Raw genomic sequence first — 56599 nt, 5'->3', positions numbered from 1 at the left:
CGACTTGATGTTGCCCGGCACGATGGCGTCGGTGAGCGCATCCAGCGAGGCGTGGCCGACCACCTCCAGCATCTGCGCGATTTCCGCGTCGTTGGGGCCGATATGGCGTTCGACGAACGCGCCGTGGTGTTCGAGGTCGCGCAAGGAAGACGGGGTCTGGGACATGGCGGGCATCCGGGGCAGGGGACAGACGAATGGTCGACGCGTCCCGCAGCCGGCCCGGCGCGCATGGCGCACCGCGACCCGCCGTAGCGACGGTCTTCCTCGCGCCCCTCTGTCCTTTTGCCTGAGAGTTTAAAAACGCGGCATGGCGACTGGCCTGCCTGCGTTCCGTGCCCCTTCGGCGCCGGCATCGGCCGGTCTCTCCAGAGTTGTACTGCGGATGGTATCGGGCCTGAGCGATTACGGGCTGTTGCGCCTTCGGCAGCGGCAGTGCCGCTTCTCCCACCGTGTTGCCGGCCGATTATAGCGTGGCTGCGCATGCTGGCGGGCCCGCGTGGGTCGCCGGCAACGGCCCGTGCACTTGGGTTTGCTTAACCTCGCCGGCGCAAGCGCCTATCATCGGCGCCCTCACGCGCTATCCGGTGCCGCCCCCGGCGGATGCCGGCGTGCGTCCCGGATGCATCACGTTTCGGATCCCTGCATGACCCCCACCACGCCCTCCACCCGGCGCATGGCGCTGCTGCTCGCCGGGCTGGCGATGTTCGGCCCGTTTTCCATCGACACCATCTTCCCGGCGTTCTCGCGGCTCAGCCGCAGCCTGGCGGTGGACCAGGTGGCGATCCAGCAGACCATCAGCGTCTACCTGCTGGCCTATGGCGTGATGAGCATCGCGCACGGGCCGCTGTCCGATGCCTGGGGCCGCAAGCGGGTGATCCTGGGCGGGTTGGTGCTGTTCATTGCCGGGTCGATCGGCTGCGCGCTGTCGCAGGACCTGCCCACGTTGCTGGCGTTCCGCGCCTTGCAGGGCCTGTCGGCCGGGGTGGGCATGATCGTCGGGCGGGCGGTGATCCGCGACCTGTTCCATGGCCCGGATGCGCAGCGGCTGATGAGCCAGGTGTCGATGATCTTCGGCATCGCGCCGGCCATCGCGCCGATCATCGGCGGCTGGATCCTGCTCAGCGGTGCCGGCTGGCCGCTGATCTTCTGGTTTCTGGTGGTGTTCGGGCTGGTGCTGCTGGTGGCCACCATGACCTGGCTGCCGGAAACCCACCCGGTGGAGGCACGCACACCGCTGCAGTTCAAGCGCCTGCTGCAGGATTACGTGCGCATCGGCTTCAATCCGCGCTTCCAGCGGCTGGCCGCGGCCGGGTCGTTCAATTTCGCCGGCATCTTCCTGTACATCGCCTCGGCGCCGGTGCTGATCATGCAGCACCTGCATCTGGGCGAGGGCGACTTCGCCTGGCTGTTCATTCCCACCATCGGCGGCATGACGCTGGGTTCGTTCCTGTCCGGGCGCATGGCCGGGCGCATGCAGCCGGTGCGGCAGATCCGCATCGGCTTCATCTGCTGCGGTGTTGCAGCGCTCGCCAACCTGGGCTACACCTTGTCGGTGGCGCAGATCGCGCTGCCCTGGGCGGTGCTGCCGATCTTCCTGGCCGGCGTCGGCATGGCGCTGATCTTCCCGATCCTGGCACTGGCCGTGCTGGACATGTACCCGCAACAGCGCGGGCTGGCGTCCTCGCTGCAGGCCTTTACCCAGTTGATGACCAATACGGTGGTGGCCGGCGTGCTGTCGCCGCTGCTGAGTGAACACCCGCGGCATCTGGCAATCGGCATGACCGGTTTTTTCTTGCTGGGCTGGCTATTCTGGCGCTGGGAGCGCCGCAGCGGCCGCCGTCTACGGCACCGCCAGGCCACCGAGGCAGTGCCTCTGGAGCCGGCCGACCACCTTTGACCCCACAGGAGCCCGCATGTCCACCGATTCCAAGTTGCGCCGCGATGCCCGCAAACGCGCCGCCGAGCGCCAGCGCAACCAGGCTGCCGCCAAGGCCACGGCCGACTCGCCGATCGAACCGCATGCAGAACTCCGCGACCAGCAACGCACCCTGCTGGCCGGTATCGTCCGGCGCGACGGCGAATGGGTGCTGGGCATGGACGGCCGCATCGCCGGCGAAAGCACCAGCGCCGCGCAGGTGCTGGCGCTGATCATGCGCGCCGCCGAACTGCACGAACGCCAGGGCACGCCGGTGCGCCTGACCTACTCGGACGCGCTGAAAGATGCCGCGCACGCCGAAGCCCAGGCCGACGGCATGGAGTTCGAGCAATTCAAGACCAAGTTGAGCGAACGCTTGCAGGGTGGCGCCAAGCTCAATTGAGCCACGCTCGCCGTGTGCCTTCGCTGGCGCCTTGAGGTATGCGGCGTTTAGAACGGGTCACCGGGTTGCGGTGCCTGCTGCAAGGATGTGCAGCAGGCCGGTGTTAGATCTGCTGCCTGGCAGGTGCATCGCGCGGTATCACCGGCCAGCCAGCAGACCATCGTTTCCGTCCAGCGCACCGGGCCAACATCGCGGTTGGCCATGCGTGTCTTCGAACGTTTTCGACCGGGGAATCCAGGTGCAGCCCCCAGCGCGCAGTCTCAGCGCGCCTGCGCCTGTCGCTGCGTTTCCTGCTGCGATGCCTGCGTCTGCGTAGCGGCATCGCGCTCCGTGCTGGGTTCCAGCGCCTGCAGGCGTTGCAGGCTGTTGGCGATGGGCTCCTCCTGCACAGCCTTGGCGTCGAAGCTGCCCCGCAGATGCGCTGGCGAGTCGAGCGCTCCCTGCACCACGAACCCGCGCGCGGGATCGTTGCCGAGTAGCACGTGATCGACCCGCTGCAAGCCATTTTCGCGTGCGGCTACCACCGACCCCAAGGCCAGGCGTTCGCTGTCCATCCCGGCCGCGGGGCCGGGTGCCGCCTGCAGGCGCTCCACTGCCGCCGTGCATTGCTGCAGCAACGCATGATCCGGGTGCGTTGCATCGCGCGGGTCCGGGAGCGTCGGGGTGGCGTCCGTCGGTCGCGGCAGTACGGTGGCATCCACACGCTGCAGCTGGCCGTCGTATGTTCCGTCGGCACCGTCGGCGATGCGCTGCAGCCGCTCGGCAAACCCATAAGGCGATCCACCCACATTGCGTGCCATCGCGATTGCGAACTGCTCGGGCGACTGCGACGGGGCGTTGCGGTCGCCGACCAGCGCCGTCAGCGCGCTGCCGCCGATCTTGCCGGCGTCGGCGCTGGCGCGGGTCTGCTCCAGCAGCGCCTGCATCTGCACCTCGCCGAACTCCAGCGTGGTTTTCTGCCCTGGCGCGATTGCGCCAGTGCCCGCCATGTCGCCGCTCAACGCGCTGTTGAGGGTCTGCGCGATCGCCTTTTCCTCGCTGGCCTCGTTGCGCCCGCCCAGGCGCTGCAACAAGCCCGGCGCGGCCACATCGCCATCGATCTCGAAACGGTAGCTGCGCTGCTCCACGCGTTCGGCATCGTTGCCGTCGTACTGGCGCACGATCGTCAGCGGCACGTTGTCGCCGTACTGCAGCTGTTGCACCACGGTGTAGCCGTCCTGGCCCGGCGTGCTGATGCGCACCTGGCTGCCTTGGTTGCGGTTGCCGGCGACATCGGCGCTGAGCGGGCCCAGTTCCAGCTGCAGACGCTGCTGCGAGCTGAAATTGATCCTTTCCAGCGTCTGCATTTCATCGACGCCGGGCACGCCCGGGGCAATCTTGCCCTCGCGCACGAACGCGCCCATGGCCGCAAGCGCACGCGGATCGGCCAGGTCGAATTGCGCGCTGTGCACCTGCGACTGGCCCAGCGAGTCGGCGCGCCCGAGCAGGGCCTGCGCCGGTCCGGCCTTGATGCCCAACGCATTCACCGCCTCGATCGCCGCGTTCGGCCCAGTCACCACCCGCACGTGGCGCTCGTCGACGCGTTCGATCATGTAGCTGCGGCCGCTGGCTTCGGTGATCTCGCTCTGCGTGGTCAGCGATCGCAGGCTTGCCGAGGATTCGCGCTGCACAAAAGTCTGTGTGTCCATCACCGCGCGTGCGCCGATCGGAAGGCTCTCCGGCTGCAGCGGATTGACTTGCCTGGCGGCTTCCAGCGGTTGATCGACACCGGGTAGCGTCACTACGTAGCGCATGCGCTGCCCGGCACTGGTGCCTGCCTCGATGCTCAGCTTGCTGTCGCCGAGCTTGGATTGCAGGCGTTGGTGCTGGCCGGTCTGTGCGTCGGCCTCAAGGCTGAAGGTGGTGGTCTTTGCATCGGCATCGCTGAGCATGCCTGCGCTCAGCGCGCCGCCGCGGCGCAGGCTGGTCTCGCCCAGTGGCTGCGTCGGGCTGCCGCTGCTCTGCTCGCTGGTCTGCGAAACTTTGGCCGACTGCTCTGCCGGGGTGACCGAGACGGTGCCGCTTCCCACCTTCGCCGCGTATTCGCTGTTGGAGCTGCTGTAGGTCGGGTCGAACGCGCGATCGTTCGCATCGTCGATGAACTGCGTGTTGCGGTCCACATCGCGCGCGTCCGGGCCGGTGGAGGCGTTGCTCATTAGGATGCTTCCTGCATGCTGCGCCTGTGCAGCGGGGGCGCAGTATATCGCTGGCGTTTTAGGCGTTTATCAAAGGAACGTTAGACGGCGGCCCTGTTGACGGCCGCCGCATGCCGCAGCGACAGCGGCGCGTCAGTGCAGCGCGGCAGGCGCAGGCGCGTTGCTCGCGGCAGCAGGCGCAGTCGCCTGCCACCCGCACATCTGCCCTTGATTTTGCTGCTTCAGCCACTCGCTCATCGGCGCGAAATATTCCAGCATCGGGCCGGCGTCGAGTCTGTCGCTGCCGGTGAGTTCCTTCAGCGTGGTCTGCCACGGCTGGCTCGCTCCACGTTGCAGCATCGACCAGAATTTCTGCCCGGCGTCCTTGTTGCCGTAGAAGCTGCACTCGTACAACGGGCCCTGGTGGCCGGCGGCCTGGCACAGGCCCTTGTAGAACTGGAATTGCAGGATGTGAGCCAGGAAGTAGCGCGTGTAGGGGGTGTTGCCCGGCACATGGTATTTGGCGCCGGCATCGAAGAACTCTTCGCCGCGCGCGGCTGCCGGCGCCACGCCTTGATAGCGGGCTTTCAGTTCCCACCAGGCCTGGTTGTAGCGCTCCGGCGGAATCGAGCCATCGAACACCCCCCAGCGCCAGCGGTCGATCATCAGGCCGAACGGCAGGAATGCCACCTTGCTCAGCGCCATGCGCATCTGCGAATTGATCAACGCCTCGCGGCCGGTCTGTTGTTCGCCCACCATGCCGATCGACTGCAGATACCTGGGCGTCATCGCCAGCACGATGGTGTCGCCGATCGCTTCATGAAACCCATCGTTGGCACCGTTCTGGAACAGCGGCGGCAACGGGTTGTAGGCCAGGTCGTAATAGATGTGGCCCAGCTCATGGTAGATGGTGGTGAAGTCTTCCTCGGTGGGCTTGATGCACATCTTGGTGCGCACATCCGCACCGATGTTCTGATTCGCCTCGCCGCCCATGTTCATGTCCCAGGCGCTGGCGTGGCAGACCACATCGCGGTCCAGCGGTTTGATGAACTGCGAGCGCTGCCAGTAGGTGTCCGGCAACTTGGGCATGCCCAGCGAGGTGTAGAAATCCTGCGCGCGCTCGGTCATCTGCCTGGCGGTGCGCAGCTGCGCCTCGCGCTCGGCATTGAAGCGTGCCGCGGTGCCGCCGTCGCTACCGGTATTGCGTGCCAGCACTGCGCTCAGATTGCCCTGGTACTGCTTTTCCAGGGCCGAAGTGATGTCCAGATCGCCGGCGCCGGGGTAGGGCTGCAACATGTCCCACAGATTGCTCCAGTCCTGCTGCCACATGTTGCCCATCAGGTGCGCCGGCAGCAGGCCGCCGGCCACCTCGCCCTTGTCCTTGCCGTATTGCGTGTCCAGCTTGCCGCGCGCATAGCACTGCAGCTGTGCGTACAGCGGTTTGACCTGCTCCCACAGGCGGTCGGTTTCGCTGGCCAGCTGCTGCGGCGGCATGTCGTAGCCGCTGCGCCACATCACGCCGACATCGGCAAACCCCAGGCCGCGGGCGCCTTCGTTGGCCAGCTCGACAAAGCGCTGGTAGTCCTTGCGCATCGGCTGCGCGGTGCGATGCCAGCCCTGCCAGGCATCGAGTTGTTCGTTGTAGTCGCGGCTGCTGGCCAGTACCTGCTCCAGCTCGCCCAGCTGGCGGCAGCGGCGTTGCTCGCCATCGCCCACGCAATAGGTTCCGGCGCCGTAGTCGCCTTCCATCTTGGCGGCAATGCGGGTGAGTTCGGCCAGTTTGGCTGGGTCGCGCGGAGCGGGCAGGGCACTCATCAATTTGAGCAATTGCAGCGCACGCGCGCTGTCGGCCGACATTGGCGTGCCGGCGTAGCGCTTGGATTGTTCGATCCAGCGATCCAGCTGCGCCAGCGAACGCTCGTTGGCCTTGGCGGCCAGCAGTTGTGAATCGCCATTGATGAAGGTGGACGACAGCCACTGCGCCGCGGTGACTTCCGGGTAGGCCGCCTTGTACTCGGCGCTGATGCGCGCGACGAACTGGTCCGCAGTTTCGCCCGGCGCGGCGTTGGGTGCGGCCGGTGTGACCGGCGGTGCGGCATCCTTGCGACAGGCCGACAGCGACAACGTGCCGGCGGCAACAGCCAGCGCCAGCAACAGCAGACGAGGATTCACGGGTGGTCCTTGCGGTGAAGTCCGGCGAAGGCTAGAGCGCGCCGGTCTTCAGGGCAAGCGGTGCGGCGGTAGGCGTCACGCCGACGATCGATCCGGGCAGCGATCCGGCAGAACGGTTGGCGCGCGCGCGGACCCTGGCCGACCAGGGTCAGGCGGTGTGATCGGCGCCCAAGCTGCAACGCGGCAGATGGAGATGCGGCGCCGAGCACCGCCCGCGCCCGCCTGCTGCGCGCGCCGCAGGCATGGCCGCGCTCAGCTCAGCGCTTGCCCGTGCATTGCGCGAACACGTCCCGCTCGCGCGCATACACACTGGTCCTGACCTGCATCAGGCCCAGCACCGAAGGAAACAGCGCATCCTGATCGGTGTACTGTCCGGCGCGGTGGCGCAGGCAGGCCTCGTCCAGGCCGCGGTCGCGCGCGAACTCCGGCGAGAACCACATCACCATCGGCACATGGGTCTGCTCCTTGGGCGCGATCGCGTACGGCACGCCATGCAGGTACAGGCCTTTTTCGCCCAGCGATTCGCCATGGTCGGAGAGATAGATCAGCGCCGTGTCGTAGTCCTGCAGCCCGCGCAAGGTGTGGATGGCCTGGTTGAGGAAATGGTCGGTGTAGCTGATCGAGTTGTCGTAGGCATTGACGATGCTCTGGCGGCTGCAGCTGCCCAGGTCGGCGGTCCTGCACACCGGCTTGAAGCGCTCGAAATGCGCCGGATAGCGTTCGAAGTAGCTCGGCCCATGGCTGCCTAGTTGATGCAGCACCACCACACGGTCGCCAGGCTTTGCCCGCACCTGTGCGGCCAGATCGGTCAGCAGGATTTCGTCCATGCAGCGGCCATCGGCGCACAGGCCCGGCGTGGTGGCGTCGTCGAGCTTCTGCAGTTCCAGCCCGTCGCAGACACCCTTGCAGCCGGACTGGTTGTCGCGCCACAGCGTGGAGATGCCGGCGTGTTCGAGCACATGCAGGAACGATTGATGCCCGCGGATCATGTCTTCGTTGTAGTGGCGGCGGCCGAATGGCGAAAACATGCAGGGCACCGAGACCTCGGTGCTGGTACCGCACGAATGCATGTCCGGGAAGTTGATGACCCCGGCCTGCGCCAGCTCGGGCGTGGTCTGGCGCGCATAGCCGTTGAGGCCCCAGTTCTGCGCACGCGCCGTTTCGCCCAGCACCAGCAGCAACAGGCGCGGGCGGCTGCCGGCAGCGCGCGGCGTGGCCATGGCGTCGTGTTCGATTGGCTGTTTGGGCGCATGCTTGATCGGCGATTCGGATTTGAGGTTCTGCCGCAGCGCCACGATGTAGTTGATCGGCGTGGCCAGATAGCGCACTTCACGGTGATTGCGCATCAATGCCGAAATATCCTGCGACGACAGCAGGGTGCCCGCAGCGCCCACCACCGAGACCGCCAGCAAAAACCCCGCCCGCACCAGGAACGCCTTGCCCACGCTGCGTGCGCGCAGACGCGTGCGCCACAGCAATGTGGTCGGGATCAGGAAGTAGCCCACCAGCGGCAGGATCAATCCGGGCGTGAGCAGCTCGCGCGATTCCTTGTGGTCGGTATGCAGCACGTTGCGCAGCATGTCCGCATCTAGATAGACGTTGTAGCTGTCCATGTAGTGCGCGGCCAGGGCGGTGGTGAACAGCAGCAGCGTGAGCAGCGGCTTGGCATTCCAGCGCCAGACCAGCACCCCCAGCAGCAGCGCATGCACGGCCACCAGCAGCGCCATCAACGACACCGCAAAGCCAAGGCTGCCCGGATGCGTGGCCATTGCGGTGCGCCAGAACAGCTGGTTGCACACCAGCGCGAAAAACAGGCTCGACAGCAACACCAGCGCTTCGGTCGACACCGTCGGCCGCGTACTCCATGTCAGCGCGCGCAGGCCACTACGCCCGCGCGGTTCCGGTAACCAGGTACTCATGCTGCGTCCCCCGAAAGCAACGTTGAATCAAGCGCGCGACGCGGTGGTTGCAGCATCACGCCGTACAGGGCCAGTGCGCTCACCCAGCACACCGCCAACGACCACAGGTCGTGCGAGAGAAAATGCGCGCCGCGCAGTTGTTGCGCAATACCGAAAATGAGACCTGCTGCCAAGCCTGCGAACAAGCCTGCAAAGCGCAATGCAGGACGGAGCGCCAGCGCACAAAAATACAGCGCCACCCACGCATAACCCGCACTGGCATGGCCCGCCGGAAAACAACCGGACGCAGCAATGCCGTTGCGCGATTCAAACAGCCCGATCATCGCTTGCGTGCCGCCATAACGGCTCAGATCCCACGGGCAGTCCATCGCCGTCCACGACTTGAGCAACGACACCAGCGAGGTCGACAGTGCAATCGATGCGGCCAGATACGTCAGCGGCCAGCGCAGTGCTTTCAGACGCGGCCGGCACCACGCAACGCTGGCCAGCACCAACACGCTGACACCGGCAGTCGTGCTCAACCATTTGCCCACGCGGTGGATCACGCCACTGGTGAACCAATGGTCCTTGAGCAGCCAGTGCCCGCCTTCCAGCCGATACAGCGCGTCGGCAATCCACTGGTCGCCACCGGCGCCCATCAGCAGCGCACTCGCCAACAGCACGCAGGCCAGCGGCAGCCACAGATGCCGAACAAGAAACTGCGCCTGCAGATCGCTGGCGGTATGCGCCACGTTGGGCGCATGGAGAGGAAGCGAACTCATCGAGATGTCGGCCTGTGTCAATGCCCGGCATCTTCGAAACCCGGATGTCGGAAAGCGGTCGGACCGGAGTTGCTCAGTCGTTAACCCGCCACCGAGCGTTCAGTCTGTCTCGCCGTCGCTACCGGTTTGTTCGGTGTCGGACGCAGTGGCAATGCAACCGGCGTGCCATGCCGTGCCCGGCACCAACTGCCATTGATTGCGGTTGGACTCGCCGATATCGATGCGTTGCGCCGGATCGATGCACGCCGGTACCGCCTGCTTGAGCACGAATAACCAGCGTTGGTGCGGCGCTTGCGCAAGCCACGGGCCAGCGTGTTGCCATTGCTGTTGCCAACTCGCCTTGAAGCCGAAGTCGGTGACCGGGCGATCGGCCTGCAGCAGGTTCTGCTCGCGCCAGGCCAGCATGCCCAGCTGTGCGTCCGGACCGATGCGCTGGCCCACGCGCTGCATCAAGCGCGCGGACGAACTGTACGGGTCCAGTGCCGGCATCAAGCCCAGGCCGGACACCGTCCACAGCGCGGCGGTCATCACCACCAACGCGGTGCCCGCGCGTTGGCCGCGCGACCATGCAACCGTGGCAAAGCCGACCACGCCCAGGCCGATCAGCCAGAAACCCACCGACTGCAGCGAAGCCAGCTCCATCCCGCGTTTCAGTGCCGGGTTTTCCGCCCAGTGCAGATGCAGCGCGATGCCGCCTCCAAGGATCAACCCGGCCAGCGCAAGCAGCAGCACATAGCCGCTCAGCAACACGCGCACGCCGCGCCGGCGCAGCAATCCGGCCAGCAACGGCGCCGCCGCCACGCACAGCGCCGGCAGCATCGGAAAGATATAGACCTCGCGCTTGCCCGGGCTGGCGCTGAAGAACAGCAGCACCAGCACGCTCCAGGCAAGCAGCAGCACATAGCGCGGGTCGCCGCGCCGCAGTCGCCGCCACCAGGCCGGCAGCAACCACGGCAACAGCAGGCAGCCCGGCAGCCACAAGGTGGCAATCACCTGCAGGTAGTACCAGAACGGTTTGACGTGATGCCAGGAGTGCGCGTACCGCGTGCCGGTCTGCTTGAACAACAGCTCGTGCGCGTAGGCATGCAGCTGCGGATCGTCGCAGTGCAGCAGCGCAACGCACAGCGGCCCCAACCACACGGCAGTGCCCGCAATGAACGCCGGCAGCACCAGCAACCAGCTGCGCCCTGCCTGCGCACGTGCCGGCAACACGCTCGCATGCGTGCGTGGCAGCGCCATCCACGGCAACAGCAGCAACAGCGGCAGGAAGCCGACGCCCTTGGTCACCGTGCCGACGCCGGCGGCAAACAGCCCCAGCGTCCAGGCGCGCCAGTCCGGCCCGCGCAGCAGATGCCGCAGCAGCCCCCACAGCGAGAGGGTGGTCAGCGCCACCAGCACCATGTCGATCTGCGCACGCTTGGCCATCAGGCCGAACTGCAGCACCGTGAACAAGGCCAGCACCGCATACACCGCCACGCGCCGGTTCCACAGCCGGCGCGCGATGTCCCAGGTCAGCCACAGCGTGGCCAGCGCGGCCAGCAGCGAAGGCAGCAGGAATGCCACCGGCCAGTGCGGTATCAACGTGTAGGTGGCGCCCTGCAGCCACATGAACACCGGCGGCTTTTCCGCATACAGCTCGCTGCCCCGGTGCGGCAGCAACCACTGGCCGCTTTCGACCATCGTGCGTGCAGCCAGCACGAAGCGCGGCTCGTCCGGCGGATTGGGCTGGCGCATGCCCAGCCCGGCTAGCAGACTGATCGCGATCAACAGCAACGCGGTCATCAGCGCGCGCTGGCGGGATGAGAAGGCAGAAATGGCAGGCGACACGCGCACGCCCTGAGTGAAAGCGGGCAGACACTATCTGGCAAACAGGTCGGAAATTTGTCGGAACCGCGCAAGCGGAGCGCACGCCGCAGTGCAGGCGTTGCAGCGTGACGGGGTCTTGAGCACAACCGATTGCGAGGCGATCCCGGCGATACCGGCCGCGTTCGGCTTGCCTCGGTTAGGATGCGCACACCGTCCCGGTCGGGCCGTTCTGGAATCGCGCGCATGCGGCTGCTGGTCATCGAAGACAACCGCAACATGGTTGCCAACCTGTTCGACTACTTCGAAGCGCGCGGGCACACCCTGGACGCAGCGCCCGACGGCGTCACCGGCCTGCATCTGGCCACCACCCAGCAGTACGACGTGCTGGTGCTGGACTGGATGATGCCGCGCATGGACGGCCCGGAAGTGTTGCGCCGCCTGCGCGAGCAGCACCAGTCCGAGCTGCCGGTGATCATGCTCACCGCCCGCGACGAACTGCCCGACAAGATCGCCGGCTTCCGCGCCGGCGCCGACGACTACCTGACCAAACCGTTCGCGCTGCCCGAGCTGGAAGTGCGCATCGAGGCCTTGCTGGCGCGCGCGCACGGCCGCCGCCGCGGCAAGCTGTTGCAGGTGGCCGACCTGCGCCTGGATCTGGCCACGCTGGAGGCCACCCGCGCCGGCCAGGCGCTGCACCTGTATCCGGCCTGCCGCAAATTGCTGGAGGTGCTGATGCAGGCCAGCCCGGCGGCGGTGACCCGGCAGCGGCTGGAGCAATCGCTGTGGGGCGACGACCCGCCCGATGGCGACATGCTGCGTTCGCATATCTACGAATTGCGCCGCAGCGTGGACGGCCCGTTTGCGCAGAAGTTGATCCACACCCTGCCGCGGCTCGGCTACCGCCTGGCCGAGCTCGATAGCGGCAGCGAGCCTGCACGCAGCGACAGCGTCGATGGCTAAGCAGCGCCCGCTGGGCCGCCGCGTCATGGTGTGGCTGTTCGGGTACACGCTGCTGATGACGCTGGCCGTATTCGGCACCGCGCAGTACCTGCACGAGCGCGCAGAGCATGGCGTGTGGCGCTCGTTGCTGAACTCCGAGCTGGACAGCATCCTCGACCGCAGCACGCAGAATCCGGACTACCGCTGGCAGGACTCGGACACCTTGCGGCTGTACCGCATCGATGGCTCGTCAGGCGTGCCGCCGGTACTGCGCACCCTGCACCCGGGTCTGCACGACGAGCTGGAGGTTGCCGGCCGCCAGAGCGCGGTGATGGTGCGCGATACCCCACAGGCCGGCCGCCTGGCGCTGGTGCTGGACATCACCGATTTCGAGGCGCTGGAAAAGTTCCTGACCCGCTGGATGCTGGCCGCCGGCATCGCGCTGATCGGCATCACCGTGCTGATGGGCACCTATGCGATGGCGCGCCTGGTGCGCCCGCTGGTGGAACTGGCCCGCGACATCGGCGCGCTGCGTCCGGAGCAGCGCGCGCAGCAGGTCGCGGTGGGCGCACAGGGCAGCGCCGAGCTATACGTCATCGCCGATGCGCTCAACGATTATCTGGAGCGCAACAGCCACTTCGTCGAGCGCGAACGCGCCTTCATCGACAGCACCAGCCACGAGCTGCGCACGCCGATCGCGGTGATCGGCAATGCGGTGGAGCTGGCGCTCGAACAACCCGGCACGCCGCCGGCGGTGCGTCATCAGCTGCAGCGCATCGCCCAGACCAGCGCTTCGGTGGAGCAGCTGATCACCTTGTTGCTGGTGCTGGCCAAGGACCCGGGCCGGCTGGTGCGCAGCAGCGATACGCTGCGGCTGGATCAGCTGCTGCCGGACATCGTTGCCGACCATGCGCATCTGTGTGCCGACAAGGACCTGCAACTGGTCATCGACCCGCTGCCGGCCTGCAGCCTGACCGCGCCGGTGGCCATCGTGCAGACCGCCATCGGCAATCTGCTGCGCAATGCCATCGAAAACAGCGACCGCGGCATCATCCGGATTTCGCTATCCGCACCTGGCACGGTGCGCATCGCCGACCCGGGCCACGGCATGACGCCGGAAGAAGTCAGCGCCATCTACGCCCGCTTGGCGCGCGGCAATGCACGCCAGGGCAATGGCATCGGGCTGGAGCTGATCGGCCGGCTGTGCGAGCACCTGGGCTGGAAGCTGAGCCTTGCATCCGATGCAGGGCAGGGCACGGTGGCCACGTTGGATCTGGTCGGTGCCAGCACGGCGGGTGCACCGGTGCACGCCTAGGAACCGAGATGACACGGCCTGCGCGCGATCTGCGACAGGCCCGATCGCCCGCAGGCGGCGTGCGGACGTCGATCCATCCGCACTGGCGATGCGTGCAGCGAGCGGCGACCCTGGCGCGGCACGCAGATGCCACGGCGTGCTGCGCCGTCGTCCACGCGGCCACGTCGACGCCTCAGGCAGGCAGTAACCCGCGCGCGTTCAACCAGCTGCGCGCGTTCTCGGCATCCTGCTCGAACCAGGCGCGCGTGGAGCCCAGGCGGTAGGTGTAGCCCCAGGCATCCATGTCGGCCATCAACCGCGCGCTGCCCACCCCGGGCAGCTGTTCGGCCAGCAGGATCTGCAGGTAGCAGGTGGCGTCTTCCTCATCCACCGAATCGGTGGCATCGGTGTGTACGGCTGCACGCCGGTCGGCTGGCAACACGATCAGGTGCCCGGCTTCATGCAGCATCGAATGCACCGGGGTGTCATCGCGCACATAGACATCGCAGCCGATGATGCCGGCCTCCGGTTCTCCCCAGAAACTGCCGGGAATCGGCGCGCCCGCGTCGACGCGATGCAGGCGCAGGCCGTAGCGGCCGAGCAACGCCGTCGGCGCCTCCAGGCCGATATCGGCCACGCACAGCACTTGGGAGGCATCAGGCACCGGGGCAGGGTCAGCAGTCACGCGCAATCGCTCGCGGTCGGGCGCGCCGCAGGGCGCGGTGGGGCAGACACCAAAACGGTACCGTGCGAACACGGTACCGTCGGCAGAAGGTCGCCGCTGCGGCCATGCAGCGCGCCCGTGTGGGCGGACGGCAGGGCCGCAGCGCGAGGTCGCTTACTTGTCGCCGTCTTCCGGCAGCGCGACCGTGATATCGAGCACGTCGTGTTCGCCATCCTTGACCAGATCAACCCGCACCGCATCGGCATCGATGTTGACGTATTTCTTGATCACTTCCAGCAATTCGCGCTGCATCAGCGGCAGGTAATCCGGCCCGCCACGGTGGTTGCGCTCCTGCGCAATGATGATCTGCAGGCGGTTCTTGGCCGTCTCGGCGGTGTTCTTCTTGCTCTTGAGAAAATCGAGCAGGCCCATGCTTACCCTCCGAACAGCTTGCTGAAGAAGCCTTTCTTCTCCACGGATGTGAATCGCATCGGGCGCTCCTCGCCCATGATGCGGGCGACTGCGTCGTCATACGCCTGACCGGCCGGGGATTCGGCGTCCAGGATCACCGGCTCGCCCTTGTTGGAGGCATTGAGCACATCGCCGGACTCGGGAATCACGCCAATGGCCTTGAGCCCCAGCACTTCTTCCACGTCGGTGATGCTCAGCATCTCGCCGCCTTCCACGCGGCCGGGGCTGTAGCGGGTCAGCAGCAGGAAGGCCGGTACCGCCTTGCCTTCCTCGGCCTTGCGGGTCTTGGAATCGAGCAGGCCGATGATGCGGTCGGAGTCGCGCACCGAGGACACTTCCGGGTTGACCACCACCACCGCGCGGTCGGCGAAATACATCGCCAGGAACGCGCCCTTCTCGATACCGGCCGGCGAATCGCAGACGATGTAATCGAAACCGTCGGCGGCCAGATCCTTGAGCACCTTTTCCACGCCTTCCTGGGTCAGCGCATCCTTGTCGCGCGTCTGCGAGGCCGCCAGCACGTACAGGTTGTCGAAGCGCTTGTCCTTGATCAGCGACTGCTTGAGGGTGGCTTCGCCATGCACGACGTTGACGAAGTCGTACACCACGCGCCGCTCGCAGCCCATGATCAGGTCCAGGTTGCGCAGACCGACGTCGAAGTCGATGACGGCCACCTTCTTGCCGCGCTTTGCCAGCCCGCAGGCCAGGCTCGCGCTGGTGGTGGTCTTGCCGACGCCGCCCTTGCCGGAGGTGACTACGATGATTTCAGCCAAAGGATTTCTCCGAATGTTTCTGTGGTTGGGCCGCGTCAATCAAGCGCAGCGATCTTGATCTGATCCTGCTCCAGCCAGACCTGGACGGCCTTGCCACGCAGGTCCATGGGAACATCGTCCAGCACCTTGTAGTGGCCAGCGATGGCGACCAGTTCGGCGTGGAAGTCGCGGCAGAAGATGCGCGCGTCCGGGTTGCCCTGCGCGCCGGCCAGAGCGCGGCCACGCAGGGTACCGTAGATATGGATGCTGCCGTCGGCGATGACCTCCGCCCCCGCACCCACCGTATTGAGGACGGTCAGGTCGCAGTTCTCCGCGTACAGCTGCTGGCCCGAACGCACCGCGGTGCGCTGCATGCGGCCCGGTGCCGGGCGCGCGGCGGGCGGTGCCGGTTCGGCGCGTGCGGGCGGCGGTGGCGGTGGCGGCGGGCTGACTGCAGTCGGCTCGTACTGCGCGCGGAACTTGGCCAGCAGCGGCACGCCGAGCTGCTGCGACAGTAGGTCGATCTCGCTGGTGCCGTAGGCCAGGGCCACCGGCAGCACGCCGGCATCGCGCAGGCCATCCAGCAGTGCCTTGGCGGTGGCCACGTCCGGCACCTGCGACAACCCGCCAAAATCCAGGATCACCGCGGCGCGCCCGAACAGCTTGGGGGCACGGTTCACGCGTTCGCGCATTTCACGCACCAGGCGCGGCACGTCCAGGGTACGTATGCGCAGGTTGGCAATACCCACCTGGCCGATCTTCAGTTCGCCGGCCTGCTCAAAATCCACATTCACGCTCGACACGCCTCAGGCCCCCGTCGGTTGATTGGCGGTGGCGGCATGACGCGGCCGGCCGACCCACGGCAGGTCCTCGGGCAGGTTGCCGCCATAGGTCTCCTTGACCCACGGATAGCTGCACATGTCCTTCAGCAGCATGCTGGCGCGTACATCCACGTCGGGCATGGTGTTCTGGCCCACTTCGCGGAAGCCGAAGCTGCCATGGAACAGCAGCGCCGCATCCGCGCCATGGTCCAGGAACACCTCGCAGGCCAGTTGCGGGTAGCGCAGCTCGGTGTAGCTCTGCACATCGGCGTAGAACGCGCGGCCCACGCCACCACCGCGGCGGCGGCTGGCGACCACGATGCGGTCGATATAGAAGAATTCCGGATGACGGTCCCGGAACCAGGCGAAATTGCTGCTGTCGTGCGCACTGCCGCTACCGAACCCGACCAGGAACCCGGCCAGGTTGCCGTCGCGCTCGGCGACGCGGAAATATTCGGCCTGCGCATAGAACCGTTGCAGCTTGTTTGAATCCAGCGGCAGGATCGCCAGTCCGGCATTGTTGTTCAGGGCCAGGACGGAATCGAGCTCGTGCTCGCGCACGTCGCGGATGACGATCGACATTGGGACTCCGTGGGGTAACGCTCTCGATCCGAAATCGGATCTGCGTCGGATTATTACATGCGTGGCCTGAAGCGGCGACCCGGAGCGCACACCGCGATGGCGCGCTGCGTCCCGGCAGGCACGCGCACGCACGCCGGGATGCCGCGCAGGCACCGCCGTCGCCAGGCCGCGCACGCCGCCGATGACGCGCAGGCATGACTTCCGGCAAGAGGGCAGCGGCGCGGCTTGGCCCTAAGATGCGGACATGTTGGGATACCTCAGTCATACGCGCGTCCTGCGCTTCGCCGGCCTGTTCACCTGGGCGATGATCGCCATGCCGCTGGTGTACACGTATTGGCCGCCGGCCGAGGAGGGCGATCATCGCAGCGTGGCTGAGGCCTTGATCATGGCGGCCTTCTTCGTCGGCTTCGGCGCCAGCTACTTCTGGTTGACCCGCGGCCTGAGCAGTGGCGGCCACGCGCACTGGTACGACCGGGTACTGCTGTTGCTGCTGACGATCTGCGCCCTGGCGGTGAGTTATCTGAGCGGCACCGGCCTGGGCAGCATCCTGATGATGGTGGCGGCCGGCGTGATCCCGTGGCTGTTGCCGCTGCGGGTGGGCGTGCTGTGGCTGGTGCTGAGCCAGCTGGCGGTGCTGCCGGTGTTCTATTACCTGCGGGCGGACTTCACCCTGCTGGCCGCACTGATGCAGTCGCTGCTCTACGGCGGCTTTTCGATGTTCATCTTCGTCACCAGCCTGGTGGCCCGTCAGCAGACCGAAGCGCGCGAAGAACAGCGCCGGCTCAATGCCGAACTGCGCGCCACCCGCGCGCTGCTGGCCGAGAGCGCGCGCATCAACGAGCGCACCCGCATCTCGCGGGAATTGCACGACCTGCTGGGCCATCACCTCACCGCGCTGAGCCTGAATCTGGAAGTGGCCGGCCACATCACCGAGGGCCAGGCCCAGGAGCACGTGCGCCAGGCGCACACCCTGGCCAAGCTGCTGCTCACCGACGTGCGCGAAGCGGTCAGCCAGCTGCGCGACAGCGGCGCCATCGACCTGGAGGCGGCGCTGCGCCCGCTGGTGACCCAGGTGCCTTCGCTGGACATCCACCTGGACATCGCCCAGCCGCTGACCCTGGACGACCCCGAGCGCGCCCACGTGCTGCTGCGCTGTACCCAGGAAATCATCACCAATGCGGTCCGCCACGCCGGAGCGCGCAATCTGTGGATCCAGGTGCGCCGCGACGCCGACAGCGTGCTGATCGACGCCCGCGACGACGGCCACGGCGCCGACACGGTCGCGCCCGGCAATGGCTTGCGTGGCATGCGAGAGCGGCTCAACCAGTATGGTGGGCAGCTGGAAATCCAAACCCGGCGGGGTGACGGCTTCGGCCTGCGCATCTCCGTTCCAGGCGCGCCGGCACTGATGCCGGCGGCCGTGACTCAAGGAGTGTTTTAGATGATCCGTGTGTGCCTGGTCGACGATCAAACCCTGGTGCGCCAGGGGATCCGCTCGCTGTTGGCGCTGGACAACGGCATCGAGGTGGTGGCCGAGGCCTCCGACGGCAAGCAGGCGGTGGAGCAGATTCCGCAGATCCAGCCGGACGTGGTGCTGATGGACATGCGCATGCCGGTGATGTCCGGGCTGGAAGCCCTGCAGATGCTTTCGCGCAACGGCACGCTGCCGCCGACCATCATCCTGACCACCTTCGACGACGACCAGCTGGTGCTGGCCGGGCTCAAGGCCGGCGCCAAGGGCTACCTGCTCAAGGACGTCTCGCTGGAACAGCTGGTCGGCGCCATCCGCACCGTGGCCGATGGTGGTTCGCTGGTGCAGCCGGCAGTGACCCAGCGCCTGCTCTCGGGCCTGGAGCACATGCGCAACGAGTTCGTCAGCCTGGACCGGCCCGATCCGCTCACCGACCGCGAGACCGAGATCCTGCGACTGATGGCCAGCGGCTTTTCCAACAAGGAGATCGCCAACTCGCTGGGCGTGGCCGAAGGCACCATCAAGAATCACGTCTCCAACATCCTGTCCAAACTGGGCGTGCGCGACCGTACCCGCGCGGTGCTGAAGGCGTTCGAGCTGCAGCTGGTCTGATCGAGACGGCTGCCGCCGCCTGCGTGCCGCAGGTCGTGGTCTGGTTGCCGCGGCGGCCCGTTCAGACGTGGTGCCGGCGGGCCATCGGCGTCCGCAACGGGCACGGCATCACGCGCACGCAGCGCACGATGTGCATGATGGCTGCGCGCGCGGCGCAAACCCTTGCGTAGGCTGGGATTGCGCAGTTCCACCACGGCGTCGCGCGCGCTGGATGACACCGCAAGACCGCGCTACCCGTCGCACAACTGAACATCTTTCTCGAAGCCTGCTAGGATGGTGGCTTCGCTTCACTCAACCCGGCCGTGGGATCGGCCCCGGAGACCTCCTGAATGACCCGTATTATCGAGTTCCTGATCGCCTTGGGGATCGTGGCTGGCTTGTTTGTCGTGGTGGGCTTGGTGTTGCCCTCGGAGCGGCAGATGTCCGAGAGTGTTGAGACCAACCGCAGGATGACGATTGTTTACGACACCGTGAACAGCTTCCGTCGTTTCAAGGATTGGAACCCGCTTGTGCTGCGTGACCCGAAGATCCAGCTGAAGCTGGCCGGCCCGGAAGAGGGCAAGGGTGCACGCGTCGAGTACAGCTCCAACGAGGGCTATATCGGCAAGGGCAGCTGGGAAATCACCAACACCGTCAAGAACGAGCGTGTTGAGATCGCGATCGAAGATCCCACCAAGGGCTACGACAAGGTCACCCATTTCACCCTGGCGCCGACCGGCAAGAACAACAAGAACGTCAAGATCACCCAGGACTACAGCGTCAAGTACGGCTGGAACCTGTTCGGTCGCTACGCCGGCTTGTATGTCAGCCGTCACGTGGGCGATGACCTGAAGCTGGGTCTGTCGCGTCTGGCAACCGCCTTGGCCACCGTGCCGAACTTCGACTACCGCGCGCAGCTGGATGGCAAGCCGGTGTTGAGCGATCTCAAGATCGTCGATGTGCCCGCCGAGGACCTGCTGGTCGTCACCGCAGGCAACATCGATCGTGACAACGAGACGATCAAGAAGTCGATCAAGGACAACCAGGAGTGGATCAAGCGCGTCATGGACGCCAATGGTCTGGAAACTGCTGGCCCGGTGCGCATCGTCACCACCGACTTCGCCACCGACAAGTACGCGTTCGACGTCGTGCAGCCGGTCCGCAAGCGTGCCGGTGGCGCGCCGAAGGCCGACGCCAAGACCGACACCGCCAAGGCCGATGCCAAGAAGGACGACGCCGCAGCCGCTGCACCGGTCGATGCAACCCCGGTTGCCGCAACGGGCGAAGAGCTGAAGGTCAACATCCCGTCCGAGGCGCCGGTGAAGTACGAGCGCACCAAGGCGCACCGTTCCGCGTTTGCCACCTACGCAGGCCATATGGCCGGCCTGGATGCAGTGCGTAGCTCGCTGCGTGCCTGGGCTGCCACCAGCGGCAACGACGTGACCGAGCGTCCGTACGAGTCGTGGAAGGGCGGCGTGGACAAGTCCTTTACGCAGGACGGCACCTACGACGTCTACTGGGCCATCAAGTAATCGTCTCACCGCGATGATCTGATCCAGACAAAAACGCGCCGCAGTCCTGCGGCGCGTTTTTTTTGCGCCATGGTGCTGCCAGGAAGTGTCCCCTTATGTCGTTGCTCGACCGTCGCAAGAAGCACCCCTCGTTACTGGCGTTCTGCGGCGGCCTGCTGGCCGCTACCGCGGTGGGCCTGTCTGCCTACGCCTCACATGGCGTGTCCGATGCGCTGGTGCAGTCGCGGCTGCAACTGGCGTCCCTGTATGCCTTCGGGCACGGCGCGGTGCTCACCGTGCTTGGCGCCACCGACACGCGTGCACTGGCGCGGGTCGGGCTGTCGTTGTTGTTGCTCGGCACCGTCCTGTTTTCGGGCAGTCTGGTCGGCGGCGCGCTGCTGCATTGGCCGACCAGCCTGGCGCCCGTGGGCGGCATGAGCCTGATGCTGGGCTGGGTGGTGCTGGCCATCGGTGCGTTGAGGCGCTGAGCATGCCGCGCCATACCCGCGGCTTCGATGTGGAGATGGCGTTCGCGCACCTGAGCCGGCGCGATCGCGCCCTGGGTGCGTGGATGCGGCGTATCGGCCCGATCGCCCCGCAGCCGGGATGGCGCAAGCCGTTCGACCCGGTGGATGCGTTGGCGCGCGCCATCCTGTTCCAGCAACTCAGCGGCAAGGCGGCGTCCACCATCGTGGCACGGGTGGAAGCGGCGATCGGCTCGCCGCGCCTGCATGCGGACACCCTCGGTCGCGTGGACGATGCGGCATTGCGTGGCTGTGGAGTTTCCGGCAACAAGGCGTTGGCGTTGCGCGATCTGGTACGCCGCGCGTGCGACGGCCAGATTCCCTCCTTGCGCAAGCTTGCTTTCATGGACGACGAGGCGATTGTCCAGGCACTGATTCCGGTGCGTGGCATCGGCCGCTGGACGGTGGAAATGATGCTGATGTTCCGCCTGGGCCGGCCGGATCTGCTGCCGATCGATGACCTGGGCGTGCGCAAGGGCGCCCAGCGCGTGGACAAGCAGGCGCAGATGCCGACGCCAAAGGAGCTGGCCATCCGCGGCGAGCGTTGGGGCCCTTATCGCACCTATGCCGCGTTCTATCTGTGGAAGATCGCCGACTTCAGCGTGGCAGCCAAGGTGCCGACGCCGCGTTCGCAGGAGTGATCCATCGCGGCCACTGCGTCTTGCATGCCGCCTCTGTCAGGGAGCATGCCAACGCCAATGCCACGGCTCGTAGACGATGCCGTGCGGGTTGTTGCGTGGGTAGCTCAGGCGATAGCCGAAATCTGCCGCATGCTCGTTCAACCAGGCAAACGCCGCGGTGGTCTCAAACGACTCTTCGGCCGGTGGCTCGCCGGGGGTGCCGATATCCAGCGCGTCGCCGCTGTGGTGTTCGCTGAAACCGGGCGCGGCATTGACTGCAAGGATCTGTTCCAGGGTAAGCCCACGCGCAAATTTGCGCTCGAAGATTCCCAGCTGGTAGTCGTGACTGCGGTAGCCGGAGATGGCATCCAGCACGGTGTCCGTTCGCAGCGCTGCCGCGCGCATGTGGTGCCAGGCGCGCGCGGCGCCTGCGCTGAGCCAGAGCGGGCGGCCGAAGCGATCGCGCCCGGCAGATTGCAAGGTCGCCGGCTCGGCGATCAGCTGCAGGCCGGTTTGTTGCTGATAGCCGTCTGCATCCAGCCCGAGTCGGCCCAGGTGTCGCTGCAGACCGTCGACCATCAGCGTCATGCCGTGCGGCGGTCGCGTGCGGGCAGCGGCGGCCTGCAGCTGGTCCAGCGCCTCGTCCAGCCCGGGCTCGCGTGCCAGCCGCGGTATCAGTGGCATGAGGCCCTGTGCAAGCTGCGCGGCCAGATAGCGTCCGTCGCGCTTGCGCCGCAGCAGCCAGTCGGCCTGCGCCAGCACGCGTGCATCGGCATTGCTGCGCGCGCGCATCAAGGCGGCAGGCAGCAACTCGATGGCAGTGGTGTTGAGCAACGTGGTGAGGAGAGGGCGCATTGCGACAGGGTAGGTTGAACTGGTGCGCGTCACCAGTGAGCACGAGCGCATGCGGTCAGCCTGGACTGCTCCAGGCGGGCGTATGACATGCGGTCGGCCGCCGCGGTGGCTGCAGCGCTGGGGTGCACTCAGGGCTGCCTCTGGCCATCTTGCCTGCAGATGCGAGGCGACGTCACTGCGCGCGCGTTCGTGCGACGACCCCCACGCGTCGTCAGTCGTCGGCTGTCATGTCGCCCTGCGGCTTCGGTAGCCGCCCGGCCTTGCGCAGCGCATCGCGCAGCACGTATTCGATCTGCGCGTTGAGGCTGCGCAGTTCGTCGTCGGCCCAGCGCTGCGCGGCAGCCAGAACATCGGCATTGATGCGCAGCGGGTAGGCCTTCTTTTCGCTCATTCGCCGTTCCTGCGGCTGCCGTGGCGGCGCAGGTGCATGACCATCGACACGATCAGCGTGTTGACGCCGATGATCATGCCGATCACCACCGCGTAGATGCCGGCGCGGTTGTCGCCGGCCCAGTACAGGCATGCCGCGCCGACCAGGATCACCAGGCTGATCAACGCCCAGCGCAGGCCCAGGCCGCGCGCGCGGTCGTCGTCGTCCGCCCCGATCGAGGCGGCGATCGCCAGCGCGGGCAAGCCGGACAGCGCGACGACCAGTGGCACCATGACATTCATTGCATCACCTCAATACAAGGAGCCGGCATTGACCACCGGTTGGGTACCGCGATCAGAACACAACACAGTGAGCAGGTTGCTGACCATATGCGCCTTGCGCTCTTCGTCCAGCTGTACCACGCCGTTTTTCTGCAGCTCGGCCAGCGCCATCTCCACCATACCGACCGCGCCGGCCACGATGCGGGTGCGTGCGGCGATCACCGCATTGGCCTGTTGGCGCTGCAGCATGGCCTGGGCGATTTCCGGCGCATAGGCCAGGTGGCTGATGCGTGCTTCGATCACGTCCACGCCGGCCTGGGTGAGGCGCTCGTCCAGATGCCGCTTGAGCTGCTCACTGATTTCGGCCGGGTGGCTGCGCAGCGAGATCTGGCCGTCTTCGTGCTGGTCATACGGGTAGCTGGTGGCCATGGCGCGCAGCGCCGCCTCGGACTGGATGTGCACGAAGCTCTCGTAGTCGTCCACGTTGTAGACGGCTTCGGAGGCATCCAGCACCTGCCACACGATCACCGCGGCGATCTCGATCGGGCTGCCATCCAGCTCGTTGACCTTGAGCCGTCCGCTTTCGAAATTGCGCACGCGCTGGCTGACGCGGCGCTTGGCGTAGAACGGCACATTCCAGCGCAGGCCGGCGTCCTTGACGGTGCCGACGTACTTGCCGAACAGGCTCAGCACCGCGGCCTGGTTGGGCTCCAGCGTGTACAGGCCCGCCAGCATGAAAATGCCCGCCGCCGCGACCACTACTGCGGCGATGAACGCGCCCGGAGTGACGCTGCCGCTGGCCAGCATCGTAAACACGGACCAAGCCGCACCGATGAGGCCGGCGCCTGCGACCAGGACGACGGGAATGCCGGGCAACGAACCGATCTGCTTCTCTTTCATGAGGACAAGTCCTTGTGGAGTGAGTAAAAGATATCAATTTGATATCAGTTCAGGCAAGGGCCATTTGTCGGCGCAGCCGTTGGCAGCCGTTAGAATGGCGGCCCCCTCGATCTGGACTGCGCTCATGACCACTTTCGGCACGCCATTGTCGCCTTCCGCCACCCGCGTGCTGTTGCTCGGCTCGGGCGAGTTGGGTAAGGAAGTGGCGATCGAATTGCAGCGCTTTGGGGTGGAAGTCATCGCCGCCGATCGCTACGCGAACGCGCCGGCGATGCAGGTGGCGCACCGCTCGCACGTGCTGGACATGCTCGATCCCGCCGCCTTGCGCGCGCTGATCGCCACCGAGCAGCCGCATCTGATCGTGCCGGAGATCGAGGCGATCCATACCGAGACCCTGGTGGCGCTGGAGCGCGACCAGGGCCAGAAGGTGATTCCGACCGCGCGTGCCGCACGCCTGACCATGGACCGCGAAGGCATCCGCCGGCTGGCTGCCGAAACGCTGGGCCTGCCGACCTCGCCGTACCGCTTCGTCGACACCGCCGCGGAATACCGCGAGGCGATTGCCGCGGTCGGTCTGCCGTGCGTGGTCAAGCCGGTGATGTCGTCCTCGGGCAAGGGCCAGAGCACCTTGCGCAGCGAAGCGGACATCGACGCGGCGTGGGAGTACGCGCAGACCGGCGGCCGTGCCGGTGCCGGCCGCTGCATCGTCGAAGGCTTCATCGATTTCGATTACGAGATCACCTTGCTGACCGTGCGGCATGCCGGCGGCACCTCGTTCTGCGACCCGATCGGCCACTGGCAGCAGGACGGCGACTACCGCGAAAGCTGGCAGCCGCAGCCGATGTCGGAAGCCGCATTGCGTCGCTCGCAGCAGATCGCAAAGGCCATCACCGACGACCTCGGTGGCTGGGGCCTGTTCGGCGTGGAGCTGTTCGTCAAGGGCGACGAGGTGTGGTTCAGCGAAGTGTCGCCGCGCCCGCACGACACCGGACTGGTCACGCTGGTCTCGCAGGAGCTCAGCGAATTCGCACTGCATGCGCGCGCGATTCTCGGCTTGCCGGTGGGCGCAGAAGACGGCGGCGTCATCCGTCAGAGCGGCCCGTCGGCCTCCTGCGCCTTGCTTGCGCACGGCCATGGCGTGCCGTTGTTCGACAACGTGGCCGACGCCCTGCGCGACCCGGATGCCGCGCTACGCCTGTTCGGCAAGCCGCGCGTGGACGGTCACCGCCGTGTGGGCGTGACGCTTGCCCGCGCGGGCAGCATCGACGACGCACGCGAGAAGGCGCGTTTGGCGGCTGCAGCATTAAAGATCCAACTGATCGCTTGAGCTTCCAGTCAACTTGCAGTGATGCAGTGGCGGGATCGCTGCACCGAGTATTTTGGTTGCGGGCTCTGAAGATTCAGGCGCCGGCTAGGCGATAATGGAATGAACTCGCAGCGCGTTTTGCCCCGTCAGCTCATGACACGAGCTGATGGTGCCTGCTTCTGCTCCTGCTGCAGGTTTCGTTGCTGCTCTGCTTGCATGCGTTCTGCCGCAGCCTGGATCCAGGCCTGACTGCTCTGCTCAAGCGGTGTGTTGAGTGCGGCGACAGTCTCGACGTGGGTGCGCAGCTGGTCGTGCGATCCAGAAGAATTGGGATTGTTCTGCACCGCGAATGCGCGCGACGCGTCGTTGCTCAGACGAACCTCATCGATCCGTTCCATTCCCATTCTGCAGGATTGCACTGCGAGGCACCCAGCCAAATTGTCGCTACGCACGTCTGTTGCCCGTCCATGTTCGCGATCCAGCGTATGTACCTGATCCCGCGCCTGTGCAAACAGAGGGTGTCCTGGATGCGTGGGGTCTCTCAGTGATGGCATGTGCTGCTCATCGCTGAGAATATGCTGCTGCAACGACCTTTGCGCCGGAAGCGGGTTGCGGATTTCCTTGTTTAACGGGCTGTCAGGAAAAGGAGCTTCAATGCTTTCCACGCCGTGGATGTTGCGTAAAGGGCGGTAGGCGTCTTTTCCCGATCCCTCTATTGGCAAAGGAATGCGGACGTCCGGAAGTAACTGCCCGGCTCCAGTAGGGCCAAGCAAACCGTTTACATCGATGCTCTTGTTCCTATGGAGTCCGGCATGGTTGAGTGCAGCCCAAGTGAAATCCACACAGTTGTTGCGTACGTCTTTATATTCCTTGTCAAAGCCTAGTTTTTCCGGTTCTTGGCCGAACTGTTGTAGTTTATCGTATTGTTCTTTGCTTATTTCCATCGTTCTGGAATAGGCAGGTTTGTGATATTCATCCGCATCAGAGTTGTAGATTCTACCGGGGCCATTGGTCTGTCCATGAGTGGTCGGGGCAAATCCATAGCTTGTTGCCTGCTTACCATCGCTAGTCACGAAAAACATGTGGCCGGGACCGGACGTGACAGGTGCCCCATCTTTCTTTTGCTGCTGACCTTCGTCGTATAAGGGAGTGCCGGGAGCTGCTATAACGACCGTCACTGTATAGTGCTGCTTCTCCATAACGAACGCTCCGTCAGATTTATATTATTTAGAGGATGTTAATCTTTTTTGGATTGTGATTTCTGCGTCAGGAATATTTAGTGTCGGATTGCCCGCTGCTGATGAAATATCGACACGGTACCGGCCATGGCTCTTCAAGTGGAGGTTGCAAACGATCCAGTTACTCGAATCGGAATCATATGCCCCGGAGTCGATATATTTGATATCGTCATTTCCTGCGCGCCAGCCAAAAAATTTTGCTTTGCTAGGCTCTTTTCTCAACCAGGCTTGGAAGTTGTCCTCTGTAAATACTTTATTGCAATTTCCTGCCTCCCATTTGCAGACGTTCACTTTGAGGGCATATCTTACCGGTGAATCGCTGTTGTTTAGTGTTGTGACTGGGTCGATGGGTCCTTTGCGACTCAGATTTAATCCGACAATATAAGATTGGGTGAGATTCACATTCTTTGGTGTCGCTTCGAATTCGAAGCGCACATGGGCGTCGGTAGCATCCACCGGAAATGGCCGGCTGAGCAGAAGGTCTTCTTGGTCGGGTGACGGTGGCTTGCCTGCACTGCAAGCGCTCGCTAGGCAGGCGAGTGCGAACGGCAGAAAAAAAGTGCCCGAGAAACAGCGCGTATGGTGGAAATACAGTCTCATTCAACTTCCTTGCTACCTGTCTGCGAAGAAGTGTAAGCCTGTCCACTGAACTCGGACCACCCAAATTCAAGGGGCCGCCCCGGGGGGGCTTGTCGATCACTGCCCCGGGCACTTCCAGAAGTCGTCTGCTCCCCTGGATACGGCGTTAGGGGCCGGGTGTTGGTTAAATCTTATCTTTTTTGCGTATAGCCTTGGTGTTATATGCAGCCGTCGACGCCATACCCAGAGAATGCTATCTCGAGGCCTCGGTACAGTTGGTTAGTTGTCAGCCACATCCACCCACACCGCATGATGGTCGCTGCCATCGGCAATCGCCGCGTCGGCGGTGGTGCCGGCCGGCCAGAAGATGCCGCTGCCGACCAGGGTGAACTGCTGGGAGGGCAATACGTAGTCCAGGCGCATGGTGCCGGCCTGCGGGCCGAAGTCGCCGGTGACCTGGTGCGGGTCGCCGGTGTGCGCGATGCCGCGCGCGGCGTATTCGGCGGTCTTTTCCGCGCCACCTTCGCTGCGCGGTGTGGGGTACTGCAGGACGCGCGGGTGATGGACCAGTGCGCGGATCGCTTCGTGGCGGCCGGCGCCATCGATCGGATCGTTGTTCAGATCGCCCAGAATCACAAAGCGCGCATCCGCCGGCAGGCCGCCGCAGGTGCCCTTGTCGTCGCAGAGCCAGCGCGTGCTGTCGGCGGCGTTGTCCAGGTACGCGCGCCACAGCGCGAGCTCGTCGTGATTGCGCGCGGCATTGCGTTTTTCCGCGCCATCGAACACCGGCGGGGTGGGGTGCGACACCAGTGCATGCACCACGCCCTGCGGCGTACGGACCGGCACGTCCCAATGCGACTTGGACGACAGCCGCAGCTGCGCCCAGATTGCGTCGCTATAAAACGAGGTCCGCGTGGTCGGATCGATCGGCCGCAGCGCACCTGGTAATGCACTCCATTTCAGCAACTGGAAACTGCGCACGGCCTGCGCATCGATCGGATAACGCGACAGCACCAGCATGCCGTATTGCCCCGGATGCAGGCCGAATCCCCAGGCATCGTTGCCGCGGTTGCGGCCATCGCCGCCGACGCTGCCACTGTTGTCCAGATCCAGCCCGCTCGGCACACCGGTGTTGACCGGCGCCAGATACCGATACGGATAACGCAGCGGCTCGCCGCCGCCGGGCTGGGCGACCTGCAGATAGCGCTGCTGGAACAACTCGGCAGCGCGGTGGTCGGGGTCGAAATCGAACTCGTTGAGCAGCACCAGATCCGGGCGCACGCGCTGCAGCACGGCCGCAATCTTGCGCGCGTGTGCGCTGTCGCCCTGCAGCTCACGGACCAGGCCGCCCGCCTCGTCGGAGTACAGCGAGGTGTTGTAGGTGGCGATGCGCAACTGCGCGGGCGATGCCTGGCCGGACGCAGTGTCGGCGGTGGCCGCCGGTGTGGCCGTGCGATGGGTACAGGCAGCGCAGAGCGCGGTCAGTGCGAGCAGCAGCAGTGGCTTGATCATTGCGCGATTGTCGCATGCTGGATGCGACAAGCCGATGTCGCCGCCGACACGTCAGGGCGCTGGCGCAGTGGCCGGCAGGCCGCGCCAGTGGCGGCCGTCGTAGGCTTCCAGCGCGCCGAACCGCCGCTTGTAGTTCATCTTTGCGTGCCCATCGATCCAGTAGCCCAGATAGACATGCGCGCGTCGCTCGCGGCGTGCCCATTGAATCTGCTGCAGGATCGCCAGCGTGCCCAGGCTGCGCGCGGCGGCATCCGGCGCATAGAACGTGTACACCGCCGAGAGCGCGTGCTCGGTCACGTCGGTGACCGCGACGGCCAGTAGGCGCCCGGGCATATGCGCGACAGCCGGTTCGCGGATCTCAAGAAAGCGCCCGTGCGACCAACCGCCGATCAGGAACTGATCGAACTCGGTGGCGCCATGTTCGTCCATGCCGCCGCCGGGATGACGGTGTTTGAGGTAGTGGCGATACAGGGCCAGTTGCTCGTCGGTGCGTTCGGCCGCAACCACGCGCACCACCAGATCCGCATTGCGCGCGAGGCAACGGCGTTGACTGCGATCGGGTCGGAACGCGTCCACCGCGATACGCACCGGCACACAGGCGCGGCACCGTTCGCAATGCGGCCGGTAGACGAGATCGCCGGAGCGACGGAATCCCCAGGCCAACGCCTGCGGGTAGATGGTGCCAAGCCGTGGGTCGTGCGGGTCCAGGACCAGGTCGCGCGCCTGGCGGTCGGACCAGTAGCCACAGGCATGCTCGCCGGTCTGGAACAGGCGCAGGTCGTCGTGGGTGTCGGCATGGATGGCCATGTACGCAGGATAGCGCCTGTGTGTCGCAGCAGCGGCGACTGTCCGCCGGATGAATGCGCCCGGTGCCGGCGTCAACGCCTGCGGCGGTAGCTCGTTGATGTGGGTGTTGGTGGCAGCGCACGGCTGATCCGGATGCGCCACCCACGCGATGCGGCCCATGCAGGTGCCGCGTGTGGTTCCCACAAATCAGGAGTTTCTCATGACGTCCCGCAAACCTTTCCTCGCACTGGCCGTGCTGGCTGCGCTGTCCACCGGCGCGGTGTTCGCTGCCACTCCGCCGGCCTCCGGCGATGCTTCGCGTCCTGGCAAGCTCGACAGCAATGGCGACGGCGTCATCGATCGCAGCGAAGCGGCCGCCGACCCGAAGCTGGCCGCGCAGTTCGATACGCTGGACACCAACAAGGACGGCAAGCTGTCGCGCGACGAGCGTCCACGTCATCGCGGCCCGGGGCGCGAGGGCCGTGGCGAATGGATGGCCAAGCTCGACACCAACAAGGACGGCCGCATCAGCCGCGAGGAGGCCAAGGCCGACCCGAAGCTTGCAGCACGCTTCGATCAGATGGACCTCAACAAGGATGGCTTTGTCGATCGTGCCGACCGCGAGCTACGCATGCAGCAACACCGCGATGCGTGGTTTGCCAAGGCTGACACCGACAAGGACGGCAAGCTGAGCAAGGCCGAGTTCGACGCGGCCTCGAAGCTGCGCGGCGAGCATGGTCCGCGCGGTCCGGGCGAGCATGGTGAGCGTGGCGACCACGGCAAGCATGCGATGCCGGCCAAGCCTGCTGCGGGCAACTAAGCAGTAGTGCGCATCGATGCAGCGGCCGGCGCGTGACAGGCGCGGCGGTCGCTGCATCAGCAGCAACACGTAGCATCAAAAACGTAACAAGGCGCCGATCGACCGCGCCCTCTCGCCTGGCGGGAGGGCGCTTGCGTTTGGGCTAGATGCGGGGCGCGGTTGCAACGATCAGTCGTGCTTCCAGGACGTGGGAACCGGATTGGAAACGGTGTTTTTCTCCAGCGTGTAGGTTCCGTTCTGCTGTGCGATCGCTTCGCCGGTGTCGACGATGGCGTTCTGGATGAAGACATTCTGCTTGTCGCCGCGCACGAAGGTCAGCTGATGGAACGCAGTCTTGTTGCCCCAGTCTTCCGAGGGCAGGGAGATGAAACGGATCGTGTAGGTCTGGTCGTCGAACGTCCCCTGCAGGACGTAAACCCCGTAATGGTTTTCCCCTTGCGAAATGATCTTGTACATGCCGTTGCTGAAATAATAGATTTCCGCATCGGGGAACGGTTTCTTCTCGTACATCTTGTTGTAGTGAAGCACCTGTTTGAAGGTCGGCGCTCCGAAACTCACCGACAGGGTCTTGCCATCGTGGGATGTCGTCAGTCCATCCGCGTGCGCGCTCATGCTGGCCATCATCAGCAGACTGGTGAAGAGACTTGCCTTCACTTCATTGCTCCGGGGTTTGGTCGAATTCTCCCTGCTTGTAGCAGCGTGGACGCTACCCGGTGGCCGCTGAAGTCGGATATGAACGCATCACTTCGGACCATGCGACGTTGCTGCCCGCGGCGTTCACCGTTGCAGGCAGGCAGGCAGGCAGGCTGGCTGGGCCGCAGCGTGCTTCAGTGTGCGTCGTCGATAACCATGTCGCCAAGCCTGCGTAACGCAAAGCCGGTGCTGCCGCCAGCGCGGGTGGATCCGCAGCCGCATGTCCTCGTCTCGGAACAGGTTGCAACTGCCGGTGCTGCGGTGACGTCACGCCAGCCTCAGAACATTCCCAGCTGCATGTAGTGCCGCACGATCGGCAGAATGACGGCCGCTGTGCTCACCACCATCGCGCCCGGACTGAACATGCAGCGGTACAACAGCGGTGCCTGCGTGGCGCCGCGCCTGCGCGCATCGCGTTCCAGCATGGGGCGCATCACGCGTGGCAGGATGCGCAGGGATTGATAGTTGAGTACCGCCATGCCTGCGCACAGCGTCAGAACCGATGCCCACGCGCCCGCCTGCAGGTATTTCAGCACCAACGTGCTGCCGCACACCAGAGCCGAGGTCAGCGTGGTGATGTGCATGAAACGACGGATCGCTGCTGCCTCGCTGGCGGTCTGTGCGAAGCGCAGCAGGTACCAGTACGACCAGTACGTGCCGATCCCGGCAACCAGCACCGCGCACGCAGCGAACAGTGTCGGCATGCCGAGCCAGAGGCTGAGCGCGCCGGCGGCGCCGCCCCCACCAAGCGCCGAGCCGCTTAACCCGCTCGCGCCTAGTTTGCCCGCGCCTCCGATGCTCGTCAGCACAACCGCCGCGCTAGCCTTGCCCGGCGCGCCCAACAGGGTGGCCGAGGTCACCGCGGTGGCAAACGCCACACTCGGCGCGCTACCGCGTGCGAATTCGCCGAAGCGGCGCAGCAACTCGCTGCGCACGCTGGCACGGGCGCGCGACAGCCGTTTGCGTACCGCCGCGTCGCTGAGCCCGAGCAGCGCGGCAACCTGTTGCGAGCTCTGGCCTTCGCGGTAATACAGCAGCAGCGTTTCGCGGCTCTCTTCCGGCAGTGCAGAAATGATATCGAGCGCGGCGATCTCTTCTTCCACCTGCAGCAGCTGGTCGGCGGGTGAGGGCGCCGGGTCGGCTGCCATCGCGATGGCAAGCTCGGCGGCCTCGCCGCTGAGCGCACGATGGCGGTTGGCACGCAGCCAGTCGCGCGCCAGGTTGCGGGTGATCTGCCGAAGCCAGGGCAGAAAGCTTGCCGGCTGATGCAGCTGCGCCAACCGCTGCCAGGCACGCAGGAAGGCCTCCTGGGCGATGTCTTCGCTGGCTGCGATGTCGCGGGTGATCGCCAGCGCGATGGCAGTCACCGTGTTCTGGCAGGCGCCCACGATGCGCCCATACGCCTGCTGGCAGCCGGCCGCGGCGTTGGGCAGTTCGCGTTGCAACATCAGCTCCAGCGTGTTGGCGTTCATCGGCGCAATCCATGTCCTGTTGCCAGCATGACGCATGCCGGCAAGGGATGTGACTGAGCTGATGACGTGCGCGCGGCTATCCCGCCATCAATTGGGCGCGCCGCGCTCTGGTCGGCCGCGCTCAGCGCGCCGGCTGGATCCGCACACGCATTTCGTCGTCTGCTGCCGGTTGGGCGGCATCTGGCGCCGGCGCCTGTTGCGACGCCGGCTGTGCCGCCGGTGCCAGTGGCGCAGGCGCGCTGCGATGGCGCATCACCACCACCATGGCCACGGCGCCGATCACCAGCAGCAGCACCAGGCGGATGCGCCAGGCCCAGCTGCGCGCGCTGGCACTGGAGCCGTTTTCGCCGTCGCGGAAGGTGTATTCCACGTTCGGCAGATCGCGGCGGGTGGTGTCGAGCAGGCGTGCATCGCGCAGCAGTTCGCGCGCACGCGGTTGGTCGTTGGCATGCACGATCCACACGGTGGGCTGTGCCTGCGCGTTGCTTTGCTCCAGATAGCTGAACTGGCCGCCGCGCTTGCTCTGGTAGGAGCGGCCATTACTGAGACGGATCTCGATCCCCGCATCGCGCAACAGATTGGCGACGCCCTCGGCGGTTTCGATACGTTGACTGCTGAAGATCTTGCGCATGCTGGAAACCGCCGTTGGGTCCGGAACAGATGGCGCCACTGCTGCGCCGGTTCAAGGTGGAAAGGAATGTCGATCAACACTGCGACTGACGGTGCACGCAATGCAGGCGTGCGACAGCAGGTCCCGGTAGCAGTACGCCGGGGCGTGGGACGCACGTGGTCAGTGCACGGTCGCCCAGCCACTCGGCGCGACGTAACGCTGCACGCCTAGCCCTTGGCCGGCACGGCAATCGCACTGCCATCGGGCACTACGCGGATCAGCCCCTCCTGCGTGGTGCTGGCCACCAGCACGCCATCGCGGGTGAAGAACTGCCCGCGCGCCAGGCCGCGGGAGCCTTGTGCGGTCGGGCTGTCCAGCGAATACAGCAGCCAGTCGTCGGTGCGGAACGGCCGATGGAACCACAGCGCGTGATCGAGCGAGGCCATCTGCACGTTGGGCGTGTAGTAGCTGATGCCGTGCGGAAACGTGGAGGTGCCCAGCAACTGAAAATCCGACGCGTACGCCAGCAGCACCTGATGCAGGCCTACATCGTCGCCGATCGGGTCGTTCAAGCGCAGCCACATCTGCTGGAACGGCGGGCGCTTGGGCGGCTTGAGTTCGTCGCGCGGAAACACGTGGCGAAATTCGAACGGGCCTCCGCGCGACAGCCAGCGCTGCACTTTCGGCGGCAGGTTCGCCAGCACCTCCGGTGCCAGCGGTGCGGCCGGTTCGATGTCTTCCGGTGGCGGCACCACCGGCATCGCCGACTGATGCTCGGCGCCGTCTTCGCGTTCCTGAAACGAGGCCGCGCAGAAAAAGATCACCTTGCCGTGCTGGATCGCGGTGACCCGGCGGACCGAAAAACTGCCGCCATCGCGGGTGCGGTCGACGTCGTAGACGATGGGGTGGTCGATATTGCCGGCACGCAGAAAATAGGCATGCAGCGAATGCGCCTGGCGCCCGTTGTCGACCGTGGCCTGCGCGGCCGACAGCGCCTGGCCCAGCACCTGTCCACCAAAGACGTATTTGGTGCCGATGTCGCGGCTCTGGCCGCGGAACAGGTTGTCCTCCAGGCGCTCCAGCGACAGCAGGCTGATCAGTTCGGAGACGACGGGTTCGGCGGTGGCGGACAAGGGGCTGGCCTGGGTGCGACGGACCGCGATTATAGCGGGCCGCTTCGTGGTCACCGCGGCGGTGGAAAGCTCAGCCCTTCTGCAGGCGCGCGACCAGCCCGTGCAGTGCGGCCTGTGCATCCGGGGCGTACCAGCCGTCGACGAACCGCTCCAGCTGGATCAGCTCCGGCGCCAGGGCCGCGCGCAGGTCGGCGCGGGCCACCGCGCGCGTGGCCAGCATCGGCTGACGCGGCAGCTGCTGCAGTTCGTGCAGCCAGGCCACCGCGCGTGCGGTGACCAGCTCGCCGTCGACCAGTTCATCCACCAGGCCGATCTGCACCGCCTGTTCGGCAGGCAGCAGCTGCCCGGCGATCAGCAGGCGCTCGGCACGGTGCGCGCCGACCACGCGGCGCAACAGCCGCTGGATGCCTTCTGGTGCGGCCAGGCCGACCTGCACTTCGTTCAAGCCGATCGTGTACGGCCTGGCGGTATCGGCGCTGCGTGCCATCACCCGGTAGTCGCAGCACAGCGCCAGCACGCAGCCGCCGGCCGGCGCATGCCCGCCGATCGCCGCGACCACCGGAATCCGGCTGTTGGCCAGCGCCTGCGCAGCCTCGAAGAATGCCGTCCAGCTAGCCAGCAACGCGGCGCGGTCGGTACCGTGCGCCAGCAGCTGCGGCACATCCATGCCACCGGAGAAGATCCGCTCGCTGCCCGACAGCACGATGCCGTCGGCCTCGTCGCCGGCCTGTTGCACCGCAGCGCTCAGTGCCTGGCACAGCGCACGATCCAGCGCATTGACCGGCGGGCGCGCCAGACGGATTTCGCGAACTCGGCCATGGTCTAAGATCTGGATGCTCATTCGGGGCTCCTGGAGGTCGGGTCATGATAGACGGCAGTCGAAGCAGGTGGCAGCTGCGTGCACGCGTGTGGCTTGGTGTGATGGCGCTGCTGACCAGCGCGGGCGCTGCGGCGCAGTGCATGCCGGAGTTCAAGGACGGCTGGATCCGCATCCCGCCACCTGGCGGCATGGGCATGGCCGCGGGATTCGGGCAATTCCACAATGGCTGCACGCAACCGTTGACGATCACCGCGGCCACGAGCAGCGCCTTCGCCGACGTGTCGCTGCACGAGACCACGCAGAGCAATGGCGTCAGCCGCATGCGTGCGGTACCCGCGCTGGCCCTGCCCGCCGGCACGACGGTGCCCCTGGCACCCGGCGGCCTGCATCTGATGTTGATGGAGGCACGCGCCCCGCTGCAGGAAGGCGCGCAGGTGCCGGTGACGTTCACCTTGCAGGACGGTCGCCAGATCAAGGCCACGCTGCAGGCACGCAAGCGCGCGCCGGGCGGCTGAGGAGCGGGGCGGATGAATGCCCGGGCAGCCGGCTTCGTCTTCCGCGTGCACGTGCCTGCGGCGTTGCCGGGTCGCTTGGGCATGCGGCCTGCGGCCATGTGCAGCGGGATCGGCTCGCGCGGCACCACTGCCAGATAAAGCACGCGCCCATAAAAAAACGGCGGCTCCCGCAAGAGCCGCCGTCGATAGCGTGATTGCCCAGGCCTGGCGGCGCGCCCGCTCAGGTGCTGGCGAGGCGTACCGCGTCCGGCAGCGGCGCACTCTTGCCGGTCTGCGTGTCGATCCACACCACCACCACGTTGCCATCGGAATACAGCACGCTGTCGTCCTTCTGGTCGAAGATGCGGTGGCCGATGGTGACGCTGCTGTTGCCCAGCCGCTCCACGAACAGCTCCACCGTGATGTCGTTGGGCCAGATCAGCGGCTGCTTGTAGTTGACGTTGGTGGCCGCGACCACCGGTGCGATGCGGTCGGTCATCGCCACGCCTTGCACGCCCAGCATCCAGCGCACGCGTGCCTCTTCCAGATAGGAAATGTACTTGGCGTTGTTGACGTGGCCCATGCTGTCCATGTCGCGCCAGCGCACGCTGATCGGAATGCGTGCCAGGATCTTGTGTTCGCTCATCAGCTTGCCTTCTTCTTCGCGGTTTTCTTGGTGGCGGACTTGGCGACCTTGGTCACCTTCTCCGGTTTGACCTTGCGCGGCGGGCGCGCATCCGGCTTGTTGGCCATCGCCGCCGGACGCGTCTCGCGCGCCTTCACCGACGGCAGCATCTTGGCCAGGAACTGGCCGGTGTAGGACGCCTCGTGCACGGCCACATCTTCCGGCGTACCGGAGACCAGGATGGTGCCGCCGCGATGGCCACCTTCCGGGCCCAGGTCAACGATCCAGTCCGCCGTCTTGATCACGTCCAGATTATGTTCGATCACCACCACCGTATTGCCTTCGTCGCGCAGCTTGTGCAACACGCCGAGCAGGGCTTCGATATCGTGGAAGTGCAGGCCGGTGGTCGGTTCGTCCAGGATGTACAAGGTGCGCCCGGTATCGCGACGCGAGAGTTCCTTGGACAGCTTGACGCGCTGCGCTTCACCGCCGGAGAGCGTGGTCGCGCTCTGGCCCAGCTTGATGTAGCTCAGACCCACATCGACCAGCGTTTCCAGCTTGCGTGCGATCGACGGCACCGGCTCGAACAGGCGCAGCGCGTCTTCCACGGTCATCTGCAGCACATCGCTGATATTGAAGCCCTTGTAGCGGATCTCCAGCGTCTCGCGGTTATAGCGCTTGCCATGGCAGACATCGCAGGGCACGTAGACGTCGGGCAGGAAGTGCATCTCCACCTTGATCATGCCGTCGCCCTGGCAGGCCTCGCAGCGGCCGCCGCGCACATTGAAGCTGAAACGCCCCGGCGAGTAGCCGCGCGCGCGCGCCTCGGGCACCTGCGCAAACAACTCGCGCAACGGGGTGAACATGCCGGTGTAGGTGGCCGGGTTTGAACGTGGCGTGCGACCGATCGGCGACTGGTCGATGTCCACCACCTTGTCGAACAGATCAAGATTTTCGACTTCGCGATGTGGCGCCACCACGTGCGAGGCACCGTTGATCTCGTTGGCCGCCAGCGTGAACAAGGTATCGTTGATCAGCGTCGACTTGCCCGAGCCGGACACGCCGGTGATGCAGGTCAGCAGACCGGCCGGAATGTCCAGGTCGACATTTTTCAGGTTGTTGCCGGTCGCCCCGCGCAGATGCAGCATCATCTTCGGGTTGGGCTTGTGGCGCTGCTTGGGGATCTCGATGCGGCGCTTGCCCGACAGGTATTGGCCGGTCAGCGAACGCGGCGATTTCAGGATGTCCTCCAGCGTGCCTTGCGCGCAGATTTCGCCGCCATGCACGCCGGCACCGGGGCCGATGTCCAGCACATGGTCGGCCAGGCGGATCGCATCTTCGTCATGCTCGACCACGATCACCGTGTTGCCCAGATCGCGCAGCCGCGTCAGCGTGCCGAGCAGGCGTTCGTTGTCGCGCTGATGCAGGCCGATCGACGGCTCGTCCAGCACGTACATCACGCCGACCAGGCCGGCACCGATCTGGCTGGCCAGACGGATGCGCTGCGCCTCGCCGCCGGACAAGGTGTCGGCCTTGCGCTCCAGGGTGAGGTAATCCAGGCCCACATCGACCAGAAAGCCCAGCCGCTCGCCGATCTCCTTGACGATCTTGCTGGCGATCTCGCCACGCCAGCCCGGCAGCGACAAACCACGGAAAAAGTTCAGCGCTTCGTTGACCGGCAGCACCACCAGTTCCGGTAGTGGGCGATCGGCCACGAACACATTGCGCGCAGCACGATTCAAGCGGGTGCCATTGCAGGCCGGGCAGGGCTGCTGGCTGACGTACTTGGTGAGCTCTTCGCGCACCGCCGGCGATTCGGTTTCGCGGTAGCGACGTTCCAGGTTCGGCAGGATGCCCTCGAAGCGATGCTTGCGCGTGGTGCGCCCGCCCGCATCGGTGAAGTAGGTGAAGCTGATCACCTCATCGCCGCTGCCGAACAGCACCGCCTGGCGCACCTTGGCCGGCAGCGTGTTCCATACCGCGTCCACATCGAACTTGTAGTGCTTGGCCAGCGAGGCGATCAGCTGGAAATAATAGGCATTGCGTCGATCCCAGCCGCGCACCGCACCGGCCGACAGCGACAGCTCTGGATGCACCACCACACGGTCCGGGTCGAAGAACTCGGCCACGCCCAGGCCATCGCAACTCGGGCAGGCGCCCACCGGTGCGTTGAACGAGAACAGCCGCGGTTCCAGCTCCGGCAGCGAGTAATCGCACACCGGGCAGCTGTACTTGGACGAGAACAGGTGCGGTGCGGCGGCCGGGTCGTCCAGCGACTGCACCGCCACCATGCCTTCGCCCAGCTTGAGCGCGGTTTCGAAACTTTCCGCCAGGCGCTGCTTGATGTCTTCGCGCGGGCGGAAACGGTCGATCACTGCTTCGATGGTGTGTTTCTGGCGCAATGCCAGCGGCGGCACCGCATCGATCTCGTACAGTTCGCCGTCCACGCGCACGCGCACGAAGCCCTGCGCACGCAGTTGTTCGAACACCTGCGCATGCTCGCCCTTGCGGTCGCGGATCACCGGGGCCAGCAGCATGTAGCGCTGTTCCTGGTCCTGGGTAAGCATGTGGTCGACCATCTGGCTGACCGTCTGCGCTTCCAGCGGGAAGCCGTGATCCGGGCAGCGCGGCTGGCCGACGCGCGCGTACAGCAGGCGCAGGTAGTCGTAGATCTCGGTGATGGTGCCGACGGTGGAGCGCGGGTTGTGCGAAGTCGATTTCTGTTCGATCGAAATCGCCGGCGACAGGCCTTCGATATGGTCCAGGTCCGGCTTTTCCATCACGCTCAGGAACTGGCGCGCATACGCCGACAGCGACTCGACGTAGCGGCGCTGGCCTTCTGCATAGATGGTGTCAAACGCCAGCGACGACTTGCCCGAGCCGGACAGGCCGGTGATCACGATCAGTTTATCGCGGGGCAGGTCGAGGTCGATGTTCTTGAGGTTGTGCGTCCGCGCGCCGCGGATGCGGATGAAATCCATCGCCATGGGGGATCCGATGTCGGGCCGGCGAACCGGCGGTGGTGCGAGCGTGCTCAGCAGGAATGAGTGGCAGTCGATCAGCCTACCCGCCGACCTAGGTGAGGGCAATTGCCCCAAATGCCAGTCTGCCGGGGCCGTTGTGGCGGCCGGATGATGCGTTCCACCAGGCCGATTCCGGCCGGCAGCGGCGGGCCGGCTTGCGGGTTGACCCGAAACCGGCTAGGCCAGTACAATTCCGCTCCTGTCTGCCCCATGGGCAAGTCAGGCGACCATAATAACTACAGAGGAACACCTGGTCATGTACGCAGTTCTGGTAACCGGCGGTAAGCAATACCGCGTCGCGCAGGGCGAAACGCTCCGCGTGGAAAAGCTCGAAGTCGAAGCTGGCAACGAGATCAAGTTCGACACCATCCTGATGTTGGGCGATAGCGACGGCATCAAGCTGGGCGATGCGCTGAAGGGCGCCTCGGTCACCGCCAAGGTCGTGGCCCATGGCCGTGCCGACAAGGTGCGCATCATCAAGTTCCGTCGCCGCAAGCACCACATGAAGCGTCAGGGACACCGTCAGCACTACACCGAAATCGAGATCACCGGCATCGCCGGTGGCGACAAGAAGTAAGGAGAACCAGTCATGGCACATAAAAAGGGCGTAGGTTCCTCGCGCAACGGTCGCGATTCCAACCCGAAGTACCTCGGCGTGAAGATCTTCGGTGGCCAGGCCATCGATGCCGGCAACATCATCGTGCGTCAGCGCGGCACCCAGTTCCATCCGGGCGCCGGCGTCGGCCTGGGCCGTGACCACACGCTGTTTGCGCTGGTCGACGGCAAGGTGGAGTTCTCCACCAAGGGCCCGAAGAAGCGTCGCACCGTCAGCGTGGTTGCCGAGGCGTAATCGCCCGCTCCATGCAGGCCAGTTCGCCCGGCAACACTGCCGGGCGAATGAGACGGAAAGCCCCGCTTTTGCGGGGTTTTGCGTTTGAGAATCGGGAATGGGGAACAGGGAATCGGAAAAGCGGTTCTGCACCCCGACCGGATTCTGCAGCCATGCCGGCGAGCAGTCTTGCTGGCAGGAAGCGGTCATTCGGTGTGCCGATTCCCTATTCCCCATTCTCCATTCCCGGTTGTCATCCCATGAAATTAGTCGACGAAGCAGAAATCCTGGTCACCGCCGGTAATGGCGGCAATGGCTGTGTCGGCTTTCGCCGCGAGAAGTTCATCCCGTTGGGCGGGCCCGATGGCGGTGATGGCGGGGCAGGCGGCAGCGTCTGGATCGTGGCCGACGAAAACGTCAACACCCTGGTCGACTTCCGTCATGAGCGCACCTTCAAGGCGCAGCGCGGCGAGAACGGCATGGGTCGCCAGGCCTATGGCAAGGGCGGCGAAGATCGCGTCATCGTGGTGCCGGTCGGCACCGTGGTGATCAACGTGCAGACCGATGAAGTCATTGGCGACCTGGTCCAGCACGGCGATCGCCTGCTGGTGGCCAAGGGCGGCAAGGGCGGTCTGGGCAACATGCATTTCAAGAGCTCGGTCAACCGTGCGCCGCGCCAGTCCACCACCGGTGAAGAGGGCGAGGAGCGCCTGCTCAAGCTGGAGCTCAAGCTGCTGGCCGACGTTGGCCTGCTGGGCTTCCCGAATGCCGGCAAGAGCACGCTGATCCGTGCGGTGTCTTCGGCCACGCCGAAGGTGGCCGACTACCCGTTCACCACGCTGTATCCCAATCTGGGCGTGGTCAGTGTCGAGGCGTACCGCAGCTTCGTGATCGCGGACGTGCCCGGCCTGATCGAAGGCGCAGCCGATGGCGCCGGCCTGGGCACGCAGTTCCTGCGTCACCTGCAGCGCACCCGCCTGCTGCTGCATCTGGTGGACATGGCCCCGATGGATGGTGGGGTGGACGGTGTGTCGCCGGCCGACCAGGTGCGTACCCTCGAGCGCGAGCTCGAGCGGCATGATCCCGAGTTGCTGAAGAAGCCGCGCTGGCTGGTGCTCAACAAGGCCGACCTGATGTTCGAGGACGAGGCGCGCGCCGCTGCCGAGGCCATCGTGGCCGAGCTGGGCTGGACCGCGCCGTGGTATCTGGTGTCGGCGCTGGGTCGTGACGGCACCTTCCCGATCATGAAAGACGTGATGGCCTTCTTCGACCGCCAGCGCGAAGACGAGCTCGAGGCGCGCGATGCGGGCTGAGTGCGCACACGCACACACAAAAAACCCGGCGGAGGCCGGGTTTTTCTGTGCTACCGGAAGCCAGGCTTCCGGCAACGTCGCTGCCGATCGCTTACGCGGCCTTGATGGCCTTGATGCGTGCGGTCAGGCGGCTCTTGTGACGTGCAGCCTTGTTCTTATGAATCAGGCCACGGGCGCTGAAACGGTCGAGGATCGGCTGTGCAACGGCGAAAGCAGCTTCGGCGCCTGCAGCATCGTTGGCGTCAAGGGCCTTGATCACCTTCTTGACGGCGGTGCGCAGCATCGAGCGCTGACCGGTGTTGCGCTCATTGCGCACAATGGTCTGCTTGGCGCGCTTCTTGGCGGACTTGATATTGGCCACGGTGGTGGTTTCCTGAAAAATCGGTGTGGTGGAAAAAGCAAGCGCGAAAGTATGATGGACCCAGATATGTACGTCAAGTCAGTTGTCAAGAGGCAGTCCCCATGAGCACCCCCCGCATGATGAGGGGCCTGCTCTCCTTCAGCAGCATGACCATGGTGTCGCGAATGCTGGGGCTGGTGCGCGACCAGGTCATCACCACCACCTTCGGCAGCAATGCGGTGACCGATGCGTTCTGGGTGGCCTTCCGGGTTCCCAATTTCCTGCGGCGGCTATTTGCTGAAGGCTCCTTTGCCACCGCCTTCGTGCCGGTGTTCACCGAGGTCAAGGAAACCCGGTCGCATGCCGAGCTGCGCGAGCTGATGGCGCGCGTGGCCGGGACCCTCGGCGGCGTGCTGCTGCTGGTCACCGCGCTGGCGCTGATCTTCGCCCCGCAGCTGGCCACGCTGTTCTCCAGTGGGGTGGACACCGATCCGGCCAAGCATGGCCTGCTGGTGGATCTGTTCCGTCTGACCTTCCCGTTCCTGCTGTTCGTGTCGCTGACTGCGCTGGCGGGCGGGGCACTGAACAGTTTCCAGAAGTTCGCCATGCCGGCGCTGACCCCGGTGATCCTCAACCTGTGCATGATCGCCGGGGCGGTGTGGCTGGCGCCGCGGCTGGGTGGGACGCCGGAAAGGCAGATCCTTGCGCTGGGCTGGGCCGTGCTGGCGGCGGGCATGCTGCAGTTGCTGTTCCAGTTGCCTTCGCTGAAAGGCATCAATCTGTTGACCCTGCCGCGCTGGGGCTGGCGACATCCGGGTGTGCGCAAGGTGCTGACCCTGATGGTGCCGACCCTGTTCGGCTCTTCGATCGCGCAGATCAACCTGCTGCTGGACACCGTGATCGCCGCCAAGCTGACCGACGGCTCGCAGTCGTGGCTGTCGCTGGCCGACCGGTTCCTGGAACTGCCGTTGGGCGTTTTCGGGGTGGCGCTGGGCACGGTGATCCTGCCGGCGCTGGCGCGCCATCATGTCAAGACCGACCGCGCCGCGTTTTCCAGCGCGCTGGACTGGGGCTTCCGGACAACTTTGCTGATCGCAATGCCGGCCATGCTGGGGTTGTTGCTGCTGGCCGAGCCGCTGGTGGCAACGTTGTTCCAGTATCACAAGTTCACCGCCTTCGACACCCGCATGACGGCGTTGTCGGTGTACGGCCTGAGCTTCGGCCTACCGGCGTACGCCATGCTCAAGGTCGTGCTGCCGGCGTTCTATGCGCGTCAGGACACCCGCACCCCGGTGCGCGCCGGCGTGGCGGCGTTGGTAGCCAATATGGTGTTCAACTTTGCGTTCCTGGCGGTGCTGTACCAGCTCATGGTGCCGCCCGAGCTCAAGGCGCAGGGCGTGATGCAGGCGCTGGGTAAGCAGCCCGGGCTACATCTGGCGCTAAGCATCGCCAGTGCGTTGTCGAGTTATCTCAACCTGGGGCTGCTGTGGTACTGGCTGGGCAAGTCCGGCGTGTATCAGCGCCGGCCGGGCTGGGGCGGCTATGTGATGCGTCTGCTGCTGGCGTGTGCGGCCATGGTGGCGGTGCTGTTGAGTTTGCTGTGGTGGCTGCCGTCGTTCACCGGAATGGACAAGTGGCAGCGGATCGGCTGGCTGGCGGTGCTGGTCGGCAGTGGCGGGCTGACCTACGTGGTGGCGCAGCTGGCGCTGGGCTTGCGGCTGCGGGATCTGCGCGAGGGCTGAGCCTGGATGTCGGATTTTGTGATGGGGGCAGGCAGGCCTTGCCGGCCTCTGGAATGGGGAACGGCATGGCAGCATGAAAGGCGGATTTGCCCCTTGTCCATGGTGACGGCCGGCGGATTGTCGGCCGCGGGCTGCTCGGCAGGTGCGTCCCAAAAGGTGGTGTGGCGCGTCATGCCCATTGGCGCTTGAGTGATCGGTGCGGGCCGTGCGGGTTGACAGGCACGGCTATACTTACAAGTTATGTATCAGCGAGGGTCGGCCGCCAAGCCGGCATCTGTTTGGATCGAGGAATGAGCAGGCTGTTTAGAGACGTCGAGGGCGGGACGCTGTTCCCGCACGGAAGCGTGGTCTGCATCGGCGCCTTCGATGGCCTGCACCTGGGGCATCGGGCATTGGTGCAGCACGCAGTTGACCGCGCGCGCGCGCTGGGCGTACCGGCAGTGGCGTTGAGCTTCGAGCCATTGCCGCGCGAGTTCTTCGCCCAGGCCGCACCGCCGCCGCGGCTTACCCTGGCGCGCGCCAAGATCGAAGGCTTGCTCGGCTTCGGCGCCGACAGCGTAGGCCTGATCCGTTTCGATGGCCGTCTGTCGGCGATGAGCGCCGAAGACTTCGTGCGGCTGGCGCTGGTGGGCCGGCTCTGCGCACGCGAGGTGTGGATCGGCCCGGAATTCCGTTTCGGCCATCGCCGTGGCGGCGACATCGCCTTGTTGCGCACACTCGGCGAGCAGCACGGTTTTGCGGCCGGGGAGATTGCGCCGGTGCATCTGCATGGCGAGCGCATTTCCGCCACGCGCATCCGTGAATTATTGGTGGCAGGCGAGTTTGCGCACGCCGCCGATCTGCTTGGCCGCCCTTACGCCATCGGCGGGCGGGTGGTGCGCGGCAAGCAACTGGGTCGCACGTTGGGCTACCCCACTGCGAATCTGCGATTTTCGCGCACGCCGGCGCTGTCGGGCATCTATGCCACCTGGGTGCACGGCGTGGCCGCGCAGCCGTGGCCCTCGGTATCCAGCTTCGGCACGCGGCCGACCGTGGCTGGCGTGGAGCCGCTGCTGGAAGCGCATCTGTTCGATTTCCAGGGCGATCTGTACGGCCGGCATCTGGAAGTCGAATTCGTCGCCAAACTGCGCAACGAGGAAAAGTTCGATGGCCTGGAAGCGCTGACCGTGCAGATGCATCGCGATGCCGAACAGGCGCGCGCGGTGCTTCAGGGCAGCCCGTCGCGGATGCTGGTTGGCGCTGAACGCATGGGCGGCCTGCAGCAGGCACGCGATGTTTCCGTGCATGCCGAAGGCGGTCGCGCGCAAGGCGCTGTGGCGCCCGGTGCAGACCCCAATGATGCGAGTCTCTCGCAACAGCCCGCACATCCGAGTGCGGACTCCAATGATGCGAGTCCTTCGCAACAGCCCGCACGTCCATGTGCGGACTCCAATGATGCGAGTCCTTCGCAACAGCCCGCACGTCCCTGTGCGGACTCCAATGATGCGAGTCCCTCGCAACAGCCCGCACATCCCTGTGCGGACTCTTCAATGAAAGCAGCGCAACGGTAGATTCCTGTGACCCAAGACTACAAAGCCACTCTTCATCTGCCTGCGACGGACTTTCCGATGCGCGGCGACCTGCCCAAGCGCGAGCCGGCGATGCTGGACCGCTGGGAGCGCGAGGGCCTGTATGCGCAGCTGCGCGCCAACGCGGCCGGACGCCCGCTGTTCGTGCTGCACGATGGCCCGCCGTATGCCAACGGCCAGATCCATCTCGGTCACGCGGTCAACAAGATCCTCAAGGACATCATCGTCAAGTCGAAGTATCTGGCTGGCTTCGATGCGCCCTACATCCCGGGCTGGGACTGCCACGGGCTGCCGATCGAGATTGCAATCGAGAAAAAGTACGGCAAGGTCGGCGTGAAGCTGGATGCGGCGGAATTTCGTCAGAAGTGCCGCGAGTACGCGAGCGAGCAGATCGATCTGCAGCGCCGCGACTTCAAGCGCCTGGGTGTGGTGGGCGATTGGGACAACCCGTACAAGACCCTGGATTTCCGCTTCGAGGCCAACGAGCTGCGCGCGCTGGCAAAGATCGTCGACAACGGCCATCTGACCCGTGGCGTCAAGCCGGTGCACTGGTGCTTCGATTGCGGCTCGGCGCTGGCCGAGGCCGAGATCGAGTACGCCGACAAGGTCTCGCCGACGGTGGATATCGCCTATCCGGCGCGCGATCCGGGCGCTGTCGCTGCCGCATTCGGTGCGACGCTACCGGCGGGCGTGAGCGTGGCGGTGCCGATCTGGACCACTACGCCGTGGACGCTGCCGGCGTCGCTGGCGGTGAGCCTGGGTGCGGAACTGGATTACGTGCTGGTCGAAGGCCCGGCCGATCGCGGCCAGCCGCGTTGGCTGGTGATCGCCGAAGCGTTGGCGGCCAAGGCGCTGTCGCGCTACGGCGTGGACGAGGTGGTGGTGCACGGTCGCGCCAAGGGCGCGGCGCTGGATCAGATGCTGCTGAACCACCCGTTCTACGCCGAGCGCGAGATCCCGCTGCTGCTGGGCGACCATGTGTCGGCCGAGGACGGTACCGGCGCGGTGCACACCGCCCCAGGTCACGGCCAGGAGGACTACCAGGTGTCCAAGCAGTACGGGCTGCTGGAGCGCTACGGCGCTGCGCAGATCAATCCGGTGGACGGACGTGGCGTGTATCTGCCGTCGACCCCGCCGCTGGGCGACACCGTGCTGGCCGGGCTGCATATCTGGAAGGCCAACGAGGTCATCATCGACGCGCTGCGCGACACCGGCGTGTTGCTTGCCGCCAGCAAGATGGAGCACAGCTATCCGCATTGCTGGCGCCACAAGACGCCGATCGCCTTCCGTGCCACGCCGCAGTGGTTCTTTTCGATGGAGCAGGCCAACCTGCGCGCTGACGCGCTCAAGGCGGTCGAACAGGCGACGTGGTACCCGGCCTGGGGCCAGGCGCGTATCGCCGGCATGGTCGAAGGACGTCCGGACTGGACCATCTCGCGCCAGCGCACCTGGGGCGTGCCGATCGCCCTGTTCGTGCATCGCGAAACCGGCGAGCCGCACCCGCGCAGCACCGAGTTGCTGCGCCAGGTGGCCGACCGGGTGGAGCAGGGCGGTGTGGACGTGTGGTACACGCTGGACGCCGCCGAGCTGCTGGGCGACGAGGCCGCCGACTACGACAAGATCACCGACATCCTGGATGTGTGGTTCGACTCGGGCGTGACCCACGAGGCGGTGCTGGTAGACCGCGGCCTGCCCACGCCGGCCGACCTGTATCTGGAAGGCTCCGATCAGCACCGCGGCTGGTTCCAGTCCTCGCTGCTGACCGGCGTGGCGATGAATAAGGCGGCGCCGTACAAGCAGTGCCTGACCCACGGCTTTACCGTGGACGAGCACGGCCGCAAGATGTCCAAGTCGCTGGGCAACGGCATCGAGCCGCAGGACATCATGAAGACGCTGGGCGCGGACATCCTGCGCCTGTGGATCGCCTCGGCCGACTACAGCAACGAGATGTCGCTGTCGCAGGAGATCCTCAAGCGCAATGCCGATGCATATCGCCGGCTGCGCAATACCGCGCGTTTCCTGCTGGGCAACCTGCATGGCTTCGACCCGCTGCAGCATCTGGTGGCGCTGGACGACATGGTGTTGCTGGACCGCTGGATCGTGCATCGCGCGCATGAGCTGCAGGAAAAGATCGTGGCCGCCTACGCGCGCTACGACTTCGCCGAAATCGTGCAGGCGCTGCTGAATTTCTGCAGCGTGGATCTGGGCTCCTTGTACCTGGACGTCACCAAGGACCGTCTGTACACGATGGCCGAAGAGTCGCGCGGCCGCCGGTCTGCGCAGAGTGCGATGTATCACGTGGCCGAAGCGTTCGTGCGTTGGATCGCGCCGGTGCTCACCTTCACCGCTGAAGAGCTGTGGGCGTATCTGCCCGGCGAGCATGTCGGCAACGTGCTGTTCGCCACCTGGTATGACGGCCTGGCGCCGTTGCCGGCCGATGCCGCCTTGACCGGCGCGGACTTCGACAAGTTGCTGGCGCTGCGTGAGCAGGTTGCCAAGGTGCTGGAGCCGATGCGCGCAAACGGCGCGATCGGCGCGGCGCTGGAAGCGGAGATCACCGTGGCTGCCGATGCGCAGACCGCCGCGCGCTGGCAGCCCCTGGCCGATGAACTGCGCTTTTTGTTCATCAGTGGCGATGTCACCGTGACAGCGGCCAGCACCGACGACATCTTCGTCAGTGCGCAGCCCACGACCAAGGCCAAGTGCGTGCGCTGCTGGCATCACCAGGCCAGCGTAGGCAGCGACCCGCGGCATCCGGAGCTGTGCAGCCGCTGCGTCAGCAATATCGAAGGCCCCGGCGAGGTGCGTCGCTGGTTCTAGCGTCGCGGGTTCTGATGTGTTGATTGCTTCTCCCGCAAGCGGGAGTCCGTTCCAATATACCTTCTCCCGCAAGCGGGAGTCCATTCCAATACCCTTCTCCCGCAAGCGGGAGAAGGTGGCGCGCAGCGCCGGATGAGGGCATTACTTCGCATCCGGCACTGCTTGCCGATTTGCCCGTCGGGCAGCTTCTTCCGAACCCGGAAGTAGCAACAGCTAAGGTGATTCGATGACCGCAAGACCCAAACCCTCCGCATTGATCTGGTTGCTTCTGTCGGCCGTGGTGATCGGGCTGGACCAGTGGAGCAAGGCCTGGGTGCTGTCCAGCCTGCCCGAGTACACCCCGGTGCCGGTCATCGAGGGTTTTTGGAACTGGTACCGCACCTATAACACCGGCGCGGCCTTCAGCTTTCTGAGCGATGCCGGCGGCTGGCAGCTGTGGTTCTTCACTGCGTTGGCGGTGGGTATCAGCGGCCTGCTGGCGTTCTGGCTGTCGCGCACCGCGCGCAACGAGTGGCGCAGCGCGCTGCCGTATGCGCTGGTGATCGGCGGAGCGATCGGCAATGTGATCGACCGGCTGATGCACGGCCATGTGGTCGATTTCATCCAGTGGTACATCGGCAGCCATACCTGGCCGTCGTTCAACATCGCCGATTCGGCGATCGTGGGGGGCGCGATCGGGATTGCCGTGTTCGGCCTGTTCGACAAGTCCGGCAAGCGGGAGCCGGGAATCGGGAATCGCCGCTGAAGTTCCCGCGGACCGGCGCTGCCCGGCTCCATTCCCCAATCGCCATTCCCGTAGAATGCACCGCATGGATGTCCTGCTCGCCAATCCCCGTGGTTTTTGTGCCGGCGTCGACCGCGCGATCGAGATCGTCAAGCGTGCGATCGAGACGCTGGGCGCGCCGATCTATGTGCGGCACGAGGTGGTGCACAACCGTTTCGTGGTCGACGACCTCAAGCAGCGCGGAGCGATCTTCGTCGAAGAACTGGACGAGGTGCCCGACAACGCCACGGTGATCTTCAGTGCGCACGGCGTCTCACAGGCTGTGCGCCAGGAGGCCGAGCGCCGTGGGCTCAAGGTGTTCGATGCCACCTGCCCGCTGGTGACCAAGGTGCATTTCGAGGTGGCGCGGCACTGCCGGGCCGGCCGCGACGTGGTGCTGATCGGCCATGCCGGGCATCCGGAAGTGGAAGGCACGATGGGGCAGTGGAGCCGTGAGCGTGGCACGGGCACTATCTATCTGGTCGAGGACATCGCGCAGGTGGCCACGCTCCACATCAACCAGCCGGAAAACCTGGCCTACACCACCCAGACCACGCTGTCGGTGGACGACACCATGGGCATCATCGAGGCCCTGCGCGCACGCTACCCGGCGATGCAGGGACCCAGGCACGACGATATCTGCTACGCCACCCAGAACCGCCAGGACGCCGTGCGCGATCTGGCGCGCCAGTGCGACCTGGTGCTGGTGGTCGGTTCGCCCAACAGTTCCAACTCCAACCGGCTGAGCGAGCTGGCCCGGCGCGATGGCGTGGAGTCGTACCTGATCGACAATGCCAGCGAGATCGACCCGGCCTGGGTCGTCGGCAAGCAGCATATTGGCCTGACTGCCGGTGCCTCCGCGCCGCAGGTGCTGGTCGACGGCGTGCTGGCCCGGTTGCGCGAGCTCGGTGCGGCAGGCGTGTCCGAACTGGAAGGCGAGCCGGAATCGATGGTGTTCGCGCTGCCCAAGGAACTGCGGCTGCGTCTGGTCAGTTGAGCGCGACGGACGCCGGCAGCATCTGCGATGGCGCGACAGGCGGCATCGATTGACCGGGCTGCGTCGTGCTCCTACAATGCACGGCTCGCCGGAATAGCTCAGTTGGTAGAGCGGCGCATTCGTAATGCGTAGGTCGTAGGTTCGATTCCTATTTCCGGCACCAACGCTTCAGCACTGGGTCGGCCCTTGGCCGGCCCAGTCGCGTTTTGGGACGGCGCGCAACTGGATGCGCCTTTCAACACCGCTTTTTTGGCGCGGTCGCAGCGCTTGAGTAACGGCCACGGTCGCCCACTGCACCCGCGCGCTGCGCTGCGCTGCGACAACATGTCGCACACTTTTGCGCGCATTAATTGCGGCAGATCATTGCCAATGGGTTTCGTGCAGGTGCAGCAAAGATTAAAATTGGCGCGCTAACCCGTGTCTTCGGTCTGCGCGGGCCCGCCTTCACCAGGAAGGGCAGTGTCGGACATCTCCCTTGCGGAGCGACGAACGAGGCTGGCGTTCCTTCGCACTTGGATCGACCGATGATTCCGCTGAAACATCTCGGGCGTTTACTTCGTCCAGGCCTGGTGTTGCCGTTCCTGCTGCTGGCAGGCTGCAACTCGGCCATCCTCAATCCGAAAGGCCAGATCGGCCACGACGAGAAGCAACTGCTGATCACCTCGGTGGTGCTGATGCTGATCGTGGTCATCCCGGTGATCGTGATGACGATTGCGTTCGCCTGGAAGTATCGCGCGTCCAACACGAAGGCACGCTACGAGCCGGATTGGTCGCACTCCACCGCCATCGAAGTGGTGGTGTGGTCGATCCCGTGCGTGATCATCCTGGTGCTGGCGGTGCTGACCTGGCGCTCCTCGCACGCACTGGACCCGTACCGGCCGCTGGATTCGGACGTCAAGCCGATCAACATCGAAGCGGTGTCGCTGGACTGGAAGTGGATGTTCATCTACCCGGACCAGAATATCGCCACCGTCAACGAGATCGCGTTCCCGGTGCACACGCCGCTGAACTTCAAGATCACCTCCGACACGGTGATGAACTCGTTCTTCATTCCGCACCTGGGCACCATGATCTACGCGATGGCGGGCATGGAAACCAAGCTGCATCTGGTGGCCAACGAGCCGGGCGAATACTTCGGCCTGTCGACCAACTACAGCGGTCACGGCTTCTCGAAGATGAGCTTCAAGGCGCATGCGGTCGATCAGGCCGGCTTCGAGGCGTGGGTGGCCAAGGTCAAGGCCTCGCCGACCGCGTTGAATGCTGCCGAGTATCAGGTGCTGGCCGCCAATCGCAACGACAAGGAACAGTATCCGATCACCTACTACTCGTCGGTGCAGGACGGCATGTTCCGCTCGCTGGTCGACAAATACATGAATGGTCCGGGCCACAGCAAGGGTCATGGCGACCATGAGGCATCGGCTGCAGAGCCGGTCGCCATGTGCACTTCTGGAGACAAGTGATGCTAGGCAAACTTACGATCGAGGCAGTTCCGTACCACGAGCCGATCATCATGGTCGCGCTGGGTGGTGCAGGGCTGCTCGGCCTGCTCATCGCGGGCGCCATCACCAAGTACAAGCTGTGGGGCTACCTGTGGAAGGAGTGGTTCACCTCGGTGGATCACAAGCGCATCGGTGTGATGTACATCATCGTGGCGCTGGTCATGCTGCTGCGCGGCTTTGCCGACGCGGCCATGATGCGTACCCAACAGGCGCTGGCAGGTAACGGCGGCGAAGGTGTGCTGCCTCCGCACCACTACGACCAGATCTTTACCGCGCATGGCGTGATCATGATCTTCTTCATGGCCATGCCGTTCATGACCGGCCTGTTGAACCTGATCGTGCCGCTGCAGATCGGCGCACGCGACGTGGCGTTCCCGTTCCTGAACTCGCTGAGCTTCTGGCTGTTCGTGGCCGGTGCGGCGCTGATCAACATCTCGCTGGGTGTCGGTGAATTCGCGCAGACCGGCTGGCTGGCGTATCCGCCATTGTCGGGGCTGGAATACAGTCCAGGGGTCGGTGTCGACTACTACATCTGGGCGTTGCAGGTGTCCGGGTTGGGCACGTTGCTGACCGGCATCAACTTCTTCGTGACGATCATGCGGATGCGCGCGCCGGGCATGACCCTGATGCGCATGCCGATCTTCACCTGGACCGCGCTGATCACCAACATCCTGATCATCGCCGCGTTCCCGATCCTGACCGTGGCGCTGGCGCTGCTGGGTGCCGACCGTTACCTGGGCACGCACTTCTTCACCAACGACGGTGGCGGCAACGCCATGATGTACGTCAACCTGATCTGGATCTGGGGTCACCCGGAGGTCTACATCCTGATCCTGCCGGCGTTCGGTATCTTCTCCGAGTTGATTGCGACTTATAGCCGCAAGCGGTTGTTCGGCTACACCTCGATGGTCTATGCCACCTCGTGCATCGGCGTGCTGTCGTTCGTGGTGTGGTTGCACCACTTCTTCACCATGGGCTCGGGTGCCAACGTCAATGCCTTCTTCGGCATCACGACGATGATCATCTCGATTCCGACCGGCGTGAAGATCTTCAACTGGCTGTTCACCATGTTCCGCGGTCGCGTGCACATGACCTCGCCGGTGCTGTGGACGATCGGCTTCATCATCACCTTCACCATCGGTGGCATGACCGGCGTGATGCTGGCGATTCCGGCCGTGGACTTCGTGCTGCACAACAGCCTGTTCCTGATCGCGCACTTCCATAACGTGATCATCGGCGGCGTGGTGTTCGGTTACCTGGCGGGCCTGACCTACTGGTTCCCGAAGGCGTTTGGCTTCAAGCTCAACGAGAAGATCGGCAAGGCATCGTTCTGGTGCTGGATCATCGGTTTCTTCGTGGCCTTCATGCCGCTGTACGTGCTCGGTTTCATGGGCATGACCCGTCGCATGAACACCTACAACCATCCCGAGTGGGCGCCGTGGCTGTATGTCGCCGCGGTGGGTGCTGCGATCATCGGCCTGGGTATCTTCCTGAACCTGGTGCAGATCGGTTACAGCGTGTGGAAGCGCAAGGAGCATATGGATTACACGGGCGATCCGTGGGATGGCCGTACGCTGGAATGGGCCACCTCCTCGCCGCCGCCGTTCTACAACTTCGCCGTGCTGCCGCACATCGACGACCGCGACCAGTTTTGGGCCGACAAGCAGAACGGTAAGGGCTGGGTGCGTCCGTCCAAGTACGAGCCGATCCACATGCCGCGTAACACCGGTGCAGGCGTCTATATCGGTGCCTTCAGTGTGCTGCTGGGCTTCGGTCTGATCTGGCACATCTGGTGGCTGGCCATCATCGGCCTGGTGGGCATGATCGGCAGCTTCATTGCACGCACCTTCGATGACGACATCGATTACTGGGTGCCGGCCGATGAAGTGGAGCGCATCGAAAACGCACGCTTTGCCCTGCTCGAACAGCAACAGGCGGCGCAGGCCGCGAAGGTGGTATGACCATGGCTTCCTCGACCACGCTTGACCACGCCGCCCACGCGGGCGGCCACGATCACGACCACGACGAGCATCACGACGGCGGTGGCAACACCGTCTTCGGGTTCTGGGTCTACCTGATGAGCGACTGCCTGCTGTTTGCGGGCCTGTTCGCCACCTATGCGGTGCTCTCGGGCGCCACGGTGGACGGGCCGACAGCCAAGGAGCTGTTCGACCTGAAGTTCGTGCTGGTGGAAACCTTCCTGCTGTTGTTCAGCAGCCTGAGCTTCGGCTTTGCGATGATCTCCGCGCACAAGCGCAGCATGACCGGCCTGTATGGCTGGCTGGGCGTCACGGCGCTGCTGGGTATCGGCTTCCTGTGCATGGAAGTGTGGGAGTTCAATCACCTGATCCATGAAGGTGCCGGCCCGGGTCGCAGTGCGTTCCTGTCCGCCTTCTTCACCCTGGTGGGCACGCACGGTCTGCACGTGGCCTCGGGTCTGTTGTGGATGGCGGTGCTGGTGATCCAGATCTCAAAGAACGGCCTGACCCCGCGCAACAGCACGCGTCTGGCCTGCCTGAGCCTGTTCTGGCACTTCCTGGACATCATCTGGATCGGTGTGTTCACCGTCGTCTATCTGTTGGGAGCGCTGTAATGGCCAATCACCACCACACCGATACCGCTGCCGATGCGCATGCCGGCGGCTTGAAGTCCTACCTGATCGGCTTCGTGATGGCCGTGATCCTCACTGTCATCCCGTTTGCGATGGTGATGAGCGGCGCCTTCTCCAAGGGCGTCACCATCGTCGTCATCTCGGTCATGGCCGCGGTGCAGATGCTGGTGCACATGGTGTATTTCCTGCATATGGACCGCACGCCCGAGCAGCGCTCCAACGTGCAGGTGGGCCTGTTCTCGCTGCTGATTATCGGCATCGTGATCGTCGGCTCGCTGTGGGTGCTGCACAACATGAACGTCAACATGATGCATTGAGACGGCACCACGCCGGATCGATGCAGCGTTGAAGAAAAAGCCGCCAAGCGATTGGCGGTTTTTTTTATGCGTCAATCGCGCGCAACATGACCAATGGCATACGGGGAAGCACAGGCGGGCGCTTAGCATCGTGGGCTTGCCTGTTCCAGGTCCCTGCGGAGTTGCGATGAAGATGCCCACCCTGTTGTCCGTGTCGTTGCTGGCGGCACTGTCGTTGCCTGCGGCCGCGCAAACCGCACCGCCGCAGGACGTGCCGTTCGACGGCACCTTGAAGATCGACGTGGATGCCACCGATCTGGCGCACCGCATCTTCAAGGTCAAGACCACCATGCCGGCCAAGCCCGGCCCGATGACGTTGCTGTACCCGCAATGGATTCCCGGCAACCATTCGCCGACCGGCCCGATCGACAAGCTGGCCGGTCTGGTGATCAAGGTCGATGGCAAGGTGGTGCCATGGACGCGCGACCAGTTCGACGTCTACGCGTTCAAGGTGGACGTGCCGCAGGGCGCCACCGAGCTGACCGCCGAGTTCAAGTTCCTCTCGCCGCAGGCTCCCACCCAGGGCCGGGTGATGATGACCCCGGAAATGCTCAACCTGCAGTGGAACACCACGGCGCTGTATCCGGCCGGTTATTTCGCACGCAACATCAAGGCGCAGGCCAGCGTCACGCTGCCGGCCGGCTGGAGCTATGCCACGGCGCTGGAGACCGACCGCCGCGTGGGCGACACGGTGACCTTCAAGCCGATCGATTTCGACGACCTGGTCGATTCGCCGATGTTCGCCGGCAAGTACTACAAGCGCGTGGAGCTGAGCGCGGGCAAGCAGCCGGTCTATCTCAATGTGTTTGCCGACGAAGCCAAGTCGCTGGACGCCAAGCCCGAGCAGATCAAGGCGCATGCGGCGCTGGTGCAGCAGATGGACAAGCTCTACGGCGCGCGGCATTTCGATCATTACGAATTCCTGCTGGCGCTGACCAAAAAGCTGGGTGGCATCGGCCTGGAGCATCACCGTTCCAGCGAAAACAGCGGTGTGCCGACCTATTTCACCGAGTGGGACAAGAGCTGGACCGGGCGCGACCTGCTCGCGCACGAATTCAACCATTCCTGGAACGGCAAGTACCGCCGTGGGGCCGACCTGGCCACGCCCAATTTCAACGTGCCAATGGGCGACAGCCTGCTGTGGTTGTACGAAGGCCAGACCCAGTTCTGGGGCGAAGTGATGGCTGCGCGGTCCGGCCTGTGGACGCAGGACCAGGCGCGCGACATGCTGGCCGGCGTGGCGGCCCAGTACGAGCGTGGTCGCCCCGGCATGGCCTGGCGCACGGTGCAGGACACCACCAACGATCCGACCATGTCGATGCGCCGCCCGAAGGCGTACCGCAACTATCAGATGAGCGAGGATTACTATTCCGGCGGCCAGATGATGTGGCTGGAAGTGGACAGCAAGCTGCGCGCGCTGACCAACAACAAGCGCTCCATCGACGACTTCGGCAAGGCGTTCTTCGGCATGAAGAATGGCGATTGGGACGTCAACCCGTACACCTTCGACGACATCGTGAGCACGCTCAACGGCATTGCACCGTACGACTGGGCGAGTCTGTTGCGCGAGCGCATGGACGGGCACGGCTCGTTGAATGGCGGCATCGAGGCCAATGGCTGGAAGCTGGTCTACAACGAAGAGCCGAACCTGGCGACCAAGGCCGACGAGAGCGACGACAAGGACGTCAGCCTGACCTATTCGCTTGGCCTGTCCTTGAAAGCCTCGGGCGATATCAGCGATGTGCTGTGGGACGGTCCTGCGTTCAATGCGGGCCTGATTACCGGCAACACCATCGTGGCGGTGAATGGCCGCGCTTTCAGCAGCGAGGTGATCAAGGACGCCATCAAGGCGGCCAAGGGCACCACCGCGCCGATCGAATTGCTGGTCAAGCGCCTGGACCGCTACGACACCGTGCGCCTCGATTATCACGGTGGGCTGTTGTACCCGCATCTGGAACGCATCGCCGGCAAGCCGGATCGCCTGAGCGAGTTGTACAAGCCGCGCTAAGTCATGCACTCCCACGGCGTTCCGCACCGTGGGAGTGGTGGAGCCGAAGCTGCCTGACTGCCCATACCGGTCAGGCAGTTTTTTTGCATTGATGCGTCGACGCGTCGATGTGATCCGGGACCGGCAGCAACGGGGCGCCGGCAAGCGCATGGCCATCGTCTGCGCGCACGTCATTGCATAGCGCACCAGGTCGTCATCGACTCTGACGATTCCCGATTCCCGAACGCGTGCGTCGCGCATGCTGAGACCGTCAGCCACTATCCTGTCAGTTCGAGAACAACAGGCAAGAGACGATGGCGAAGGCGAAAACGGCCTATGTCTGCGGCGAGTGCGGCGCCGAGTACACCAAGTGGCAGGGGCAGTGCACCGAGTGCGGTGTCTGGAATACGCTCAGCGAGATCGTGCTCGAAAGCGCCACGCCCGGCAGCAAGGCCTCGCCGGCGGCGTCGCGGCGCAGCGGCTGGGCCGGCAAGGCCGAGGCGCCCAAGATCATGGCGCTCAAGGACGTGCAGCAGACCGAGCAGGCGCGCGTGTCCACCGGCATCGGCGAGTTCGACCGCGTGCTGGGCGGCGGGCTGGTGGAAGGGGCGGTGGTGCTGATCGGCGGCGACCCGGGTATCGGCAAGTCGACGTTGCTGCTGCAGGCACTGGCCAGCATGGCCAGCACGCTGCCGGTGCTGTACGTCACCGGCGAGGAGTCGTTGGCGCAGGTGGCCGGACGCGCAGTGCGCCTGGATCTGCCGCTGGAAGGGCTCAACGCCCTGGCCGAAACCGGCATCGAAAACATCCTGCAGCACGCCAGCGTGGCGCGGCCCAAGCTGATCGTGGCCGATTCGGTGCAGACCT

53 protein-coding genes, 1 tRNA gene and 1 riboswitch (2 of these 55 running past the window's edge) are annotated in these 56599 nt (G+C 65.2%); of the genes, 27 read left to right on the top strand and 27 right to left on the bottom strand.

Annotation, left to right across the window (positions count from 1 at the left end):
* Positions 1–174: the start of an aminomethyl-transferring glycine dehydrogenase gene (gcvP, locus tag XnspCFBP7698_RS10565; RefSeq protein ID WP_199680136.1), read on the bottom strand. 2700 nt of this gene lie to the left of the window's left edge; only the first 174 of its 2874 coding nucleotides appear in the window; its start codon is at positions 172–174; its stop codon lies off the left edge, out of view.
* 90 nt (positions 175–264) lie between these two features.
* A riboswitch (glycine riboswitch) is annotated at positions 265–379 on the bottom strand.
* A gap of 264 nt (positions 380–643) precedes the next feature.
* Here gcvP and XnspCFBP7698_RS10560 point away from each other — a divergent pair.
* Positions 644–1897 (top strand): multidrug effflux MFS transporter, encoded by a 1254-nt coding sequence (locus XnspCFBP7698_RS10560; RefSeq protein WP_047694244.1) that lies wholly within the window; start codon positions 644–646, stop codon positions 1895–1897.
* 16 nt (positions 1898–1913) lie between these two features.
* Positions 1914–2318: a hypothetical protein gene (locus XnspCFBP7698_RS10555; protein ID WP_047694246.1), complete on the top strand. Its 405-nt coding sequence runs from the start codon at positions 1914–1916 to the stop codon at positions 2316–2318.
* A gap of 260 nt (positions 2319–2578) precedes the next feature.
* Here the strand turns inward: XnspCFBP7698_RS10555 and XnspCFBP7698_RS10550 are convergent, their stop codons facing one another.
* The 5 genes from XnspCFBP7698_RS10550 to XnspCFBP7698_RS10530 all read right to left on the bottom strand — a co-directional run bounded on the left by XnspCFBP7698_RS10550 (position 2579) and on the right by XnspCFBP7698_RS10530 (position 11177).
* Positions 2579–4513: an XVIPCD domain-containing protein gene (locus tag XnspCFBP7698_RS10550; protein ID WP_104580982.1), complete on the bottom strand. Its 1935-nt coding sequence runs from the start codon at positions 4511–4513 to the stop codon at positions 2579–2581.
* 132 nt (positions 4514–4645) lie between these two features.
* Positions 4646–6664, bottom strand: a complete 2019-nt coding sequence (locus XnspCFBP7698_RS10545) for a M2 family metallopeptidase (RefSeq protein ID WP_104580983.1) — start codon at positions 6662–6664, stop codon at positions 4646–4648.
* Between the two features lie 257 nt (positions 6665–6921).
* Positions 6922–8583 (bottom strand): phosphoethanolamine--lipid A transferase, encoded by a 1662-nt coding sequence (locus XnspCFBP7698_RS10540; protein WP_104580984.1) that lies wholly within the window; start codon positions 8581–8583, stop codon positions 6922–6924.
* Positions 8580–9344 carry a phosphatase PAP2 family protein gene (locus XnspCFBP7698_RS10535; protein ID WP_104580985.1) on the bottom strand — a complete coding sequence of 255 codons (765 nt, stop codon included), beginning with the start codon at positions 9342–9344 and terminating at the stop codon, positions 8580–8582. Before XnspCFBP7698_RS10535 ends, XnspCFBP7698_RS10540 begins: the two co-directional genes overlap by 4 nt.
* Positions 9345–9443: 99 nt before the next feature.
* A complete protein-coding gene (locus XnspCFBP7698_RS10530; protein ID WP_146093251.1) occupies positions 9444–11177 on the bottom strand; it encodes a glycosyltransferase family 39 protein in 1734 nt (577 codons plus the stop codon).
* A gap of 216 nt (positions 11178–11393) precedes the next feature.
* On the opposite strand from XnspCFBP7698_RS10530, the gene XnspCFBP7698_RS10525 reads away from it, so the two are divergent.
* A complete protein-coding gene (locus tag XnspCFBP7698_RS10525; RefSeq protein WP_104580986.1) occupies positions 11394–12110 on the top strand; it encodes a response regulator transcription factor in 717 nt (238 codons plus the stop codon).
* Entirely contained in the window at positions 12103–13404 is a 1302-nt protein-coding gene (locus XnspCFBP7698_RS10520; protein WP_104580987.1) for a HAMP domain-containing sensor histidine kinase, read from the top strand. The genes XnspCFBP7698_RS10525 and XnspCFBP7698_RS10520 overlap by 8 nt, the downstream gene beginning before the upstream one ends.
* Positions 13405–13576: 172 nt before the next feature.
* Here XnspCFBP7698_RS10520 and XnspCFBP7698_RS10515 read toward each other — a convergent pair whose 3' ends face one another.
* From XnspCFBP7698_RS10515 to XnspCFBP7698_RS10495, 5 genes are all read right to left on the bottom strand, one after another.
* The gene (locus XnspCFBP7698_RS10515; RefSeq protein ID WP_039409866.1) at positions 13577–14068 is read right to left on the bottom strand and encodes a hypothetical protein; all 492 of its coding nucleotides are present in this window, start codon (positions 14066–14068) and stop codon (positions 13577–13579) included.
* A gap of 153 nt (positions 14069–14221) precedes the next feature.
* Positions 14222–14479: a cell division topological specificity factor MinE gene (gene minE / locus XnspCFBP7698_RS10510; protein ID WP_011036323.1), complete on the bottom strand. Its 258-nt coding sequence runs from the start codon at positions 14477–14479 to the stop codon at positions 14222–14224.
* A 2-nt stretch (positions 14480–14481) separates the two neighbouring features.
* Complete coding sequence (gene minD / locus XnspCFBP7698_RS10505; protein ID WP_012444318.1) at positions 14482–15291, bottom strand: septum site-determining protein MinD; 810 nt, start codon at positions 15289–15291, stop codon at positions 14482–14484.
* Positions 15292–15326: 35 nt separating this feature from the next.
* Positions 15327–16073, bottom strand: coding sequence for a septum site-determining protein MinC (minC, locus tag XnspCFBP7698_RS10500; RefSeq protein WP_039409811.1), 747 nt, complete (start codon positions 16071–16073; stop codon positions 15327–15329).
* Between the two features lie 3 nt (positions 16074–16076).
* Entirely contained in the window at positions 16077–16673 is a 597-nt protein-coding gene (locus XnspCFBP7698_RS10495; RefSeq protein WP_039409814.1) for a GNAT family N-acetyltransferase, read from the bottom strand.
* 244 nt (positions 16674–16917) lie between these two features.
* Between XnspCFBP7698_RS10495 and XnspCFBP7698_RS10485 the strand changes: the two genes are divergently transcribed.
* The 5 genes from XnspCFBP7698_RS10485 to XnspCFBP7698_RS10465 all read left to right on the top strand — a co-directional run bounded on the left by XnspCFBP7698_RS10485 (position 16918) and on the right by XnspCFBP7698_RS10465 (position 21411).
* Positions 16918–18114, top strand: a complete 1197-nt coding sequence (locus tag XnspCFBP7698_RS10485) for a sensor histidine kinase (RefSeq protein WP_039409817.1) — start codon at positions 16918–16920, stop codon at positions 18112–18114.
* Positions 18115–18756 carry a response regulator transcription factor gene (locus XnspCFBP7698_RS10480; RefSeq protein ID WP_005990002.1) on the top strand — a complete coding sequence of 214 codons (642 nt, stop codon included), beginning with the start codon at positions 18115–18117 and terminating at the stop codon, positions 18754–18756.
* A gap of 329 nt (positions 18757–19085) precedes the next feature.
* Complete coding sequence (locus XnspCFBP7698_RS10475; protein WP_047695951.1) at positions 19086–20267, top strand: SRPBCC family protein; 1182 nt, start codon at positions 19086–19088, stop codon at positions 20265–20267.
* 95 nt (positions 20268–20362) lie between these two features.
* The gene (locus XnspCFBP7698_RS10470; RefSeq protein WP_047695953.1) at positions 20363–20734 is read left to right on the top strand and encodes a DUF423 domain-containing protein; all 372 of its coding nucleotides are present in this window, start codon (positions 20363–20365) and stop codon (positions 20732–20734) included.
* A gap of 2 nt (positions 20735–20736) precedes the next feature.
* Positions 20737–21411, top strand: coding sequence for a DNA-3-methyladenine glycosylase (locus XnspCFBP7698_RS10465; RefSeq protein WP_199680135.1), 675 nt, complete (start codon positions 20737–20739; stop codon positions 21409–21411).
* A gap of 36 nt (positions 21412–21447) precedes the next feature.
* On the opposite strand, the gene XnspCFBP7698_RS10460 is transcribed toward XnspCFBP7698_RS10465, so the two are convergent.
* The 4 genes from XnspCFBP7698_RS10460 to XnspCFBP7698_RS10445 all read right to left on the bottom strand — a co-directional run bounded on the left by XnspCFBP7698_RS10460 (position 21448) and on the right by XnspCFBP7698_RS10445 (position 23796).
* Positions 21448–22245 carry a M15 family metallopeptidase gene (locus XnspCFBP7698_RS10460; protein ID WP_104580988.1) on the bottom strand — a complete coding sequence of 266 codons (798 nt, stop codon included), beginning with the start codon at positions 22243–22245 and terminating at the stop codon, positions 21448–21450.
* A 211-nt stretch (positions 22246–22456) separates the two neighbouring features.
* The gene (locus XnspCFBP7698_RS10455) at positions 22457–22636 is read right to left on the bottom strand and encodes an Arc family DNA binding domain-containing protein (protein WP_104580989.1); all 180 of its coding nucleotides are present in this window, start codon (positions 22634–22636) and stop codon (positions 22457–22459) included.
* On the bottom strand, positions 22633–22917 hold the full coding sequence (locus XnspCFBP7698_RS10450) for a hypothetical protein (protein ID WP_039409835.1): 285 nt from the start codon (positions 22915–22917) through the stop codon (positions 22633–22635). The genes XnspCFBP7698_RS10455 and XnspCFBP7698_RS10450 overlap by 4 nt, the downstream gene beginning before the upstream one ends.
* 9 nt (positions 22918–22926) lie before the next feature.
* Complete coding sequence (locus tag XnspCFBP7698_RS10445; RefSeq protein WP_104580990.1) at positions 22927–23796, bottom strand: SPFH domain-containing protein; 870 nt, start codon at positions 23794–23796, stop codon at positions 22927–22929.
* Between the two features lie 124 nt (positions 23797–23920).
* Between XnspCFBP7698_RS10445 and purT the strand changes: the two genes are divergently transcribed.
* Positions 23921–25123, top strand: a complete 1203-nt coding sequence (gene purT, locus XnspCFBP7698_RS10440; RefSeq protein ID WP_104580991.1) for a formate-dependent phosphoribosylglycinamide formyltransferase — start codon at positions 23921–23923, stop codon at positions 25121–25123.
* A gap of 125 nt (positions 25124–25248) precedes the next feature.
* Here purT and XnspCFBP7698_RS21750 read toward each other — a convergent pair whose 3' ends face one another.
* From XnspCFBP7698_RS21750 to XnspCFBP7698_RS10420, 4 genes are all read right to left on the bottom strand, one after another.
* Entirely contained in the window at positions 25249–26301 is a 1053-nt protein-coding gene (locus XnspCFBP7698_RS21750; RefSeq protein WP_123137413.1) for an XVIPCD domain-containing protein, read from the bottom strand.
* Between the two features lie 24 nt (positions 26302–26325).
* A complete protein-coding gene (locus XnspCFBP7698_RS10430) occupies positions 26326–26940 on the bottom strand; it encodes a hypothetical protein (protein ID WP_199680134.1) in 615 nt (204 codons plus the stop codon).
* Positions 26941–27198: 258 nt separating this feature from the next.
* Positions 27199–28431, bottom strand: coding sequence for an endonuclease/exonuclease/phosphatase family protein (locus XnspCFBP7698_RS10425; protein WP_233548955.1), 1233 nt, complete (start codon positions 28429–28431; stop codon positions 27199–27201).
* Positions 28432–28482: 51 nt separating this feature from the next.
* The gene (locus XnspCFBP7698_RS10420) at positions 28483–29397 is read right to left on the bottom strand and encodes an arginyltransferase (protein ID WP_146093252.1); all 915 of its coding nucleotides are present in this window, start codon (positions 29395–29397) and stop codon (positions 28483–28485) included.
* A 40-nt stretch (positions 29398–29437) separates the two neighbouring features.
* On the opposite strand from XnspCFBP7698_RS10420, the gene XnspCFBP7698_RS10415 reads away from it, so the two are divergent.
* Positions 29438–30037, top strand: a complete 600-nt coding sequence (locus XnspCFBP7698_RS10415; RefSeq protein WP_104581060.1) for an EF-hand domain-containing protein — start codon at positions 29438–29440, stop codon at positions 30035–30037.
* Positions 30038–30205: 168 nt separating this feature from the next.
* Here the strand turns inward: XnspCFBP7698_RS10415 and XnspCFBP7698_RS10410 are convergent, their stop codons facing one another.
* From XnspCFBP7698_RS10410 to XnspCFBP7698_RS10390, 5 genes are all read right to left on the bottom strand, one after another.
* Complete coding sequence (locus XnspCFBP7698_RS10410; protein WP_184369646.1) at positions 30206–30691, bottom strand: hypothetical protein; 486 nt, start codon at positions 30689–30691, stop codon at positions 30206–30208.
* 317 nt (positions 30692–31008) lie between these two features.
* Complete coding sequence (locus XnspCFBP7698_RS10405) at positions 31009–32202, bottom strand: sigma-70 family RNA polymerase sigma factor (RefSeq protein WP_104580994.1); 1194 nt, start codon at positions 32200–32202, stop codon at positions 31009–31011.
* 121 nt (positions 32203–32323) lie between these two features.
* The gene (locus XnspCFBP7698_RS10400; RefSeq protein ID WP_047695967.1) at positions 32324–32833 is read right to left on the bottom strand and encodes a DUF2007 domain-containing protein; all 510 of its coding nucleotides are present in this window, start codon (positions 32831–32833) and stop codon (positions 32324–32326) included.
* A gap of 206 nt (positions 32834–33039) precedes the next feature.
* Positions 33040–33945: an acyl-CoA thioesterase II gene (tesB, locus tag XnspCFBP7698_RS10395; protein ID WP_104580995.1), complete on the bottom strand. Its 906-nt coding sequence runs from the start codon at positions 33943–33945 to the stop codon at positions 33040–33042.
* A 70-nt stretch (positions 33946–34015) separates the two neighbouring features.
* On the bottom strand, positions 34016–34786 hold the full coding sequence (locus tag XnspCFBP7698_RS10390) for an enoyl-CoA hydratase/isomerase family protein (protein ID WP_047695971.1): 771 nt from the start codon (positions 34784–34786) through the stop codon (positions 34016–34018).
* Positions 34787–34851: 65 nt separating this feature from the next.
* Here XnspCFBP7698_RS10390 and XnspCFBP7698_RS10385 point away from each other — a divergent pair, with 65 nt between their 5' ends.
* Positions 34852–35280 carry a copper chaperone PCu(A)C gene (locus XnspCFBP7698_RS10385; protein WP_199680161.1) on the top strand — a complete coding sequence of 143 codons (429 nt, stop codon included), beginning with the start codon at positions 34852–34854 and terminating at the stop codon, positions 35278–35280.
* Positions 35281–35500: 220 nt separating this feature from the next.
* Here XnspCFBP7698_RS10385 and XnspCFBP7698_RS10380 read toward each other — a convergent pair whose 3' ends face one another.
* Together XnspCFBP7698_RS10380 and uvrA are read right to left on the bottom strand one after the other, a co-directional pair.
* The gene (locus XnspCFBP7698_RS10380; RefSeq protein ID WP_047695975.1) at positions 35501–35905 is read right to left on the bottom strand and encodes a thioesterase family protein; all 405 of its coding nucleotides are present in this window, start codon (positions 35903–35905) and stop codon (positions 35501–35503) included.
* Entirely contained in the window at positions 35905–38871 is a 2967-nt protein-coding gene (gene uvrA / locus XnspCFBP7698_RS10375; RefSeq protein WP_047695977.1) for an excinuclease ABC subunit UvrA, read from the bottom strand. The genes XnspCFBP7698_RS10380 and uvrA overlap by 1 nt, the downstream gene beginning before the upstream one ends.
* Before the next feature lie 292 nt (positions 38872–39163).
* Between uvrA and rplU the strand changes: the two genes are divergently transcribed.
* The 3 genes from rplU (at position 39164) to obgE (ending at position 41049) form a co-directional block, all read left to right on the top strand.
* Positions 39164–39484, top strand: coding sequence for a 50S ribosomal protein L21 (gene rplU, locus XnspCFBP7698_RS10370; RefSeq protein WP_003484328.1), 321 nt, complete (start codon positions 39164–39166; stop codon positions 39482–39484).
* 12 nt (positions 39485–39496) lie between these two features.
* Positions 39497–39757: a 50S ribosomal protein L27 gene (gene rpmA / locus XnspCFBP7698_RS10365; protein ID WP_003484326.1), complete on the top strand. Its 261-nt coding sequence runs from the start codon at positions 39497–39499 to the stop codon at positions 39755–39757.
* A 239-nt stretch (positions 39758–39996) separates the two neighbouring features.
* Complete coding sequence (gene obgE, locus XnspCFBP7698_RS10360; protein ID WP_104580997.1) at positions 39997–41049, top strand: GTPase ObgE; 1053 nt, start codon at positions 39997–39999, stop codon at positions 41047–41049.
* 91 nt (positions 41050–41140) lie between these two features.
* Here the strand turns inward: obgE and rpsT are convergent, their stop codons facing one another.
* Positions 41141–41410: a 30S ribosomal protein S20 gene (gene rpsT, locus XnspCFBP7698_RS10355; protein WP_003484323.1), complete on the bottom strand. Its 270-nt coding sequence runs from the start codon at positions 41408–41410 to the stop codon at positions 41141–41143.
* 116 nt (positions 41411–41526) lie between these two features.
* Between rpsT and murJ the strand changes: the two genes are divergently transcribed.
* The 12 genes from murJ to radA all read left to right on the top strand — a co-directional run.
* A complete protein-coding gene (murJ, locus tag XnspCFBP7698_RS10350) occupies positions 41527–43131 on the top strand; it encodes a murein biosynthesis integral membrane protein MurJ (protein WP_123137412.1) in 1605 nt (534 codons plus the stop codon).
* Positions 43132–43421: 290 nt separating this feature from the next.
* Positions 43422–44681, top strand: a complete 1260-nt coding sequence (locus tag XnspCFBP7698_RS10345; RefSeq protein ID WP_104580999.1) for a bifunctional riboflavin kinase/FAD synthetase — start codon at positions 43422–43424, stop codon at positions 44679–44681.
* A 6-nt stretch (positions 44682–44687) separates the two neighbouring features.
* Complete coding sequence (gene ileS / locus XnspCFBP7698_RS10340; protein ID WP_104581000.1) at positions 44688–47519, top strand: isoleucine--tRNA ligase; 2832 nt, start codon at positions 44688–44690, stop codon at positions 47517–47519.
* Positions 47520–47745: 226 nt separating this feature from the next.
* The gene (lspA, locus tag XnspCFBP7698_RS10335; RefSeq protein ID WP_039409539.1) at positions 47746–48264 is read left to right on the top strand and encodes a signal peptidase II; all 519 of its coding nucleotides are present in this window, start codon (positions 47746–47748) and stop codon (positions 48262–48264) included.
* 64 nt (positions 48265–48328) lie between these two features.
* On the top strand, positions 48329–49279 hold the full coding sequence (gene ispH, locus XnspCFBP7698_RS10330; protein WP_104581001.1) for a 4-hydroxy-3-methylbut-2-enyl diphosphate reductase: 951 nt from the start codon (positions 48329–48331) through the stop codon (positions 49277–49279).
* Positions 49280–49366: 87 nt separating this feature from the next.
* A tRNA-Thr gene (locus XnspCFBP7698_RS10325) sits at positions 49367–49442 on the top strand.
* Positions 49443–49803: 361 nt separating this feature from the next.
* Positions 49804–50739 carry a ubiquinol oxidase subunit II gene (gene cyoA, locus XnspCFBP7698_RS10320; RefSeq protein WP_104581002.1) on the top strand — a complete coding sequence of 312 codons (936 nt, stop codon included), beginning with the start codon at positions 49804–49806 and terminating at the stop codon, positions 50737–50739.
* Entirely contained in the window at positions 50739–52739 is a 2001-nt protein-coding gene (gene cyoB, locus XnspCFBP7698_RS10315; protein WP_047696032.1) for a cytochrome o ubiquinol oxidase subunit I, read from the top strand. The genes cyoA and cyoB overlap by 1 nt, the downstream gene beginning before the upstream one ends.
* Positions 52736–53371 (top strand): cytochrome o ubiquinol oxidase subunit III, encoded by a 636-nt coding sequence (cyoC, locus tag XnspCFBP7698_RS10310; protein ID WP_179454805.1) that lies wholly within the window; start codon positions 52736–52738, stop codon positions 53369–53371. The genes cyoB and cyoC overlap by 4 nt, the downstream gene beginning before the upstream one ends.
* Complete coding sequence (gene cyoD, locus XnspCFBP7698_RS10305; protein ID WP_003484294.1) at positions 53371–53706, top strand: cytochrome o ubiquinol oxidase subunit IV; 336 nt, start codon at positions 53371–53373, stop codon at positions 53704–53706. The genes cyoC and cyoD overlap by 1 nt, the downstream gene beginning before the upstream one ends.
* 166 nt (positions 53707–53872) lie before the next feature.
* Positions 53873–55753, top strand: coding sequence for a tetratricopeptide repeat protein (locus tag XnspCFBP7698_RS10300; protein ID WP_158255458.1), 1881 nt, complete (start codon positions 53873–53875; stop codon positions 55751–55753).
* Positions 55754–56046: 293 nt separating this feature from the next.
* A protein-coding gene (gene radA / locus XnspCFBP7698_RS10295) for a DNA repair protein RadA (protein ID WP_123137411.1) crosses the window boundary here: on the top strand, positions 56047–56599 show its start. Its footprint extends 839 nt past the window's final position; the window shows 553 of its 1392 coding nt (coding positions 1–553); the start codon lies at positions 56047–56049; its stop codon lies beyond the right edge, outside the window.

It is taken from the genome of Xanthomonas sp. CFBP 7698 (assembly GCF_003600855.1).
Lineage (GTDB): Bacteria > Pseudomonadota > Gammaproteobacteria > Xanthomonadales > Xanthomonadaceae > Xanthomonas > Xanthomonas cannabis.
Note: the sequence above shows the minus strand (reverse complement) of the source record. Positions and strands in the feature narration are given on the sequence as shown.

Bases quoted from the DNA above. Each gene is read 5' to 3' on its own strand.
- XnspCFBP7698_RS10560 (WP_047694244.1), top strand. From the start codon at position 644: ATGACCCCCACCACGCCCTCCACCCGGCGCATGGCGCTGCTGCTCGCC.
- XnspCFBP7698_RS10555 (WP_047694246.1), top strand. From the start codon at position 1,914: ATGTCCACCGATTCCAAGTTGCGCCGCGATGCCCGCAAACGCGCCGCC.
- XnspCFBP7698_RS10550 (WP_104580982.1), bottom strand. From the start codon at position 4,513: ATGAGCAACGCCTCCACCGGCCCGGACGCGCGCGATGTGGACCGCAAC.
- XnspCFBP7698_RS10540 (WP_104580984.1), bottom strand. From the start codon at position 8,583: ATGAGTACCTGGTTACCGGAACCGCGCGGGCGTAGTGGCCTGCGCGCG.
- XnspCFBP7698_RS10535 (WP_104580985.1), bottom strand. From the start codon at position 9,344: ATGAGTTCGCTTCCTCTCCATGCGCCCAACGTGGCGCATACCGCCAGC.
- XnspCFBP7698_RS10525 (WP_104580986.1), top strand. From the start codon at position 11,394: ATGCGGCTGCTGGTCATCGAAGACAACCGCAACATGGTTGCCAACCTG.
- XnspCFBP7698_RS10520 (WP_104580987.1), top strand. From the start codon at position 12,103: ATGGCTAAGCAGCGCCCGCTGGGCCGCCGCGTCATGGTGTGGCTGTTC.
- minE (WP_011036323.1), bottom strand. From the start codon at position 14,479: ATGGGCCTGCTCGATTTTCTCAAGAGCAAGAAGAACACCGCCGAGACG.
- XnspCFBP7698_RS10495 (WP_039409814.1), bottom strand. From the start codon at position 16,673: ATGTCGATCGTCATCCGCGACGTGCGCGAGCACGAGCTCGATTCCGTC.
- XnspCFBP7698_RS10485 (WP_039409817.1), top strand. From the start codon at position 16,918: ATGTTGGGATACCTCAGTCATACGCGCGTCCTGCGCTTCGCCGGCCTG.
- XnspCFBP7698_RS10480 (WP_005990002.1), top strand. From the start codon at position 18,115: ATGATCCGTGTGTGCCTGGTCGACGATCAAACCCTGGTGCGCCAGGGG.
- XnspCFBP7698_RS10475 (WP_047695951.1), top strand. From the start codon at position 19,086: ATGACCCGTATTATCGAGTTCCTGATCGCCTTGGGGATCGTGGCTGGC.
- XnspCFBP7698_RS10470 (WP_047695953.1), top strand. From the start codon at position 20,363: ATGTCGTTGCTCGACCGTCGCAAGAAGCACCCCTCGTTACTGGCGTTC.
- XnspCFBP7698_RS10465 (WP_199680135.1), top strand. From the start codon at position 20,737: ATGCCGCGCCATACCCGCGGCTTCGATGTGGAGATGGCGTTCGCGCAC.
- XnspCFBP7698_RS10460 (WP_104580988.1), bottom strand. From the start codon at position 22,245: ATGCGCCCTCTCCTCACCACGTTGCTCAACACCACTGCCATCGAGTTG.
- XnspCFBP7698_RS10455 (WP_104580989.1), bottom strand. From the start codon at position 22,636: ATGAGCGAAAAGAAGGCCTACCCGCTGCGCATCAATGCCGATGTTCTG.
- XnspCFBP7698_RS10450 (WP_039409835.1), bottom strand. From the start codon at position 22,917: ATGAATGTCATGGTGCCACTGGTCGTCGCGCTGTCCGGCTTGCCCGCG.
- XnspCFBP7698_RS10445 (WP_104580990.1), bottom strand. From the start codon at position 23,796: ATGAAAGAGAAGCAGATCGGTTCGTTGCCCGGCATTCCCGTCGTCCTG.
- purT (WP_104580991.1), top strand. From the start codon at position 23,921: ATGACCACTTTCGGCACGCCATTGTCGCCTTCCGCCACCCGCGTGCTG.
- XnspCFBP7698_RS21750 (WP_123137413.1), bottom strand. From the start codon at position 26,301: ATGGAGAAGCAGCACTATACAGTGACGGTCGTTATAGCAGCTCCCGGC.
- XnspCFBP7698_RS10430 (WP_199680134.1), bottom strand. From the start codon at position 26,940: ATGAGACTGTATTTCCACCATACGCGCTGTTTCTCGGGCACTTTTTTT.
- XnspCFBP7698_RS10425 (WP_233548955.1), bottom strand. From the start codon at position 28,431: ATGATCAAGCCACTGCTGCTGCTCGCACTGACCGCGCTCTGCGCTGCC.
- XnspCFBP7698_RS10420 (WP_146093252.1), bottom strand. From the start codon at position 29,397: ATGGGCCGCATCGCGTGGGTGGCGCATCCGGATCAGCCGTGCGCTGCC.
- XnspCFBP7698_RS10415 (WP_104581060.1), top strand. From the start codon at position 29,438: ATGACGTCCCGCAAACCTTTCCTCGCACTGGCCGTGCTGGCTGCGCTG.
- XnspCFBP7698_RS10405 (WP_104580994.1), bottom strand. From the start codon at position 32,202: ATGAACGCCAACACGCTGGAGCTGATGTTGCAACGCGAACTGCCCAAC.
- XnspCFBP7698_RS10400 (WP_047695967.1), bottom strand. From the start codon at position 32,833: ATGCGCAAGATCTTCAGCAGTCAACGTATCGAAACCGCCGAGGGCGTC.
- XnspCFBP7698_RS10390 (WP_047695971.1), bottom strand. From the start codon at position 34,786: ATGAGCATCCAGATCTTAGACCATGGCCGAGTTCGCGAAATCCGTCTG.
- XnspCFBP7698_RS10380 (WP_047695975.1), bottom strand. From the start codon at position 35,905: ATGAGCGAACACAAGATCCTGGCACGCATTCCGATCAGCGTGCGCTGG.
- uvrA (WP_047695977.1), bottom strand. From the start codon at position 38,871: ATGGCGATGGATTTCATCCGCATCCGCGGCGCGCGGACGCACAACCTC.
- rplU (WP_003484328.1), top strand. From the start codon at position 39,164: ATGTACGCAGTTCTGGTAACCGGCGGTAAGCAATACCGCGTCGCGCAG.
- rpmA (WP_003484326.1), top strand. From the start codon at position 39,497: ATGGCACATAAAAAGGGCGTAGGTTCCTCGCGCAACGGTCGCGATTCC.
- obgE (WP_104580997.1), top strand. From the start codon at position 39,997: ATGAAATTAGTCGACGAAGCAGAAATCCTGGTCACCGCCGGTAATGGC.
- murJ (WP_123137412.1), top strand. From the start codon at position 41,527: ATGATGAGGGGCCTGCTCTCCTTCAGCAGCATGACCATGGTGTCGCGA.
- XnspCFBP7698_RS10345 (WP_104580999.1), top strand. From the start codon at position 43,422: ATGAGCAGGCTGTTTAGAGACGTCGAGGGCGGGACGCTGTTCCCGCAC.
- lspA (WP_039409539.1), top strand. From the start codon at position 47,746: ATGACCGCAAGACCCAAACCCTCCGCATTGATCTGGTTGCTTCTGTCG.
- ispH (WP_104581001.1), top strand. From the start codon at position 48,329: ATGGATGTCCTGCTCGCCAATCCCCGTGGTTTTTGTGCCGGCGTCGAC.
- cyoA (WP_104581002.1), top strand. From the start codon at position 49,804: ATGATTCCGCTGAAACATCTCGGGCGTTTACTTCGTCCAGGCCTGGTG.
- cyoB (WP_047696032.1), top strand. From the start codon at position 50,739: ATGCTAGGCAAACTTACGATCGAGGCAGTTCCGTACCACGAGCCGATC.
- cyoC (WP_179454805.1), top strand. From the start codon at position 52,736: ATGACCATGGCTTCCTCGACCACGCTTGACCACGCCGCCCACGCGGGC.
- cyoD (WP_003484294.1), top strand. From the start codon at position 53,371: ATGGCCAATCACCACCACACCGATACCGCTGCCGATGCGCATGCCGGC.
- XnspCFBP7698_RS10300 (WP_158255458.1), top strand. From the start codon at position 53,873: ATGAAGATGCCCACCCTGTTGTCCGTGTCGTTGCTGGCGGCACTGTCG.